The 57,127-nt window shown below is 60.9% G+C and carries 55 protein-coding genes (2 of these 55 running past the window's edge); 31 read left to right on the top strand and 24 right to left on the bottom strand.

The window, feature by feature from the left end:
• Together glmS and BMZ35_RS08545 are read left to right on the top strand one after the other, a co-directional pair.
• On the top strand, positions 1-208 hold the end of the coding sequence (glmS, locus tag BMZ35_RS08540; RefSeq protein ID WP_093092972.1) for a glutamine--fructose-6-phosphate transaminase (isomerizing). 1,616 nt of this gene lie to the left of the window's left edge; 208 of the gene's 1,824 nt are visible here — the last part of the coding sequence; the start codon falls outside the window, past its left edge; it ends in the stop codon at positions 206-208.
• Between the two features lie 17 nt (positions 209-225).
• Positions 226-903 carry a DNA alkylation repair protein gene (locus BMZ35_RS08545; protein WP_242654751.1) on the top strand — a complete coding sequence of 226 codons (678 nt, stop codon included), beginning with the start codon at positions 226-228 and terminating at the stop codon, positions 901-903.
• A gap of 7 nt (positions 904-910) precedes the next feature.
• On the opposite strand, the gene BMZ35_RS08550 is transcribed toward BMZ35_RS08545, so the two are convergent.
• Positions 911-1,348 carry a hypothetical protein gene (locus BMZ35_RS08550; protein WP_131814345.1) on the bottom strand — a complete coding sequence of 146 codons (438 nt, stop codon included), beginning with the start codon at positions 1,346-1,348 and terminating at the stop codon, positions 911-913.
• Positions 1,349-1,431: 83 nt separating this feature from the next.
• Here BMZ35_RS08550 and moaA point away from each other — a divergent pair, with 83 nt between their 5' ends.
• The 3 genes from moaA (at position 1,432) to ptsP (ending at position 6,299) form a co-directional block, all read left to right on the top strand.
• The gene (moaA, locus tag BMZ35_RS08555; protein ID WP_093092979.1) at positions 1,432-2,439 is read left to right on the top strand and encodes a GTP 3',8-cyclase MoaA; all 1,008 of its coding nucleotides are present in this window, start codon (positions 1,432-1,434) and stop codon (positions 2,437-2,439) included.
• Between the two features lie 162 nt (positions 2,440-2,601).
• Complete coding sequence (locus BMZ35_RS08560; RefSeq protein WP_093092981.1) at positions 2,602-3,840, top strand: aspartate kinase; 1,239 nt, start codon at positions 2,602-2,604, stop codon at positions 3,838-3,840.
• A 215-nt stretch (positions 3,841-4,055) separates the two neighbouring features.
• The gene (ptsP, locus tag BMZ35_RS08565) at positions 4,056-6,299 is read left to right on the top strand and encodes a phosphoenolpyruvate--protein phosphotransferase (RefSeq protein ID WP_093092983.1); all 2,244 of its coding nucleotides are present in this window, start codon (positions 4,056-4,058) and stop codon (positions 6,297-6,299) included.
• A gap of 63 nt (positions 6,300-6,362) precedes the next feature.
• On the opposite strand, the gene BMZ35_RS08570 is transcribed toward ptsP, so the two are convergent.
• Positions 6,363-7,139, bottom strand: a complete 777-nt coding sequence (locus BMZ35_RS08570; protein WP_093092985.1) for an EcsC family protein — start codon at positions 7,137-7,139, stop codon at positions 6,363-6,365.
• A gap of 31 nt (positions 7,140-7,170) precedes the next feature.
• Positions 7,171-7,674: a GNAT family N-acetyltransferase gene (locus BMZ35_RS08575; RefSeq protein ID WP_093092987.1), complete on the bottom strand. Its 504-nt coding sequence runs from the start codon at positions 7,672-7,674 to the stop codon at positions 7,171-7,173.
• 88 nt (positions 7,675-7,762) lie between these two features.
• On the opposite strand from BMZ35_RS08575, the gene BMZ35_RS08580 reads away from it, so the two are divergent.
• Together BMZ35_RS08580 and BMZ35_RS08585 are read left to right on the top strand one after the other, a co-directional pair.
• The gene (locus BMZ35_RS08580) at positions 7,763-8,368 is read left to right on the top strand and encodes a flavin reductase family protein (protein WP_093092989.1); all 606 of its coding nucleotides are present in this window, start codon (positions 7,763-7,765) and stop codon (positions 8,366-8,368) included.
• Positions 8,368-9,012, top strand: a complete 645-nt coding sequence (locus BMZ35_RS08585) for a CatB-related O-acetyltransferase (RefSeq protein ID WP_093092991.1) — start codon at positions 8,368-8,370, stop codon at positions 9,010-9,012. The genes BMZ35_RS08580 and BMZ35_RS08585 overlap by 1 nt, the downstream gene beginning before the upstream one ends.
• Positions 9,013-9,019: 7 nt before the next feature.
• On the opposite strand, the gene BMZ35_RS08590 is transcribed toward BMZ35_RS08585, so the two are convergent.
• Together BMZ35_RS08590 and BMZ35_RS08595 are read right to left on the bottom strand one after the other, a co-directional pair.
• Complete coding sequence (locus BMZ35_RS08590; RefSeq protein WP_207502936.1) at positions 9,020-9,937, bottom strand: AEC family transporter; 918 nt, start codon at positions 9,935-9,937, stop codon at positions 9,020-9,022.
• An 18-nt stretch (positions 9,938-9,955) separates the two neighbouring features.
• On the bottom strand, positions 9,956-11,590 hold the full coding sequence (locus BMZ35_RS08595; protein WP_093092993.1) for a SulP family inorganic anion transporter: 1,635 nt from the start codon (positions 11,588-11,590) through the stop codon (positions 9,956-9,958).
• A 203-nt stretch (positions 11,591-11,793) separates the two neighbouring features.
• Between BMZ35_RS08595 and BMZ35_RS08600 the strand changes: the two genes are divergently transcribed.
• From BMZ35_RS08600 to BMZ35_RS08610, 3 genes are all read left to right on the top strand, one after another.
• Positions 11,794-12,366: an invasion associated locus B family protein gene (locus tag BMZ35_RS08600; protein ID WP_093092995.1), complete on the top strand. Its 573-nt coding sequence runs from the start codon at positions 11,794-11,796 to the stop codon at positions 12,364-12,366.
• A gap of 246 nt (positions 12,367-12,612) precedes the next feature.
• Positions 12,613-13,491, top strand: coding sequence for an S-methyl-5'-thioadenosine phosphorylase (locus BMZ35_RS08605; protein WP_093092997.1), 879 nt, complete (start codon positions 12,613-12,615; stop codon positions 13,489-13,491).
• Between the two features lie 17 nt (positions 13,492-13,508).
• Entirely contained in the window at positions 13,509-14,138 is a 630-nt protein-coding gene (locus BMZ35_RS08610) for a LysE family translocator (protein ID WP_093092999.1), read from the top strand.
• On the opposite strand, the gene BMZ35_RS20885 is transcribed toward BMZ35_RS08610, so the two are convergent.
• Positions 14,135-14,308 (bottom strand): hypothetical protein, encoded by a 174-nt coding sequence (locus BMZ35_RS20885; RefSeq protein ID WP_165610032.1) that lies wholly within the window; start codon positions 14,306-14,308, stop codon positions 14,135-14,137. The genes BMZ35_RS08610 and BMZ35_RS20885 overlap by 4 nt on opposite strands.
• A 334-nt stretch (positions 14,309-14,642) precedes the next feature.
• Here BMZ35_RS20885 and BMZ35_RS08620 point away from each other — a divergent pair, with 334 nt between their 5' ends.
• Positions 14,643-15,182: an adenine phosphoribosyltransferase gene (locus tag BMZ35_RS08620; RefSeq protein WP_093093337.1), complete on the top strand. Its 540-nt coding sequence runs from the start codon at positions 14,643-14,645 to the stop codon at positions 15,180-15,182.
• 54 nt (positions 15,183-15,236) lie between these two features.
• On the opposite strand, the gene BMZ35_RS08625 is transcribed toward BMZ35_RS08620, so the two are convergent.
• The 7 genes from BMZ35_RS08625 to BMZ35_RS08655 form a co-directional block, all read right to left on the bottom strand.
• Positions 15,237-16,649, bottom strand: a complete 1,413-nt coding sequence (locus tag BMZ35_RS08625; protein WP_093093003.1) for an FAD-binding oxidoreductase — start codon at positions 16,647-16,649, stop codon at positions 15,237-15,239.
• 33 nt (positions 16,650-16,682) lie between these two features.
• Positions 16,683-17,492 (bottom strand): MBL fold metallo-hydrolase, encoded by an 810-nt coding sequence (locus tag BMZ35_RS08630; protein ID WP_093093005.1) that lies wholly within the window; start codon positions 17,490-17,492, stop codon positions 16,683-16,685.
• A 225-nt stretch (positions 17,493-17,717) separates the two neighbouring features.
• Positions 17,718-18,881 carry a M20 aminoacylase family protein gene (locus tag BMZ35_RS08635; RefSeq protein ID WP_093093007.1) on the bottom strand — a complete coding sequence of 388 codons (1,164 nt, stop codon included), beginning with the start codon at positions 18,879-18,881 and terminating at the stop codon, positions 17,718-17,720.
• A 26-nt stretch (positions 18,882-18,907) separates the two neighbouring features.
• Positions 18,908-20,080 carry a M20 aminoacylase family protein gene (locus tag BMZ35_RS08640; RefSeq protein WP_093093009.1) on the bottom strand — a complete coding sequence of 391 codons (1,173 nt, stop codon included), beginning with the start codon at positions 20,078-20,080 and terminating at the stop codon, positions 18,908-18,910.
• A gap of 30 nt (positions 20,081-20,110) precedes the next feature.
• Positions 20,111-21,457, bottom strand: coding sequence for an NAD(P)/FAD-dependent oxidoreductase (locus tag BMZ35_RS08645; protein WP_093093011.1), 1,347 nt, complete (start codon positions 21,455-21,457; stop codon positions 20,111-20,113).
• A 3-nt stretch (positions 21,458-21,460) separates the two neighbouring features.
• Entirely contained in the window at positions 21,461-22,627 is a 1,167-nt protein-coding gene (gene argE / locus BMZ35_RS08650; protein WP_093093013.1) for an acetylornithine deacetylase, read from the bottom strand.
• 95 nt (positions 22,628-22,722) lie between these two features.
• Positions 22,723-24,543, bottom strand: coding sequence for an ABC transporter ATP-binding protein (locus tag BMZ35_RS08655; protein ID WP_093093015.1), 1,821 nt, complete (start codon positions 24,541-24,543; stop codon positions 22,723-22,725).
• A gap of 301 nt (positions 24,544-24,844) precedes the next feature.
• Here BMZ35_RS08655 and BMZ35_RS08660 point away from each other — a divergent pair, with 301 nt between their 5' ends.
• The 4 genes from BMZ35_RS08660 (at position 24,845) to BMZ35_RS08675 (ending at position 29,833) form a co-directional block, all read left to right on the top strand.
• Positions 24,845-26,545: a peptide ABC transporter substrate-binding protein gene (locus BMZ35_RS08660; protein WP_093093339.1), complete on the top strand. Its 1,701-nt coding sequence runs from the start codon at positions 24,845-24,847 to the stop codon at positions 26,543-26,545.
• A gap of 111 nt (positions 26,546-26,656) precedes the next feature.
• A complete protein-coding gene (locus BMZ35_RS08665; protein ID WP_093093017.1) occupies positions 26,657-27,664 on the top strand; it encodes an ABC transporter permease in 1,008 nt (335 codons plus the stop codon).
• Positions 27,657-28,568 (top strand): ABC transporter permease, encoded by a 912-nt coding sequence (locus tag BMZ35_RS08670; RefSeq protein ID WP_093093019.1) that lies wholly within the window; start codon positions 27,657-27,659, stop codon positions 28,566-28,568. The genes BMZ35_RS08665 and BMZ35_RS08670 overlap by 8 nt, the downstream gene beginning before the upstream one ends.
• Before the next feature lie 203 nt (positions 28,569-28,771).
• Complete coding sequence (locus BMZ35_RS08675) at positions 28,772-29,833, top strand: YeeE/YedE family protein (RefSeq protein ID WP_093093021.1); 1,062 nt, start codon at positions 28,772-28,774, stop codon at positions 29,831-29,833.
• Here BMZ35_RS08675 and BMZ35_RS08680 read toward each other — a convergent pair.
• From BMZ35_RS08680 to BMZ35_RS08705, 6 genes are all read right to left on the bottom strand, one after another.
• Positions 29,769-31,049, bottom strand: a complete 1,281-nt coding sequence (locus BMZ35_RS08680; protein ID WP_093093023.1) for a DUF3422 family protein — start codon at positions 31,047-31,049, stop codon at positions 29,769-29,771. The genes BMZ35_RS08675 and BMZ35_RS08680 overlap by 65 nt on opposite strands.
• A gap of 112 nt (positions 31,050-31,161) precedes the next feature.
• Positions 31,162-31,563 carry a PaaI family thioesterase gene (locus tag BMZ35_RS08685; RefSeq protein WP_093093025.1) on the bottom strand — a complete coding sequence of 134 codons (402 nt, stop codon included), beginning with the start codon at positions 31,561-31,563 and terminating at the stop codon, positions 31,162-31,164.
• 244 nt (positions 31,564-31,807) lie between these two features.
• A complete protein-coding gene (locus BMZ35_RS08690) occupies positions 31,808-33,241 on the bottom strand; it encodes an NAD(P)(+) transhydrogenase (Re/Si-specific) subunit beta (RefSeq protein WP_093093027.1) in 1,434 nt (477 codons plus the stop codon).
• 13 nt (positions 33,242-33,254) lie between these two features.
• Positions 33,255-34,826, bottom strand: a complete 1,572-nt coding sequence (locus BMZ35_RS08695; protein WP_093093029.1) for a Re/Si-specific NAD(P)(+) transhydrogenase subunit alpha — start codon at positions 34,824-34,826, stop codon at positions 33,255-33,257.
• A 133-nt stretch (positions 34,827-34,959) separates the two neighbouring features.
• Positions 34,960-35,412, bottom strand: coding sequence for a methyltransferase family protein (locus tag BMZ35_RS08700; RefSeq protein WP_093093031.1), 453 nt, complete (start codon positions 35,410-35,412; stop codon positions 34,960-34,962).
• Between the two features lie 178 nt (positions 35,413-35,590).
• Entirely contained in the window at positions 35,591-36,550 is a 960-nt protein-coding gene (locus BMZ35_RS08705) for an MBL fold metallo-hydrolase (protein ID WP_093093033.1), read from the bottom strand.
• Between the two features lie 151 nt (positions 36,551-36,701).
• On the opposite strand from BMZ35_RS08705, the gene BMZ35_RS08710 reads away from it, so the two are divergent.
• Entirely contained in the window at positions 36,702-37,460 is a 759-nt protein-coding gene (locus BMZ35_RS08710) for an SDR family NAD(P)-dependent oxidoreductase (RefSeq protein WP_093093035.1), read from the top strand.
• 453 nt (positions 37,461-37,913) lie between these two features.
• Complete coding sequence (locus tag BMZ35_RS08715; RefSeq protein WP_110680246.1) at positions 37,914-40,211, top strand: Hint domain-containing protein; 2,298 nt, start codon at positions 37,914-37,916, stop codon at positions 40,209-40,211.
• On the opposite strand, the gene BMZ35_RS08720 is transcribed toward BMZ35_RS08715, so the two are convergent.
• From BMZ35_RS08720 to BMZ35_RS08730, 3 genes are all read right to left on the bottom strand, one after another.
• Positions 40,198-40,977, bottom strand: coding sequence for a gamma-glutamyl-gamma-aminobutyrate hydrolase family protein (locus tag BMZ35_RS08720; RefSeq protein ID WP_093093039.1), 780 nt, complete (start codon positions 40,975-40,977; stop codon positions 40,198-40,200). The genes BMZ35_RS08715 and BMZ35_RS08720 overlap by 14 nt on opposite strands.
• Before the next feature lie 69 nt (positions 40,978-41,046).
• Positions 41,047-41,472 carry a GlcG/HbpS family heme-binding protein gene (locus tag BMZ35_RS08725; RefSeq protein ID WP_093093041.1) on the bottom strand — a complete coding sequence of 142 codons (426 nt, stop codon included), beginning with the start codon at positions 41,470-41,472 and terminating at the stop codon, positions 41,047-41,049.
• 71 nt (positions 41,473-41,543) lie between these two features.
• On the bottom strand, positions 41,544-43,682 hold the full coding sequence (locus BMZ35_RS08730; protein ID WP_093093043.1) for a malate synthase G: 2,139 nt from the start codon (positions 43,680-43,682) through the stop codon (positions 41,544-41,546).
• 218 nt (positions 43,683-43,900) lie between these two features.
• On the opposite strand from BMZ35_RS08730, the gene pepN reads away from it, so the two are divergent.
• The 8 genes from pepN to BMZ35_RS08770 all read left to right on the top strand — a co-directional run bounded on the left by pepN (position 43,901) and on the right by BMZ35_RS08770 (position 52,397).
• A complete protein-coding gene (pepN, locus tag BMZ35_RS08735) occupies positions 43,901-46,486 on the top strand; it encodes an aminopeptidase N (RefSeq protein ID WP_093093045.1) in 2,586 nt (861 codons plus the stop codon).
• Between the two features lie 2 nt (positions 46,487-46,488).
• Entirely contained in the window at positions 46,489-47,229 is a 741-nt protein-coding gene (locus BMZ35_RS08740; RefSeq protein ID WP_093093047.1) for an SDR family oxidoreductase, read from the top strand.
• Entirely contained in the window at positions 47,229-47,657 is a 429-nt protein-coding gene (locus BMZ35_RS08745) for a hypothetical protein (RefSeq protein ID WP_093093049.1), read from the top strand. Before BMZ35_RS08740 ends, BMZ35_RS08745 begins: the two co-directional genes overlap by 1 nt.
• A 109-nt stretch (positions 47,658-47,766) precedes the next feature.
• The gene (locus tag BMZ35_RS08750) at positions 47,767-49,071 is read left to right on the top strand and encodes a hypothetical protein (protein WP_093093051.1); all 1,305 of its coding nucleotides are present in this window, start codon (positions 47,767-47,769) and stop codon (positions 49,069-49,071) included.
• 74 nt (positions 49,072-49,145) lie between these two features.
• Positions 49,146-50,657 (top strand): Asp-tRNA(Asn)/Glu-tRNA(Gln) amidotransferase subunit GatB, encoded by a 1,512-nt coding sequence (gatB, locus tag BMZ35_RS08755; RefSeq protein ID WP_093093053.1) that lies wholly within the window; start codon positions 49,146-49,148, stop codon positions 50,655-50,657.
• A gap of 81 nt (positions 50,658-50,738) precedes the next feature.
• A complete protein-coding gene (locus BMZ35_RS08760) occupies positions 50,739-51,215 on the top strand; it encodes a thioesterase family protein (protein ID WP_093093055.1) in 477 nt (158 codons plus the stop codon).
• Between the two features lie 57 nt (positions 51,216-51,272).
• Complete coding sequence (locus BMZ35_RS08765) at positions 51,273-51,878, top strand: class I SAM-dependent methyltransferase (protein WP_093093057.1); 606 nt, start codon at positions 51,273-51,275, stop codon at positions 51,876-51,878.
• 21 nt (positions 51,879-51,899) lie between these two features.
• Positions 51,900-52,397: a DUF4177 domain-containing protein gene (locus BMZ35_RS08770; RefSeq protein WP_093093059.1), complete on the top strand. Its 498-nt coding sequence runs from the start codon at positions 51,900-51,902 to the stop codon at positions 52,395-52,397.
• Between the two features lie 2 nt (positions 52,398-52,399).
• On the opposite strand, the gene BMZ35_RS08775 is transcribed toward BMZ35_RS08770, so the two are convergent.
• Positions 52,400-52,657 (bottom strand): BolA family protein, encoded by a 258-nt coding sequence (locus BMZ35_RS08775; protein WP_093093061.1) that lies wholly within the window; start codon positions 52,655-52,657, stop codon positions 52,400-52,402.
• Positions 52,658-52,732: 75 nt separating this feature from the next.
• Here BMZ35_RS08775 and BMZ35_RS08780 point away from each other — a divergent pair, with 75 nt between their 5' ends.
• The 3 genes from BMZ35_RS08780 to BMZ35_RS08790 all read left to right on the top strand — a co-directional run bounded on the left by BMZ35_RS08780 (position 52,733) and on the right by BMZ35_RS08790 (position 54,539).
• On the top strand, positions 52,733-53,356 hold the full coding sequence (locus BMZ35_RS08780) for a J domain-containing protein (protein ID WP_093093064.1): 624 nt from the start codon (positions 52,733-52,735) through the stop codon (positions 53,354-53,356).
• 247 nt (positions 53,357-53,603) lie between these two features.
• On the top strand, positions 53,604-53,813 hold the full coding sequence (locus BMZ35_RS08785; protein WP_093093066.1) for a hypothetical protein: 210 nt from the start codon (positions 53,604-53,606) through the stop codon (positions 53,811-53,813).
• Positions 53,814-53,828: 15 nt separating this feature from the next.
• Complete coding sequence (locus BMZ35_RS08790; RefSeq protein WP_093093068.1) at positions 53,829-54,539, top strand: response regulator transcription factor; 711 nt, start codon at positions 53,829-53,831, stop codon at positions 54,537-54,539.
• Between the two features lie 34 nt (positions 54,540-54,573).
• On the opposite strand, the gene msrB is transcribed toward BMZ35_RS08790, so the two are convergent.
• On the bottom strand, positions 54,574-55,032 hold the full coding sequence (gene msrB / locus BMZ35_RS08795) for a peptide-methionine (R)-S-oxide reductase MsrB (protein WP_093093341.1): 459 nt from the start codon (positions 55,030-55,032) through the stop codon (positions 54,574-54,576).
• Positions 55,033-55,241: 209 nt separating this feature from the next.
• On the opposite strand from msrB, the gene cobS reads away from it, so the two are divergent.
• From cobS to cobT, 3 genes are all read left to right on the top strand, one after another.
• On the top strand, positions 55,242-56,216 hold the full coding sequence (gene cobS / locus BMZ35_RS08800) for a cobaltochelatase subunit CobS (RefSeq protein ID WP_093093070.1): 975 nt from the start codon (positions 55,242-55,244) through the stop codon (positions 56,214-56,216).
• Positions 56,217-56,370: 154 nt separating this feature from the next.
• The gene (locus BMZ35_RS08805; RefSeq protein WP_093093072.1) at positions 56,371-56,772 is read left to right on the top strand and encodes a hypothetical protein; all 402 of its coding nucleotides are present in this window, start codon (positions 56,371-56,373) and stop codon (positions 56,770-56,772) included.
• Positions 56,773-56,845: 73 nt separating this feature from the next.
• Positions 56,846-57,127, top strand: partial view of a cobaltochelatase subunit CobT gene (gene cobT / locus BMZ35_RS08810; RefSeq protein ID WP_093093074.1) — the start only. The gene runs 1,593 nt beyond the window's last position; 282 of the gene's 1,875 nt are visible here — the first part of the coding sequence; the start codon lies at positions 56,846-56,848; the stop codon falls past the right edge of the window.

Here is a 57,127-nt window from a genome sequence, read left to right on the forward strand (position 1 = left end):
AAAGGTGCTGCTGATCACGGATTCCGACGGCGCTTCCGAGGGTGGAGAAGGCACTTGGGATATCGTCAGGCTTCCCGCCGTGCACCCCGTCCTGTCCCCGATCCTTTACGCGATCCCGGCACAGCTTCTGGCCTATCACACCGCCGTGGCCAAGGGCACCGACGTCGACCAGCCACGCAACCTCGCCAAATCCGTGACCGTCGAATAATGGCCCCTGCTGCCCCAGTGAACGTCTCGGAGGCCTTGGCTCAACTGCGCGCCCATGTCGAGCCGGGGCGCGCCGAGCAGATGGCGGCCTATCACAAACAGACCCGTCCCGTAATCGGCGTTCCCAACACAGCCACCAACGATCTGACCAAGCACTGGCGGCAGGTTCTGAGCGTCCCGGACCGCGTCGCGCTGGCCGATGCGCTCTGGCGGACGGACATTTTCGAAGCCCGCATCGCCGCCGCCAAGCTGCTGACACAGGCACGCCTGCGCCCCGATGATGCGGCCTGGGCGCTGATTCAAAGCTGGGTGGCCGATTTTGACAGCTGGGCCATTGCCGATCACGCCTGCATGGCCGGTCAGAAACGCCTGACCGCGGACCCTGCGCGTATCGACGCGGTCGAGACCTGGACGCAAAGCCCCCACATGTGGACCCGCCGCGCCGCGCTGGTGATCACCCTGCCCTGGACCAAGCAGAATTTCCCGAAACCCCGGGAACTTGAGGTTCGCGACCGCGTTCTGGGCTGGGCTGCGGGTTATGTCGATGACCCGGAATGGTTCATTCAGAAGGCCGTCGCCTGGTGGCTGCGCGACCTGTCCAAACATGATCCCGACCGCACCCGCGCCTTTCTGGAAAAGCACGGCGACAGGATGAAGCCCTTCGCACGCAAGGAAGCCGCAAAACACCTTCCCTGACAACCATTTAGTCGGCCGAGACCTGTACCTCGGTCAACTCGGTCAACGGCATGCCCAACGCCTGCATCGCCTGAAGCGAGATCCGGCTTCCCGCGCCGCTTTCCCCTTCGATCGGGATCAGCGAGACCGCCACGCTCTTGCCGCTCCAGCTGACCTTGCCGGGCCGCGTCCGGGCCACTAGCGGCGTCTTGAGCCACATGCCCGCCTCGGTCGCTGTCCCCAGCGACACAATGGTTACACCAAGCGGGCCGGACCGTGCCTCGGGGCGATCCTCGACCACCACCTCCCCCAGATTGTCCGGACGCGGCACGGGACGCACTGTACCATCAGGCAGGGACGCACTTTCGGGGCGGGCCGTTTCTTTGGGTTGCAACAGATCAAGATTGACCCTGTCGCACCCGACCAGGCCCCCAGCCATCAGAACTACCAGAACTGCTCGTTTCATGGCGCGATATTGCACCTGATTGTGACCATCTACAACCTTTGCCCCACTTGCCCCGCAACGTAATCGCCACTACCACTATCGGCATGACTGCACCACTGATCGACCCATTCCAGCGCGCCGTGAACTACCTGCGGGTCTCCGTGACCGACCGCTGCGATTTCCGCTGTGTCTATTGCATGGCGGAAAACATGACCTTTCTGCCCAAGAAAGAGCTTCTGACGCTCGAAGAGCTCGACCGCATGTGTTCGACCTTCATCCGCCTGGGCGTCGAGAAACTGCGCATCACAGGGGGCGAACCGCTCGTCCGGCGTGATATCATGACCTTCTTCCGCGCCATGAAGCGCCATCTGGACAGCGGGGACTTGCGCGAACTTACCCTGACCACCAACGGCTCCCAGCTCGAACGCTTCGCGGGCGAGCTTTATGACTGTGGCGTGCGCCGCGTGAATATTTCGCTCGACACGATCGACGAGGCCAAGTTTGCCGAGATCACCCGCTGGGGCCGCCTGCCCCAGGTCATGCGCGGCATCGACGCCGCTCAAGAGGCGGGCCTGCGCATCAAGATCAACGCCGTTGCCCTCAAGGGCTTCAACGAAGACGAATTGTTCACGCTGGCCGAATGGTGTCATGACCGCGACATGGACATAACCTGGATCGAGGTCATGCCAATGGGCGACCTCGGAAACGAAGACCGGCTCGATCAATACTGGCCGCTCAGCGACCTGCGCAATCAGCTGGCCACCCGCTACACGCTCACCGATCTGGCCGAGCGAACCGGCGGCCCGGCGCGCTACGTGCGGCTCGAAGAGACGGGTCAGAAAATCGGCTTCATCACGCCCTTGACCCATAATTTCTGCGAAAGCTGCAACCGCGTGCGCCTGACCTGCACCGGGCAGCTCTTCATGTGCCTTGGTCAGGAAGACATGGCCGACCTGCGCGCGCCCCTGCGCGACAGCAGCGAAGGCGAAGGCAAGCTCGAAGAGGCGATCCGCGCCGCCATCCGTCTCAAGCCCAAGGGCCACGACTTTGACTATTCGCGCCAGAAAGTCGACGGCCAGATGTCCCGCCACATGAGCCACACGGGCGGCTAAACCGTCTCCCCATCTTCCTTTTGCCAGAAATATCCTGGGGGAGTCACAGCTTGGCTGTGACGGGGGCGACGCCCCCCCACCCCCCCTGCGACACCCGACCCCGCTTGCACCGACGCGCCATCCCGCGTAAACCCCGCTCAACCAAAGCCCAAGGAAACGAGAATGCCCGTTCTTGTGATGAAATTCGGCGGCACCTCGGTCGCCAACCTCGACCGCATCCGCCGCGCCGCCAAACGTATCGGCGTCGAAGTCGCCAAAGGCTATGACGTGATCGTCATCGTCTCGGCCATGTCCGGCCAGACCAACAAGCTGGTCGGTTATGTCGAAGAAACCTCGCCCCTGTTTGATGCGCGCGAATATGACGCCGTGGTCTCCTCGGGCGAAAACGTGACCGCCGGCCTGATGGCGCTGACCTTGCAGGAAATGGATATCCCGGCGCGCAGCTGGCAGGGTTGGCAGGTGCCGCTCCTGACCACCTCGGCCCATTCCCAGGCCCGGATCGAGGAAATCCCGACCGACAATATCAACGCCAAGTTCGGCGAAGGCATGCGTGTCGCCGTGGTTGCCGGGTTCCAGGGCATCAGCCCCGAAGGCCGCATCACCACGCTGGGCCGGGGCGGCTCGGACACCACCGCCGTCGCCTTTGCCGCCGCTTTCGATGCGGAACGCTGCGACATCTACACCGACGTGGACGGGGTCTACACCACCGATCCGCGTATCTGCAGCAAGGCCCGCAAACTCGACCGGATCGCGTTCGAGGAAATGCTGGAACTGGCCTCGCTGGGGGCCAAGGTGCTGCAAACCCGCTCGGTCGAACTGGCCATGCGTTACAAGGTCAAACTGCGGGTGCTGAGCTCGTTTGAAGAACAATCCGACGAGGCCGGAACCCTGGTCTGCGATGAGGAGGAAATCATGGAAAGCAATGTTGTTTCTGGCGTCGCCTATAGCCGCGACGAAGCCAAGATGACCCTTCTGTCGGTCGCCGACCGTCCGGGCATCGCCTCGATCATCTTCGGATGTCTCTCCGATGCGGGCGTGAACGTGGACATGATCGTTCAGAACATTTCCGAGGAAGGGCGCACCGACATGACTTTCTCGCTGCCCACCGATCAGGTGAAGCGCGCCGAGAAAGCCCTTGCCGAACTCAAGGCCTCGGGCGGCCTGAACTTCTCCGACCTCATCACGGACATGGATGTCGCCAAGATTTCTGTCGTCGGCATCGGGATGCGCTCGCAATCTGGGGTTGCAGCCAAGATGTTCAAGGTCCTCTCTGACGAGGGCATCAACATCAAGGTCATCACCACGTCGGAAATCAAGATTTCCGTCCTGATCGACCGCAAGTATCTCGAACTGGCGGTACAGGCGCTGCACGACGCCTTTGATCTCGACAAGGCGGCCTGATCACGCCCGATCCCAGCATCTGCAAGGACTGGCCCTGCCCCCGTCCCGGTCAAACTCCGGGACGGCTTTATTTCTGTCGTCCTGCAAGGGGGCGGATGCTTTATTGGGCATTCCTCTGCCACACGCCCCCCTTCGGGACAAAAACGCGTTTCGCTTCGCCGCCGCATGTGATCTATTCAGGGTGAAATGCAACCAGACGGGGAACCGAACCGCGCATGTCTGAAAGAACCGAATCCGAAAGCCGCAAGCTGCTGGGCCGGTTGCGCGATGCATTGGCCGAAGACACGGCCGGTCAGGAACGCCTGGACCGCATCACCCACCTGATTGCCTCATCGATGGGCACCGAGGTGTGCTCGATCTACCTGTTTCGTGACGATGAAACGCTTGAACTCTGCGCCACCGAAGGTCTGAACCCGGAATCGGTGCACCAGACCCGCCTGCGCGTGGGTGAAGGCCTCGTGGGCCGCGTCGCTCGCAGTTCGCGCGTGATCAACTCCGACAATGCCCCCTCCGAAAAGGGGTTCCGCTACATGCCGGAAACCGGAGAAGAGATCTATTCCAGCTTCTGCGGCGTGCCGATTCAGCGGCTGGGTGACAATCTCGGCGTGCTCGTGGTCCAGTCCAAGGACGCGCGCACCTATTCCGCGGACGAGGTCTATGCGCTGGAAGTGGTGGCCATGGTGCTGGCCGAAATGACCGAGCTGGGCGCCTTTGTCGGCGAAGGCGCGGCCATGACCGCCCGCCATCAGCAGCCTGTCGCCTTCAAAGGCTCCGGTGCCCAGGAAGGGGCCGCCGAGGGCCATGTCTGGCTGCACGAACCGCGCGTGGTTGTCACCAACCCCGTTGCAGACGATCCCGAAACCGAACTGGCCCGCCTCAGCGAAGCGGTCGAAACCCTGCGGGTCGGCGTCGACAAGATGCTGGCCACTGCCGCGCGTGGCGACAAGGAACAGCTCGACGTACTCGAAGCCTACCGGATGTTTGCCAACTCCAAGGGCTGGATGAAGCGCATGGAAAGCGACATCGCGCGCGGTCTCTCTGCCGAAGCCGCCGTCGAGAAAGAACAATCCGCCGCCCGGACCCGCATGGAACAGGTGACGGATGCCTATCTGCGCGAACGTCTGCACGATCTGGACGACCTCTCGAACCGCCTGTTGCGCATCCTGACCGGACAGGGCACCGAAACCGGCGCCGACCTGCCTGCCGACCCGATCCTCGTGGCGCGCAATATCGGCCCCGGTGAATTGCTCGAATATGGCCGCAATCTCAGGGGCATCGTGCTCGAAGAAGGCTCCGTGGGCAGCCACGCTGCGATTGTCGCCCGTGCGCTGGCCATCCCGCTGGTGATTCACGCCGACCGCATCACCACAGAGGCGCTCAATGGCGATCATATCATGCTCGACGGGGACCAGGGCGTTGTACATCTGCGCCCGGACGACACGGTCGTCGCCGCTTTCCGTGACAAGATCGCGATGGCCGCCGAGGCCCAGCAACGCTACGCCTCGATCCGCGACAAGCCCGCCACCACGCTCGATGGTACGACCATTTCATTGCACATGAACGCCGGCCTCATGGCCGACCTTCCCTCGCTGGAAAACTCGGGCGCCGAAGGGGTCGGCCTGTTCCGCACAGAGCTTCAGTTTCTCGTGCGCAACCAAATGCCCAAGCGGACCGAACTGGCACAGCTCTACAGCCACGTCATGGATGCAGCCAAGGGCATGCGGGTCGTGTTCCGCACGCTCGACATCGGGTCGGACAAGGTCCTGCCCTACATGACACCGCAGGACGAACCCAACCCGGCATTGGGCTGGCGCGCGGTGCGCGTGGCGCTGGACAAACCCGGCGTGATGCGCATGCAGCTACAGGCGCTCCTGCGTGCCGCCAACGGACGCCCGCTCACCGTCATGTTCCCCTTCGTGGCGCAATATGACGAATACACCGCCGCCCGCGCCGAAATGGACAAGGCGCTTGAGCGCGAACACATCCTCGGCCACCCCCTGCCCGAGAACCTTGAAGTGGGCGCGATGCTGGAAACCCCCTCTCTGGCCTTCGCCCCGCAAAAGTTCTTTGAAGAGGTGGATTTCCTGTCGATTGGCGGCAATGACCTCAAACAGTTCTTCTTTGCCGCCGACCGGGAAAACGAACGGGTGCGACGTCGCTATGACACGCTCAACGTCAGCTTCCTGACTTTCCTCGAAGGCATCGTGAACCGCTGTGTCACCACGAAGACTCCGCTCAGTTTCTGCGGCGAGGATGCCGGCCGTCCGATCGAAGCACTCTGCCTTGCGGCGATGGGGTTGCGGTCGCTGTCGATGCGCCCGGCCTCGATCGGCCCGGTCAAGAGCCTGTTGCGGCGCACCAATCTGGGCGAAGTGCGCGAAGTGATCGTGCAGGCGCGCGAACGCGGGGATCAGACGGTGCGCCCGGCATTGATGGAGTACCTGCGCAACACCGGCTAAGGGGGCGCTGCCCCCGCCGCCGCAAGCGGCGACTCCCCCGGGGTATTTCCGGAAAAAGAAAGATCAGGCCGCGCGCGGCGGGCCCATCTGCGCCAGCATTTTTTCGACCAGCCGGTCATGGTCGATGTCAGCGTCAATCGCCAGGCGGCGCAGGCCAAAATGCACATGCGCGATTTCCTGGTAGTAGCTGGTATAGGCATAATTCGTGGCCGCCCCAGCCACGGCGCCAAGCACCGGTACCGCCTGCGCGGCAAGCTTTTGGCCCAGCACGACTGCAAGACGCGGCGCAACCCGCGCAATCAGCGCCTGCATGGCGCCTCCGGTGAGCGCCAGACGCGTGCTGACAAAAGCAAGGTCCGCGCCATCATCACGCGCCAGCGGCCCGGCGGCTGAAAACACGCGGATGCAATCGAACTGCACGTTTTCCGCTTCGGGATCAAAGCCTTGTCGACGTGCCTCATCCTGAATGGCGCGCAACAGCACGGTCGTCGTGACCGGCAATTCCGCCAATGCCCCCGGCAATCCACCCGCGCCCCCTGCCGCGCCCAGCGCGGTGGCCACAGCCGTGTTCAACCATGTCTTTTGTTCGCCCACCACTCGGCGCGAGCCCTGCGCCGCGCGCATCGCCTGCGAAAGCGCCAGCTCTGTGGCACCATCCAGCCGGTCGCGCACCTGTCTGGGCAGGCGATCCAACAACCCTTCGGCCTGTCCGCCCAAGAGGTTGAGAAGCTCGATCCCCAGCCCCCCCGCATTGCGGTAGCGTTTCGCAAGCCGTGCGATTTCTGCCTCGGGGTCGATCACGGCGATCTGTCGGATGTCCAGCGGGTCACTCTCGGTCATGTGTCAAAGATCAGCTTTGACACGCGCGAAATCAAGGGGACGGCGCTGCATCGGCAAAGCTTTGCACGGTGCCTGAGATCCCGTCCCACGCCCCCGGCACCAACTCGCGGCCCAGAACACGGTCCGGGTTCGTAGGCGGCGGCATGATCACATCCGCAAGTTTTTCAAAGCCGAACCGTTTGTAATAGGGCGCATCGCCCACCAGCATCACCCGTTCCCAGCCCTGACCGCTGCCCTTGGCAAGGCTCTCTTCGATCAGCAAACCGCCCAGACCTTCGCCCTGGTGGGTCGGGTGCACCGCCACTGGCCCCAGAAGCAGCGCCTCTGACGCCCCGATCCGCACTGGCCAATAACGGATCGCCCCGGCCAGGATATTCTGGGCATCCCGCGCCACCAGCGACATTCCCGCCACCCGCGCCACGCCATCGCGCAGCCGGTAAGAACTCAGCGCCTCGCGCCCCGGCGCAAAGCACAGGTCATAGAGGGCTTCGACCTCCCACCAGTCTTCTTCGGTTTCCTGTGCAAGTGTGAACACCCGCTTCGCGCCTCGTTTGGTCTTTTTGATGTGGAATCGGCCCTAGCATGGCGTTAACCCTTGGGCAAACCCAAAGGAAGCGCGATCCATGTTCTATCAGCCCAAAGACGGCCACGGCCTGCCCCACAACCCGTTCAATGCCCTGATCACCCCGCGCCCCATCGCGTGGGTCTCGACTCGGGATGCGGACGGGCGGCGCAACCTCGCCCCCTATTCCTTCTTCAACGGCACCGCTTATGTACCGCCACAGGTCATGTTCGCCTCGACCGGGACCAAGCCGGATCAGGCCGAGGGCAAGGATTCGCTCTCAAACATCCGCGCCACCGGCGTGTTCTGCATCAACGTCGTCGAAGAGGCGATGCGTGACGCCATGAACGTGTCGACCACCACGTTCGACAAGGACGTGGACGAGTTCGACCGGGCCGGGCTTGAGGCGGCGCAATGCGAAACAATCGACTGTCCCCGCCTTCTTGGCGCGCCCGCCTCGCTGGAATGCCGCATGACCCAGATCGTGCCGCTTTTGGGCGAAAACAACTTCATGGTCATGGGTGAGGTTGTCGGCATTCACCTGCGCGACAATTGCATCGTGGACGGCATCTTCGACGTGACCACCTTCCGCCCGCTGGCGCGGCTGGGTTATCGCGACTACTCTGTCGTGGACAACACTTTCACACTGGCAAGACCGGACGATTGATGCCCCTGCCCGACCCGGATCAGCCCTACCCCATCCATCTCCCCGATGGCAGCCCGCATCGCGGCACGGTGATGCTGCGGGCGGTGACCGACCATCCCTGTCTTTCGGTCGGGGCCTATACCTATGCCTCGGATTTCGACCCGCCCGGGGACTGGGCCGCGCGGCTGGCACCCTATCTCTTTCCGTTCTCGCAGGAACGGCTGATCATCGGCAAATTCTGTCAGATCGCGCACGGCGTGCGCTTTCTGACCGCCTCGGCCAACCACGCGACCGACGGACTAAGCTGTTATCCCTTTCCCATCTTTGACGGAACCGCCCGTGAAGGCTATCAGCCGGATCAGCGCGATACACTTGTGGGCCATGACGTGTGGTTCGGCAATGGGGCCACCATCCTGCCCGGCGCCCATATCGGCCATGGCGCGATCATCGGCGCGGGCGCCGTGGTGCGCGGCATCGTGCCGGATTACGCGATTGTCACGGGCAACCCCGGCACCGTGGCGCGCTATCGTTTTGCCCCGGACGTGATCGAGCGCCTTCTTGAGTTGGCGTGGTGGGATTGGCCGCTGGCGGGCATCGAAGCAGCGATCCCGGCCATCATGGCCGGGGATGTTGATGCGCTGGAAGTGCTTGCGCCCACGACTTGAAGCCGGGCTAGCCCCCAAACACCGCCACGGCCACCGCAATCCACACCGGCAGAGAAGCCGCCGCCAAAAGCGTCGTCTGCGCCACCAACGTCGCTGACAACACCCGATCCGCCCCGAAACCGGCGGCCAGCACATGCGCGCCCGAGGCCGTCGGCAACGCCGCCCAGATCACCACCACAATGGAAATGGTACCGGGCAATCCAAGGCCCAAAGCCACGGCCACCGCCACCATCGGCATCACGATCAGCTTCGTTGCGCAAATGATCCCGCTGAACCGGTCCAGCCGCGCCAGCGCCCCCCAGTTCATCGTCGCCCCCACCGAGATCAGTGCAATCGGGATTGCAGCCTCGGCCAGCATTGTCAGCGGCGCCAGAACCGGTGCCGGGATCTTCCACCCCGACAGCCCCACGGCCACGCCACTCAAAGACGCCAGCAAAAACGGGTTGAGCGCCACCTTGCGCACCGTGCCCCACACCCCAAGGCTGCCTCCGCGCGACAGGGCCGAGACCGCGAAGACATTCGCCATCGGCACAGCCATCCCGATGCACACCGCCATCAATGCCGGGTCCGCCGCATCGGTAACGCCCACGGCGATAAAGGCCAGCGCCGAATTGAACCGCCACGCGGTCTGCCATGACCCGGCAAAATCAAGGAAACGTTCCGGCCCAAACCGCCGCGCCTGCCACGCCACGATCAGCGCGACGCCCATCAATCCCCAGACCACCGGCGCAATCGTGACAATCGCGCCGGGGCGGATTTCCCGCGTCGACGCGGCCACGAACAACAGCGCCGGGAACAGGATTTCAAAGTTGAGCTTGTCCAGCCCCTGCCACGCATTGACCGACAGGCGATCCCGGATCAGCCCGCCCAACCCCACCAGAAGGAAGGACGGCATCAGCCCGATCAGGATCGCCAGAAATGCCATGTCAAAGGTCCGAAGCTATCAGTGCCCGCCCAAAATACCGGTGCGCACCGAATAGTCGACAGCCACCTCGTATTCGGGGTCATCATCACTGTCGATCATCAAGTGTCCGGCCCGGCTCAGCAACTGGTGACAGTCGCGGCTCAGATGGCGCAGCGCCACCGCCTTGCCCGCCGCCTCATACTTGGCCGCAACCGCCTCGATCGCCTGCAAGGCCGACTGGTCCACAACCCGGCTGCGCTGGAAATCGATGATCACGTGGTCGGGATCATGCGCTACGTCAAACAGTTCGACAAACCCGTCTGACGAGCCAAAGAACAGCGGCCCTTCGATCTCATAGACCTTGGCCCCCGGATCGCTTGCGCTCTCGCGGGTGATGGCGTGAATGCGGCGCGCGTTCTGCCAGCTATAGGCCAGCGCCGACACGATCACACCGACCACAACAGCAACGGCAAGGTCTTCCATCACTGTCACCACCGTCACCAGAACGATCACGAAGGCATCCATCAAGGGCACCTTGCGCATGATCTTGAAAGAGTTCCACGCAAATGTGCCGATCACCACCATGAACATCACACCGACCAGCGCGGCCAGCGGGATCTGCTCGATGAGCGGGCTTGCCGCCACGATGAACAACAACAGGAACAGCGCCGCCGCGATCCCGGCAATCCGCGTACGCCCGCCGGATTTCACGTTGATCATCGACTGACCGATCATTGCACAACCGCCCATACCGCCAAAGAAACCAGTGGTCACATTTGCCACCCCTTGCGCGATACATTCTTGCGAGGCACCGCCGCGTTTATTGGTCATTTCCCCCACAAGGTTCAGCGTCAGCAGGCTCTCGATCAACCCAATCGCTGCCAGAATGACCGCATAAGGCAGGATGATATAGAAGGTCTCAAGATTGAGTGGCACCGCCGGAATATGGAACTGCGGCAGCCCCCCTTCGATCGACGCCATATCGCCCACACGCGGCACATCCAGCCCAAAGGCAATCACCACAAAAGCCGTGATCGCAATCCCCGCCAGCGGCGCCGGGATCACCTTGGTCACTTTCGGCAGCCCCCAGACGATCAGCATCGTCAGGCCCACCAGCGCCAGCATCGTATAAAGCTGCATCCCCGAGAGCCATTCGCCCCCAGACATGCCATGCCCGTCACTCACCATGGAGCCCGGCACTTTGAACTGGCTCATCTGAGCCAGGAAAATCACGATCGCCAGCCCGTTCACAAAGCCCAGCATCACCGGATGCGGCACCAGCCGGATGAACTTGCCCCAATGCATCGCCCCGGCGATGACCTGCAAAATGCCCATCAGAACCACGGTCGCAAAAAGGTATTCGACCCCGTGCTCGGCCACCAGCGCGACCATCACCACGGCCAACGCCCCGGTCGCCCCCGAAATCATGCCGGGTCGCCCGCCGATCACCGCCGTGATCAGACCCACAAGGAAGGCCGCATAAAGCCCCACCAGCGGGTGCACCCCGGCGACAAAGGCAAAAGCCACCGCTTCCGGCACCAGCGCCAGCGCCACGGTCAGCCCCGAAAGCACCTCGGTGCGGATCCGACCAATGGTGAACCCCTCGTCCTGCATGATCGAAAGGTTGGGGGGAGAAATGTTTTTGGCCAGCATGGCCAGAGCCGCGCGTCGCATAGGCATCCTGTCTGATTGGGAGTGTTCGCTTGCGCCCGTCCCTAACGGGTCTGCTGCAGTTCCACAATAGTAGTGGCACGACTTGAACGCGCCGATGCGCCAAATCCACAGCATTTGCTCACGAAACCGTCGACGAATGTGACTGGACCCGCCTGTGCCTGCCTTGCAAGCTGGCCAGAGGCTCCCAAGCAAAGGCCCCTCTCATGCGCTGGCTTCTGTCCTTCCTGCTAATTCCGTTTCTGCTTGCGACATCCCCGCTCGCAGCGCAGGATCAACAGGGAAATGACACGCCCGGCGACTGGATCGTGACCCACTTTTCCACGTTCGGTCTCTGGAGCAGCATTTGCGACGAGCGGATCGAAGACGGCACCCTGAACCAGCGCTGCTACATCCGCTGGGTGGACGTGTTTTCTCCTCGCCCCCACTTTGCCGCCCAGTTCCTGTTCATCACACCCGAAACCGACGGGCCAAGCGTGGCGTTTGGTATTGAACCGGGCACCTTCTTTGCCCCCGACGGATTCCGCATCACCAACACGCCGGATGACGTCCTCTGGTCCACCACGCGCGGTGGCTGTCTGACCGGGCTAAGCTGCGTCTTTTCCGGCCCGGAGGCCGAACCGCTCCTTTCTGCCATGCAAATGGGCACGGCCTTCCGCTTTACCTTCACCGACCGGCACGGCAGGGCGCAGGATCTGACATGGCCGCTCATCGGATTTGATGCCGCGTTTTCCGACTTCGAAACCCAGTCTCGCAGCCGAAACTTGCCATCGCGTTAACGCGCGGCTTGGAAATCGCGGTTATTCGAGAACTTCACACGGACCACCGACGCGATACCGACACGATACCGACGTGAAACCGAACGCCGTTTTCTTATGAAAAACAGGAGTTTCGCGCCCATTTCTCCGACAACGCACCGCCCAACCGCACCCCGCTTTCATCTTTCCTTCACCCCTGCCAAGCTGGTTGCATTTCCCCCGCCACCGGCTCAACAATGCGCTGACCAAAAAAGAGAAGGCACCCCAATGAGTGACACCATGATTGCCGTGATCGGCGGTTCGGGCATTTACGAGATCGACGGGCTGGAAAATGCCGCGTGGCAAAGCGTCGAAACCCCTTGGGGGGCGCCCTCTGACCAGATCCTGACCGGCACGCTGGGTGGCGTCAAAATGGCCTTCCTGCCCCGCCACGGGCGCGGCCATGTGCACACACCGACCTCGGTGCCCTACCGCGCCAATATCGACGCACTGAAACGCCTTGGCGTGACCGACGTGATCTCGGTTTCCGCGGTCGGGTCGTTCCGCGAAGAAATGGCGCCCGGAGATTTTGTCGTTGTAGATCAGTTTATTGACCGCACCTTTGCCCGCGAGAAATCCTTCTTCGGCCCCGGCCTCGTCGCCCATGTCAGCGTCGCCCACCCGACCTGCCCGCGCCTGTCCGAGGCGTGTTTCACCGCCGCCACTAACGCCGGGATCACCGTGCACAAGGGTGGCACCTACCTTGCCATGGAAGGTCCGCAATTCTCGACGCTGGCTGAATCCAAAATGTACCGTGAACATTGGGGCGCGGACGTGATCGGCATGACCAACATGCCCGAGGCCAAACTCGCCCGCGAAGCCGAGCTCTGCTATGCCTCGGTGGCCATGGTCACGGATTACGACAGCTGGCATCCCGATCACGGCGAAGTGGACGTGGCCGAGATCATCGCCACCCTGACCGGCAACGCCCAGAAGGGCCGCGATCTCGTTGCACGCCTGCCTGCCTTGCTTGGCGCCTCGCGCGCGCCCTGCCCGCATGGCTGCGACCGCGCGCTGGAATTCGCCATCCTGACCGCCCCCGACGCACGCGACCCGGCCATGATCGCCAAGCTTGATGCCGTTGCGGGACGCGTTCTAACCCCCTAACCGAAAAGCTTTTTCCCATGTCCTTTGATCTCTGGCTCACCTTTGTCGCCGCCTCAACCGCGCTTCTTCTGATCCCCGGCCCCACCATTCTTCTGGTCCTGTCCTACGCGCTCAGCCAGGGGCGACAGGTGGCCGTGGCCACAGCCGCCGGGGTCGCGCTTGGCGACTTTGTCGCCATGACAACCTCCCTGTTGGGTCTGGGCGCGCTCGTGCTGGCATCGGCCACGGCGTTTACGGTTTTGAAATGGGTTGGTGCTATCTATCTCGTCTGGCTCGGGTTCAAGATGTTGAAAAGCGCGCGCCATGCGGAACTGGGCGATCTGATGTCGTCACGCGCCCTGCCCGCGCGCGGCGTCTTTACCCATGCCGCCGCCGTCACCGCGCTCAATCCCAAGAGCATCGGGTTCTTCATCGCCTTCGTGCCGCAGTTTCTTGACCCGACCCGCGCCCTGTTGCCGCAATTCGCCATCCTGATTGCCACCTTCGTAACCCTCGCCGCGCTCAACGCACTGGCCTACGCGCTCTTGGCCGACCGCCTGCGCGCCCGCATCGAGCGCCCCGCGGTGATCCGCTGGCTGACCCGCGCCGGGGGCATCACATTGGTCGGAATGGGCATTCTGACGGCAACACTGAGGCGCGCGGCCTAATCGCTCTGATGTTCCTTCATGAAGCGCCGGATGAACCCCCGGATTTCCCGGGCCGCGCTCGTGTCCAGATCCTTGCAGAGTTCGACAAAGTCATCGCGCTCCTGCTTATCCAGTCGCAAAACCAATTGGCTGTCCTTTCTGGACTTCCCTTTTCCGTCTTTCTTTCCCACTCGCGCCCCATGCCCCCGGGCACCCGACAAGGGCGCCTTGACGTTTTATTAATGCAACGTATATACATTACCTATACAACAGCTACACAAACATATCCGAGGCAGTTCGGGAAAGGAATGGCAAAATGAACCTGATCGCGGCAAAAACAATCCTCGTGAATGACCGGATGGACTGGCACAAACCCCATTGCAGCTGGTTCGGGCAGCGCATGTATCGGTCGCTGCGCCGTCGCTGGGACTGACCGCCCAAAATGCGACCACCCGCCCCTTGAATTGCGCCGCCGCATCAGCCAAACCATGGCCCGATGCCACAACCGCGCAAAAGGGGGCTATGATGGCCAAGAAAACCGAGGTCAAAGACTATATCCGCACCATCGTGGACTTCCCGCATGAAGGGATTCTGTTTCGCGACGTGACCACGCTTTTTGCGGATCCACGCGGTTTTCGCATGGCCATCGACCAGATGCTGCACCCCTATGCCGGCCAGCGGATCGACAAGGTGATCGGGCTCGAGGCGCGCGGTTTCATCCTTGGCGGCGCCATCGCCCACCAGCTCAGCGTCGGCTTTGTCCCCGTGCGCAAAAAGGGCAAGCTGCCCGGCACCACGATCTCCGAAGAATACAAGCTCGAATATGGCGAAGCGATCATGGAAATCCATGACGACGCCATTCAGCCCGGCGAAAAGATCCTTCTGGTCGATGACCTGCTGGCCACAGGCGGAACGGCCGAGGCCGGGATCAAGCTGGTCGAACGTCTGGGCGGAGAGATCATCGGCTGCGTCTTCATCGTTGACCTGCCTGAACTGGGCGGGCGAAAACGGCTCGAGGACATGGGCATGGATGTCACCGTCTTGTGTGAGTTCGAAGGTCTCTGAGGGGCGTAGCCCGTCGCAGCGAGACCGCTAATCCATTGGGATACCCCGGAAAGATCAACCCGGCGCCAGCACCGCGCCGGGGTTCATGATGCCCTGCGGGTCCAACGCCTGTTTGATCGCGCGCATCGCCTTCAGCTTCGCCGGATCACCATACCGCTCCAGGTCTTCCACCTTGAGCCGCCCCACACCATGTTCCGCACTGAACGACCCGCCCAAAGCCATGACGAGATCATGCACCCGGCGTGACACGTCATGGCGCAGGTCATCGTATTCCGAACGATCATGCCCGTCTTGGGGAAAAACGTTGAAATGCAGATTGCCATCGCCCAGATGGCCAAAACAGTTCACCCGAAATGGCCCCAGCGCCCGCACAGCCCCGGTCGCCTCTTCGATGAACCCCGCAAGCGCGCCCAGCGGCAGGGAAATGTCGTGGCTGGCCACGGACCCAACGATCTTGTTCGCTTCCGGGATCGCTTCGCGCAAACGCCAGAACGCCGCGCGTTGCTGATCGCTCTGGGCAATGACGCCATCGCTGACCAATCCCGCCTCCAAGCCCGCAGCGAAAACCGTTTCCAGCGCATTGTCGGCCCCGCGTGACAGGCCAAGTTCCACAAGTACCATCCATTCGGGGGCCGGGGAAATCGGCTGACGCGTATCGGGCAGGTGTTCCGCAACAAACTCCAGCCCCTGCCGGTGGATCAGCTCAAAGGCCGAGACCCCTTCTCCGGCCTCGGCCCGCGCCAGCGCCAGCAACTCGAGCGCTGCTGATGGATCCCTGACCACCATCAGCGCCGTCCCCACCGAGGCCGGGCGCGCAAAAAGCTTGAGCGCCGCCGCCGTGATCACCCCAAGTGTCCCTTCGGCGCCAATCAAAAGGTTGCGCAGATCATAACCGGTGTTGTCCTTGCGCAGCCGCGTCAGCCCGTTCCAGATCTCGCCATTGGGCAGCACCGCTTCCAGCCCAAGGCACAGGTCACGCGCATTGCCATAGCGCAGCACGTTCACGCCGCCGGCATTGGTCGACAAGTTGCCCCCGATCCGCGCCGACCCTTCCGAGCCAAGCGACAATGGGAAAAGCCGGTCTTCTGCTTCCGCCGCGCTCTGGAGATCGGCGAGGATCACACCCGCCTCCGCGACGATCACATTCTCCAGCGGATGGACCGCGCGCACCCGGTTCATCCGCTCCAGCGACAGCACAAGTGGCCGCGCCGTGCCGGGCATCACCTGCCCGCCGACAAGCCCCGTGCCGCCCCCATAAGGCACAACCCCAACCCGCGCGCGCCCGCAGGCCCGCAGGATCGTGGCCACCTCTTCGACTGTTCTGGGCAGGGCCAACACCCCGCCATCCCCGCGAAACCGCCCGCGCGGCTCTTCAAGGAAACGCGCCTCGACCGGGCGCAGGGTCTGTGGCGGCAACTCGGCGGCAAGCACCGTGACAAAAGCATCTGAAACAGGATCAAGCGTCATGCCCCAAGGTCTAAGCGGCCTTGCGCCGCCCGTCTAGGGCTCGCGCAAATAGCGCGGTTGCAGCACCAGTATCGTCGGACGCCGCGGCAAGGACCGCAGACTCAGCTCGACGCTGTTGTCGCCCCGGTTGACCACCTCATACGCATCCGACATCCCCGCCAGAAAACCGGAAAGCGTATAATCTCCGAACCAATGCATCGGGATCACCACCTGCGCCTTCAGGCGCCGCAGAACCCGCATCATGGATGGCACATCCAGCGTCATGCCCCCATCCACCGCCGCCATCACCACGTCCATACGACCGAGCGCAGCATATTGCGCGGCATTGGGCTCGTGATGCAGATGCCCCAGATGTCCGATACACAGCCCCGCCACCTCGAACACGAAAATCGAATTGCCGTTTTCCTCGATCCCACCAAAGGCGCGGATGTCGGTCGACACATTGCGCACCAGCATCGACCCGAGGTCGAGGTAATGCGTGATCCCCTCACCGAAATCCCCCCAACCCTGAAGAACATGCGGAATTGCCGGATCAGGGTAAGGCGTCCAATGGGTGTCATGGGCATGGTTCATCGTCACCACGTCGGGCGTGAAATCCACGTTGCCGATGAAGCCGGTGAAATCCGTCACTGCCGACACGCCCTCGTGGCTCTGGATCAGAAAGGACGCATGCGCGATATAGCTGATCCGCACCGAATGCTCTTCCAAAGGCGCACGAAAGGACGCCTTTTGCACGTAGTCAAACCCGCCACGTTCCGCCAGAGCGATACAATGACTGGGCCGTCGCGCCTCGGCCTGCGCACTGCCCGCGATCAACAAACCTGCCAAAACCCAACGCCACATCGCCGCCTCCCCGTTTGCACATGCACGGAGAGGCTACACGAATTTGCGCGTTTCGCGGGTCACGAAAATATCAGCCCCACTCCGTACCCACTCTTTCATTTTCCAGAAATACCCTGGGGGGTGAGCGCCGTCTTGGGAACGGTCCAGTGGACCGTTTCAGGCGTGAACGGGCGGAGCCCAGGCCAAAAGGGACGACGGGGGCAACGCCCCCGCCTCCCTCAAATCTCAGGCCGCCGGCATCCGCTTTTCCACGATCTCCGCCCACCAGCTGCATCCGGCCGGAATCGCCTCGTCGTTGAAGTTGTATTCCGGGTGATGCACCATCGCCGTGTCCCCGTTGCCCACCAGGATATAGGCGCCGGGACGTTCCTCCAGCATGAAGGCGAAATCCTCGCCCCCCATGACCAGCGGCGCGTCATCACATTGCCCGCTGATCGACTTGGCGACCTCGGCGGCGAATTCGGTCTGTTCTTCGCTGTTCACCATCACCGGATAGCCGCGGTGATACTTGATATCCGCAGTTCCGCCGAAGGTCGCGCCAATCCCGGTGCAGATTTCCTTGATCCGCTTTTCCGCAAGATCGCGCATGGTATTGGACATGGTTCGGACCGTGCCCTTCAGATGCACGGTCTGGGGGATCACGTTGAACGCCTTAGACGAGGTTTCAAACGACGTGACCGAGACCACGATCTGATCCACAGGGTCCGCGTTGCGGCTGGTGATCGTCTGAAGCGCCAGCACCGCCTGCGCCGCCATCACCGTTGTATCCACGGTCTCATGCGGTTTCGCGGCATGGCCACCCTTGCCTTCGAACACGATATCGAACTGGTCCGTGGCGGCAAAAAACGCGCCCGGGCGAATGGCAAAGGATCCGGTCGGTTTGCCCGGCCAGTTGTGCATGCCATAGACTTCCTGGATGCCCCAGCGCTCCATCATGCCGTCATCGCACATTTCCTTGCCGCCGCCGCCGCCTTCTTCGGCGGGCTGAAAGATCACCACCACGGTGCCGTCGAAATTGCGCGTCTCCGACAGGTACTTGGCCGCCCCCAAAAGCATCGCCGTATGTCCGTCATGGCCGCAGGCATGCATCGCGCCGTCGGTCTTCGAGGCATAACCCAGCCCGGTTGCCTCGTGGATCGGCAGCGCATCCATGTCGGCCCGCAGGCCAATTACCTTGCCCGACCCGGTCGCCTTGCCCTTGATCACACCGACCACGCCAGTGCGGCCAATCCCGGTCACGACCTCGTCACACCCAAACGCCTCAAGCTTTTCGGCCACGATGGCACTGGTGCGATGGGTTTCAAACAGGATCTCGGGATGTTCATGGAAATCCCGGCGCCATTCGGTGATCTCGGCCTGCAACTCGGCAAATCTGTTCTTTACGGGCATCTTGTCTCGCTCCTTGTTGGTTTTGTTCAGCCCAGCGCCATGCGGCGCTCGACCAGTTCCGCGAACCAGCTACACCCAACCGGAATCGCGTCATCGTCAAATTGATACTCTGGATGGTGGCACATCATCGTGTCGCCATTCCCGAGAAAGATATAGGCTCCCGGACGCTCTTCAAGCATGAACGAGAAATCCTCGGCGGGCATGATCGGGTCGACATCGTCGATCACGTTGCTCTCACCGACCACCGCCCGCGCTGCCTCTACGGCAAAGCCGGTTTCCACCTCGTGATTGACCGTCGGCGGATAGCCATCCTCCCAGGTCATCTCAACGGTTGCTCCAAACGCTGCCGCTGTTCCCTCGGCCACCTCGCGGATACGCTGTTTCGCCAATGCCCGGTTTTCCGCATCCAACGTGCGCACCGTACCCTTCATCCGCACCGTATGGGCAATCACGTTCGATGCGACACTGTCGGTCTCGAACGTGCCCACCGTCACCACGACCCGGTGGATCGGGTTGACAGTGCGCGCGACAATGGATTGCAAAGACACGACAATCTGCGCCGCCACCAGCGTTGTATCCACGGCCTCATGCGGGGCTGCTGCATGGCCGCCCTTCCCTGTGACCGTGATCTCAAACTCATCCGCAGACGCCAGCAATGCACCGGGACGAATGGCAAACTGTCCAACCGGCAGGCCCGGCGAATTGTGCAGACCATAGACTTCCTGAATGCCCCATCGGTCCATCAACCCATCGTCGCACATCGCCTTGCCTCCGGCGCCGCCCTCTTCGGCCGGCTGGAAGATCAGCACAGCGGTGCCGTCAAAGTTCCGGGTCTCCGCAAGGTACTTGGCCGCCCCCAAAAGGATCGCAGTGTGCCCGTCATGACCACAGGCATGCATCTTGCCATCCACCTTTGACGCATAGTCCAGCCCTGTCGCCTCATGGATCGGCAAGGCATCCATATCCGCGCGCAGCCCGATCACGCGCCCCTTGGTGTCCTGCCGTCCCTTGATCACAGCCACGACCCCGATCTGGCCGATCCCCGGCGTGATCTCGTCCACACCGATCTCCCTGAGACGCGCTTCGACAAACGCGGCCGTCTCGGGCAGGTCATACATCAGCTCCGGGGTTTCATGCAGGTGCCTGCGCCACCCGGTGACTTCCTCGTGCATTTCTGCAAAACTATTCTTCGTCGGCATGTCTCTCCCCTTTGCTTTTCGCAAATCCCATCATAAATCCGGGCCCAATTCCAAACGTGACCCGTCACTGAACCGCGACAGGCGGAAACGGTTGAGATCATGCCCCACATCGCCCCCGCTCACCATATCCGCCATCACCCGGCCAAAGCCCGGCCCAATCCCGAACCCGTGCCCACACATGCCGGTACAGATGCTCAGCCCTTCCACGGGCGCGCGGTCCACCACCGGCACGATGTCAGGCATGGAATCGATCATCCCCGCCCAGCTCGCGGCGAGCTTCACCTCGCCCAGCGCGGGCAGAAGCGCCTGCAATGCGGCGCGCATCTCTTCGATCTTGGCCGTGTTCGGCATGGGATCAAGAATGCGCATCCGCTCAAACGGAGTTTCTTCTGAACCGCCCCAACGCCTTTTTGTCGCCCAACCGTCGGGATAGCCCTCGTCGGGCGCGGCCAGCTTGTAAGTACGGGCAAACGGCGCCCGACGCAGTTGCGGGATATAGCTGCGCACGTGCCGGAATGCGTCCTGACCAAGGAAGAACTCATGGAACCCCGACGCCGCGATCGTGTACCCGCCGTCCTGACGCCGCCGGAACGCAAGGTGTGCGCCCACCGCGCCGCCGTCATGCACATCCGGCAAGGGTACGGTTGCCGCGACGCTGGCCCGCACCGACAATTGCGGCATGGAAATGCCTTCGTTCTTCAGGAACAGCGCCGACCATGCGCCCCCCGCCACGATCACCTCGGGCGCGCGGATCAATCCCTGTTCCGTGACCACGCCGCTGACCCGACCGCCCACGCGCTCCAGAACCCGCGCCGCACAGTTTTCCACGATCACGGCGCCGTGCCGCACCGCTGCCCGTGCCAGCGCGGGCACCGCCACCCACGGCTCGGCCTTCATGTCGGACGGCGTGTGCAACGCCGCCGGATAGCTTTCTGTCATACCGGGGATCAGCGCATCCAGTTCTCGCGAAGACAGCAGCTTGCTGTCCACCCCCATCGGCACGGCTTCCTCAAGCCACTCCTCATACCGCGCGGTCTCGGCCTCGCCGCTGGAAAAATAGGTCAGCCCGCAGGTCCTGAGGCCGATATCCTCGTCCAGATCGGCCTCGATCTCTTTCCAAAGCCGGTTGGCCTCGATCATGATCGGCAACTCGGCCAGATCCCGTCCCTGTTGGCGAATCCAGCCCCAGTTGCGCGCCGATTGCTCGCCCGCGATGCGCCCCTTTTCAAGTAAGACGGGGCGCAGCCCCTTCCTGGCGAGGAAATAGGCGGCACTCACCCCAATGACACCACCGCCAATGATCACCACGTCCGCTTCCGCCGGAATCGGCCCCCGGTGCGCGACAGGGCTGTTCAGAGAAATCGGGAACCCACCCATGCCTCAGCCTTTCAGCATATCCAGCAATTTCCGCATGAACCCCTGCCCGGCTTCAAACTGGGCCACGCTCAGGAATTCGTCCGGCTGATGCGCCTGCGCGATGTCACCGGGACCACAGATCACCGCCGAATAGCCCGCGTTCTGGAAATGCCCTGCCTCCGTGCCATAGCTCACCACGCGCGGCGCATTATCTCCGGTCAGGCGGCGCACGATCGCCTCGGCCTCACCCGCGTCTTCCGGCACCAGACCCGGCACCCCGAAATACTCGGTCATCTCGATGTATGCGCTTGGCGCCACGGCCTGCATCTCGGCCTCGATCTCAGCCGCCTTTGCCCGCGCCCGCGCCTTCCAGTCTTCCGAGGATTCCCCCGGCACAAAGCGGAAATCCAATCCGAACCGACAATCCAGCGCCGTGATGTTATGTGCCGTGCCGCCCATGATCGTGCCCACATGCACCGTGGTCCAGGGCGGTTCGAACACCGCATCCACAGGTCCGGGCACCTTGGCCCGGTTTTCTACGTTCATCGCATTGGCCCACTCGATCAGCTTGGCCCCGTACATGATCGCATTGACCCCGGTATGCATGATCGAGCTGTGCACCTCAAAGCCACGCACATGCACGTGAAACCCCGTACCGCCCTTGTGCCCTGTGACCGCGCCCATCATCGACGGCTCACCCACGATCACCGCGCTCCCCTTGGGCAGCACCTTGCCCATACTCTCGATCAAAGGCGGCGCGCCTGTACAGCCGATTTCCTCGTCATAACTCAGCGCCAACTGCAACGGCCGGCTGACACCCGCGTAATGCGCCTCGACCATCGCCCAGATGGCCAGCGCATCGAACCCCTTCATGTCGCAAGTGCCCCGGCCAAACAGTTTGCCGTCTTTTTCAACCACCTCGAACGGGTCCGTGCTCCAGGGTTGCCCTTCGACCGGCACCACATCGGTATGCCCCGACAGCACGACCGCCCCCTCCACAACCGGTCCCACATGGGCAAACACCGCCGCCTTGTCGGGAGCCGTTTCATGCGGGTGACGATGCGTGGCAATGCCGTGACTGCCCAGATAATCTTCGACCCAGTCGATCAACGGCAGATTGGTATCCTTGGATACCGTAGGGAACGCCACCAGCGTCTCCAGAATCGCACGGGGGGACAGGCGCTCTGTCATCACAGGCCTTCTTTCTTCGATCATGTGAACTCAGCCCGGTCACAGTGCCGGGAATTACTTAACGGTGCAAGCACCCCATTCGGGGTGCGTGCATCTCAGTAGCCGCTGTCCGTGATCAGAACCCTGTGGCCCGGTGCGACCTCTTTATAGATCGAAGGCTCCGGCTCATATCCCACCGGATGAATGGGCGACGGGATCGGCTTGAAATTAAGGTCTTTTTCCGATTTTCGCTGGTTCGGATCGGCAATCGGAACCGCCTTCATCAGCGCCTGCGTATAGGGGTGCTGCGGGTTTTCAAACACCGCCCGGCGCGGACCGATCTCGACGATCCGCCCAAGGTACATCACACCAACATCATGGCTCACCCGCTCCACCACGGCCATGTCGTGACTGATGAACAGGTAAGAGATTTCAAGCTCGGCCTGCAACTCCATCATCAGGTTCAGAACCTGCGCCTGAACCGATACGTCCAGCGCCGACACCGCCTCGTCCGCAACGATCAGCTTGGGGTTCAACGCAAGAGCGCGGGCAATCGCGATCCGCTGACGCTGCCCGCCTGAAAGTTCATGCGGATAGCGGTTCATGAAACTGCGCGGCAGCTCCACCCGGTCAAACAACATCGCCACGCGATCCATCATCGCGGACCCTTTATGGGTGCCGTAATTGCGCATCGGCTCGGCCACTTGATCCGACAGCTTCATCTGCGGATTGAGCGAGGCAAAGGGGTCCTGGAAAATCATCTGCATGTCCTGACGGACCTTGTGCAGTTCGCGGGAATTGAGCGCAATGACATCCTTGTCATCGAACTGCACATGTCCCGATTCCGGCTCGACAAGCCGCAGGATCGACCGCCCCGCCGTCGACTTGCCGCATCCAGACTCTCCCACCAGAGACAGCGTGCGCCCCTTGTTCACGGTGAAAGAAACATCCTCGACCGCGTGCACCTTGGCCACCGTGCGACGCAGCAGCCCGCCCTGCACCGGGAAGCGCGTCACAAGGTTCTTCACCTCGAGAATCGGCTCATCGGTGCCGGGAATCGGATCTGTCGAATGGGTCGTATCGCCAAAAAGCTTCATCGGGCGCGGCAGGTCGGTTCCCGACATGTCGCCCAGCTTGGGCACAGCCGCCAAAAGCGCCTTGGTGTAATCATGGGTCGGGTTTTCGAAAATCTCCTGAACCGTGCCCTCTTCGACCTTGTTGCCCCGGAACATGACCACCACGCGGTCCGCCATCTGCGCCACCACCGCCATGTCATGGGTGATGAACATCACCGCCGTACCGGTTTCCCGCTTCAGGCGGTCCATCAGGGCAAGAATTTCGGCCTGAATGGTCACGTCCAGCGCCGTGGTGGGTTCATCCGCGATCAACAGACGCGGTTCACAGGCCATCGCCATGGCGATCACCACCCGCTGACGCATCCCGCCCGACAATTCATGCGGATACTGGTGCAGACGCCGTTCGGGCTCGGGAATGCGGACCTGACGCAGCAACTCCAGCGCGCGCGCCTCGGCATCCGCCTTGGACATTTTCTTGTGCAGCCGCAGCCCTTCGGTCAGCTGGCGACCCACCGTAAACACGGGGTTGAGCGCGGTCATCGGCTCCTGAAAGATCATTCCGATCTCGTTTCCGCGAATCGTGCGCATCAGATCCTGGTCGGTTTTGGCGAGGTCCGCCGCGCCCGCGTCGCGCCGGTTAAACACCAGCCGCCCCCCTGCGATTTCACCGCCGCCGAACTCGACAAGACGCATCAACGAGAGGCTTGAAACCGATTTGCCCGATCCGGATTCACCAACAATACAGACGGTTTCGCCCGGAAACACCTTGAACGAAACATCCTCGACGCCGACGACCGGCCCGTCCTTGGTCTGGAATTCGACCCTCAGGTTCTCGATCGAGGCAATGGCATTGTCCAGCATTACGATTTCGCTCCCCGCGTATGTTTTTCTGGTATCCCCAAATCCCGACGCTACAGACAGCTCCGCCGGAAAGTCAAACCCGTGCTTCCGATTTGATCAGATCGCGCCACGTCACCCCAAAAGGAACGCTTGCAATTTCCGGATGACTGGTCTGTGATGTCACGCAGTCGAGAGGGGAAACGGCGACAAGCTGCCAGAACGCAGGCACAGACCGGCGGGTCTTCTCTTTATGACAATCAAAAACCGGGTGCAGCCAATGTGCCCGACCAAGCACAGAAATGTGCCCAACAAGGAGTGTATGATGAAAGCAAAGACACTTATGCTCGGCGCTGCAGCCGCATTTGTGATGGCCCCGGCGGCCATGGCAGAGCGCGGCTCGGACGGCCACGTAAATATCATTTACTGGCAAGCGCCGTCGATCCTGAACCCGTTCCTGTCGAGCGGCACCAAGGATATCGAATCCGCCTCGCTGGTGATCGAACCGCTCGGTCGCTATGACCCCAACGGCAACCTCGTGCCCTACCTGGCCCAGGAAATTCCGACCGTCGCCAATGGCGGCGTGTCCGAGGATCTCAAGTCGATCACTTGGAAGCTAAAAGAGGGCCTGCTCTGGTCCGACGGCACCGCAGTGACCTCGGCTGACGTGAAATTCACCGCCGAATACTGCATGCACCCCGAAGGCGGCTGTGCGCAGCTGGCCAAGTTCGACGGCGTCGACAATGTCGAAATCATCGACGACCTGACCGTCAAGGTGAACTTCACCGAACCCAAGCCGAACCCCTATGGCCCCTTCATGGGTGGCCAGTCGCCAATTCTCCAGATGGCTCAGTTCAAGGACTGCATGGGCGCCAAGGCACCCGAGTGTACCGAAGCCAATTTTGGTCCCATCGGCACCGGGCCGTTTGTCGTGGACGAGTTCAAGACCAACGACGTGATCTCGCTGTCGGCCAACCCGAACTACCGTGACCCGGCAAAACCGGCCTTTGCCACCGTGACCTTCAAAGGCGGCGGCGATGCAACCGCAGCCGGTCGTGCGGTTCTGGAAACCGGCGAATTCGACTATGCGTGGAACCTCCAGCTGGCCCCCGATGTTCTTGCCAAGATGGCAGAAGGCGGCAAAGGCAAGCCGATCGCAGCCTTCGGGTCGCTGGTCGAGCGTCTGGAAATGAACATGACGGACCCGTCGCCGGATCTCGATGCGGACACCCGCTCGACCCGCAAGGCACCGCACCCGTTCCTGTCGGACATCAACGTGCGCAAGGCCCTGTCCATGGCGATCGATCGCAACCTGCTGGTGGAAATCGGCTACGGTCAGGCCGGTCGGCCGACCTGTAACCTGGTTCCCGGCCCGGCGGTTTACGCCTCTGACAACACCGACTGTCTGACCCAGGACATCGCCGGTGCCAACGCGCTTCTGGACGAAGCCGGCTGGGTCAAGGGTGCCGATGGTGTCCGCGCCAAGGATGGCGTGCGCCTGTCGATCCTCTACCAGACCTCGACCAACGCCGTGCGTCAGGACTTCCAGGCCCTGATCAAGCAGTGGTGGAGCGAGATCGGTGTTGAAACCGAACTGCGCAACCTGAACGCCTCGGTGTTCTTCGGTGGCGATCCCGGTTCGCCCGACACCTTCCAGAAGTTCTATGCCGACGTGGAAATGTATGCCAACAACTTCGATGGCACCGATCCGCAGGCCTACCTGTCGATGTACCGTTGCGGCAACGAGCCTCAGCCGTCGAACCAGTGGAACGGCGAAAACATCAACCGGTTCTGTGACCCCGAGTACGACAAGCTGATTGACGAACTGGGCCGCACCTCGGATCTTGAAAAGCGCTATGCGCTGGCCAAGAAGATGAACGAGATGCTGACCAAGGAAAGCTACGTGGTTGTGCCACTGGTCGACCGTGGCCGCGTCTCGGCGCATTCCAACAGCCTGGGCGGTGTTGTTCTCAACACCTGGGACTCCGAACTGTGGAACGCTGCCGACTGGCATCGCGTGAAATAAATCAACACGGGGCGGGCGTCATGCCCGCCCCATTTCTATCCGGTGCCCGGCAGGCAGGTCGCTGTCCGGCATGAAAATCAACAATAAGACTGACGCATAAAGGCGCCGCACATGCTGACCTTCACCATCCGCCGTCTGATCCTTGCGATCCCGACGCTTTTATTCATCAGCCTCGTCATCTTCCTCTTGCTCGAGCTTGCTCCGGGTGACCCGATGGCACAGGTCCCGCTCACCGTGCCCCCCGAGGTCAAGGAAAAGATGCGCCTCGCCCTTGGTTTGGGCGAACCCGGCTATATCCGCTTCTGGAAATGGCTGGTTCAGTTCTTCTGGATCGAACCCCAGGTTCTTATCGACCACTATTTCGGAACCACCTTCTCCGAGGGCAAACTCCGGGTCATCAGCTGGCAGCACCGCGCGCCCGTCATGGACGTGGTGGTTCAGCGCCTGCCCCAGACGCTCTGGGTTGTCGGCATGTCCTATGTCGTCGGCGTTCTGATCGCCCTGCCCATCGGCATCTACTCGGCCTATCGCCAGTATTCGATGTTCGATCAGGCCGGGACATTCATCACCATGATCGGCTATTCGATCCCGCCCTTCTTCACCGGGCCGCTGGTGATCGTGATCTTCTCGGTGCAACTGGGCTGGTTCCCCTTCATCTATGACACCACCCATGTGGTCAACGACTGGGACAGCTTCATCTACCAGCTTCGCCAGATGATCATGCCGGTGATGGTGCTTGCCCTGCAGACCACCGCCCAGATCAGCCGCTACATGCGCGCCTCGATGCTGGACAACCTGAACCAGGATTACGTCCGCACCGCCCGTGCAAAGGGCCTGTCGGAACGAGTCGTGGTGCTGGTACACGTGCTCAGGAATTCGATGATCCCGGTTGTCACCGTGATCGCGCTTGGCCTTCCGGCTATCTTCGGCGGCGCCATCATCACCGAACAGGTGTTTTCCGTGAACGGCATCGGCGCCCAGCTGATCGGCGCCATCCAGGCCAACGACCTGCCTACGGTACAGACCCTGACCTTCATGTTTGCCTTCCTCATCGTCTTCTTCAACCTGATTGCAGACGTGCTTTATGGCATTCTTGACCCGAGGATCCGCTATGACTGACATGAGCAACATGGAACCGACCAAGCCGGAACGCAGCCAATGGGTCGACGTCTGGGACCAGTTCAAGCATCACAAGGGCGCGCTTCTAGGCGGGATCATCTTTATCGTGATCGTCGTCGGCGTCTTCCTTGGCCCACTGGTCTGGCCCTATGACGCCCAGTTCATCGACATCCGCGCCCGCAACCAGGGCCCAAGCTGGGCGCATCCCTTTGGCACCGACCAGCTGGGCCGCGACACGCTCGCCCGGATGATGGCCGGGGGCCAAACCTCGATCGCCGTCGGCCTCACCGCCATGCTGCTGGCCCTCGGACTGGGCAGCCTTGTGGGGATCACTGCCGGGTTCTTCAAACGGCTCGACGGGCCGCTGATGCGCATCACGGACCTGTTCCTTGCCCTGCCGATCCTGCCGCTGCTGCTGGTGATGATGCTGCTCTTCCGCGAACCGCTCTCGGGCGCCGTTGGCCCGGAACGCGGCATCTTCATCCTGATCGTGGTCGCCATTGGTGTGACAAGCTGGATGCCCACCGCACGGATCGTGCGCGGCGATGTGCTGGCCCTCAAGGAGCGCGAGTTCATCCTCGCCGCCCGCTCCATCGGCACCTCCAACACCAACATGATCAAGCGCCACATCCTGCCCAACGTGCTCTCGCCGATCATGGTGTCGGCCACGCTTGGCATTGCAAACGCGATCATCACGGAATCGGCGCTGTCCTTCCTTGGCCTCGGCTTCCCGCCGGACTTCCCCACATGGGGGCGCCTGCTGAACGACGCGACACAATACCTGCAGGACTACCCTGAGCGGGTGTTCTGGCCCGGTCTGGCGATTTCGCTGACCGTGCTCAGCGTGAACTACCTTGGCGACGGCCTGCGCGACGCGCTCGACCCGCGCATCCGGGGACGCTGAATAAGGACAAACCCACATCAAATCGTGAAAAGGCCGGATCAAACGATCCGGCCTTTTTCATATACGTGAATTTTTTCCCGCCCGCAGCAGGGCAGCGGAACATTATTCTACCTCCGACATCATATTCACATGATCACATGCTTGAAACCGTGCATTTTTCCCGCCAATTGGGAAAAAATTCTCATACGCGCGGAGAGTTTCTCATGTTCGAGTCCCTTGGTTTCGAAAACTGGACCGCCCCACAGGTGGTTGTTCTTTTTGCCCTCGCTCTTGGCATCGCATTTGGCGCTTTTGCCGAACGCTCGGCCTTCTGCTTTCGCCGCGCGCTTGTGGGCGAAGACCGCCGCGCCGCGCTTGGCGTCTGGCTGACCGCACTGGCCATCGCTCTTCTGGGCACCCAAGCCGCTGTCGCGCTTGACTGGATCACCTTCGCCGATCACCGCCTCATGAACAGCGATCTGCCAATACTCGCCATCCTCGTCGGCGGCCTGCTCTTTGGCATCGGCATGGTGCTGGCCCGTGGCTGTGCCTCGCGCCTCACCGTGCTGTCGGGCACCGGCAACCTGCGCGCGCTTCTGGTGATGCTGGTCTTTGCCCTCACCGCCCATGCCACGCTCAAGGGCGTACTGGCCCCGCTGCGCACCTCACTTGGCGCGTTTACCCTTCCCCTTGAAAACACCGCCCTGCCCGGCAACGCCCTGCTCTGGACCGCGCTCATCGCCGTCGCTGCCCTGACCTTCGCCCTGCGCAGCGGCAATGGCCGGAAACCCCTTGCCCTCGCCGCGCTGATTGGCGCGCTGGTCCCACTGGGCTGGGTCGGTACCGGCCTCGTGCTCTATGACGATTTCGACCCCATCGCGATGGAGAGCCTCTCCTTCACCGCCCCCGCCGCCGACACGTTGTTCTTTACCATTGCCTCCACGGCGATCTCCGCCAGCTTCGGCACCGGCCTGATCGGCGGTGTTCTCCTCGGCAGCTTCGCCGCCGCGCTCCTCTTTGGCAGCTTCAAATGGCAAAGCTTCGACAGCCCCGCCCAGACCGGCCGCTACCTGCTTGGCGGTGCGCTCATGGGTCTCGGTGGCGTGCTTGCAGGCGGGTGCACCGTCGGCGCCGGCCTCTCAGGCCTGCCCACGCTTTCTATCGCCGCCCTGCTCGCCGTGCTGGCCATGGCAACAGGCGCACTGGCCACCCACCGCCTGCTCAATGCACGTGCGACCGTATCCGGCGCACCATCAGCCACACCGCAAACACAACCGGCAGAGTGACCCCGGCGGTCAGCAATCCCTTGCTGATCCCAAGCATCCCGGCCAGCGGATACAGCAGGTATGCCGCCAACGACACCGCGTAGTAGCTGATTGCCACCACCGACAGGCCCTCGACGGTTTCCTGCAGGCGCAACTGCAGATCCGCGCGCCGGTCCATGCTTTCCAGCAAAGCCTGGTTCTGGGCCGAACGGGCCACGTCCACCTTGGTGCGCAGCAACTCGCCCGCCCGCATCGCCCGCTCCGCCAGGGCCTCAAGCCGCCCCTTGGTCGAGGCCACCGTGCGCATCGCCGGATCATAGCGACGCATCATGAACTCGCCAAAGGTCTGCCGCCCCTCGAACCGCACTTCGCGCAACACCTCGATCCGCTGGTTCACGATCGCCTCGTAGGCCTCTGTCGCCCCAAAGCGGAACGCATTCTTGGCCAACATGTTCTCTGCCTCTGCCGAGGTCTGCAGCAATTCGTCCAGCACCTCTTCGGCGGGGGTATCCCCCCCGGCGATCTCCGACATCATCCGGCTCAGCCGGCCCTCGATCTCGGCTATCTGCCCGCCCATCTGGCGCACCCGCTCATAGCCGAGCATCGACATCGCCTTGTAGGTCTCGATTTCGCACAATCGCTGCACAACCCGCCCGACCCGGCGCGCGCCCGTGCCCGGAGACACCAGGGCGGCCATACGCATATGCCCCGCCGGATTGATGCGGAAATCGGTTGCCACCACCACATCACCATCCAGCACTTCCGAGACAGCAAGACTCTCGGGCACGAACCACGACTTCAGGCTCTCCCGCAGAACCTCCGGCTCCGGGCGCTTCTCCACCCGGATCAACGCCGAGGTAATCCGTCCCCCCGGCGCCCGCGCCAGCCAATCCTCGGGAAACACTTCAAACTCGGCCGGATCAAACGGCCGCACCGACAGGCCGTTCGTGAACACCGTGTAGGTGACAAACTCGGCGTGCTGCTCCCACTTGAGATAATGCCGCCCGATCTCCCCGGAATAATGCGTGGCGCCGGGGCGCGGATGCGCCGCGCCATGCCGGTCCAGCAGTTCCAGCAAATGCGCAAGATCCCCGGAGCGATCCCGCGACACGGCATTCTCCACCGCCTTGATCGCCAGGAACACGGCCGTTGAAGGCACTTCCAGCGACGGGAACGGGCGCGCGTGCAGCTCATTGGCCAGCTGATAGCGCAAAGGATGATCTTCAATCGGGGGCATCGCGGGTCTCCAAAACTGCCCGCACCATAGACATTTCGCCCGACAAGTAAAGAAATCTTTTATTTCAAAGGGTTACAGGAATACCATTGCATACCAAGCCAGTGCAACCCCTTCATTCAACGGCCAAAATCGTCCCCTGCGCCGCCGCACACAGCTTTTCGCCCTCTTCCGTCACGGCATAGACATCGCAGCGGCACACCGCCTGCCGCTTGCCATGGGACAGCACTTCGGCCCGCGCCACCAACGCCTCCCCCATCGCCGGGCGCACGTAGTTCACCTTGATTTCCTGCGTCAGCACATTGCCCAGAACCGATCCCCCGGCATAGGTCATGGCATTGTCCGCAAGATAGGCCAGCACACCACCATGCGCGAACCCGTGCTGCTGTTTCAGGGTGTCCGCCAACGCCACGCGCAACTCCGCCCGCCCCGGCTCAAACGCGATCAACTCCGCCCCCAACAACTGGCTGAACGGCTGCGATTTCAGGATCTCGCGCCCAAACTCCAGAATATCCATACCCGTCCTCCCTGTTTCGCTGAACACAAACCATCACCCGCGCGCGCCCCTGTCAAAACCGACGTCGCGGCAGCCACATCGCCCCACCTGCAACCGGCCCTCCTTCTTCCTTTTGCCAGAAATATCCTGGGGGAGTCGCAGCATTGCTGCGGCGGGGGCAACGCCCCCACACCACGCAGCAAACAAGAAAGGCGCCCCAAAAAATCGGAGCGCCTTCCCAAAGTCTTGCTCTATGCCTCAGCGATCAGTCGATCATCGTCAGCAGCTTGTCGAGGCTGGCCTTCGCGTCACCATAGAACATGCGCGTGTTCTCCTTGAAGAACAGCGGGTTCTCGATACCCGAATAGCCGGTGCCCTGACCACGCTTGGACACGAAGACCTGCTTCGATTTCCAGCATTCCAGAACCGGCATCCCGGCGATCGGGCTGTTGGGGTCTTCCTGCGCGGCGGGGTTCACGATGTCGTTCGACCCGATCACGATGGAAACGTCGGTTTCCGGGAAGTCCTCGTTGATCTCGTCCATTTCCAGAACGATGTCATACGGCACCTTGGCTTCGGCCAGAAGCACGTTCATGTGCCCCGGCAGACGACCCGCAACCGGGTGGATTGCGAAACGCACGGTCTTGCCCTTGGCGCGCAGGCGACGGGTCAGTTCCGCGACGTTCTGCTGTGCCTGTGCCACGGCCATGCCATAGCCCGGAATGATGATGACGCTGTCGGCTTCTTCCAGCGCGGCGGCCACACCGTCGGCCTCGATGGCGATCTGTTCACCCTCGACTTCCATCTGCGGCCCGGCTGCACCGCCGAAACCACCCAGGATCACCGATACGAAGGACCGGTTCATCGCCTTACACATGATGTAGGACAGGATCGCACCCGACGAACCCACCAGCGCACCAACCACAATCAGGAGGTCGTTGCCCAAGCTAAAGCCGATCGCGGCCGCGGCCCAACCCGAATACGAGTTCAGCATCGACACAACCACCGGCATGTCAGCCCCACCGATGCCCATGATCAGGTGGTACCCGATGAACAGCGCAGCAATGGTCAGGATCAAGAGCGGGAAGAAGCCGCCCGAGTTCAGGTACCAGATCAGGCAGACCAGCGAGATCAGCGCGGCACCCGCGTTCAGAGCATGCCCACCGGGCAGCTTGACCGCGTTCGAGGTGACCTTGCCCGAAAGCTTGCCATAGGCAATCACCGACCCGGTAAAGGTCACGGCACCGATCCAGATCCCAAGGCTGGCTTCAACACGCAGGATGTTGATTTCCACGCCATCCTTCTTGGCCAGCAACGCAGCAAAGCCCTCAAGGGTTTTCTTGGCCGCGTCGTCCATGGCCATGACATTGCCCAGTTCGAAATGGGCGATATAGCCCACGAACACGGCGGCCAGACCCACGAGGGCGTGCATCCCTGCCACCAGTTCCGGCATCTGGGTCATCTCGACCTTGCTGGCCAGCATGTAGCCGATGACACCGCCACAGGCGATCAGGATGATCGACAGCCACCACAGGCCCGCACCGGGGCCGATGAGCGTGGCAAACACCGCCAGCGCCATGCCGACAATACCGTACCACACGGCGCGTTTCGCGCTTTCCTGCCCCGAAAGACCGCCCAGCGAGAGGATGAAAAGAACAGCTGCTACAACGTAGGCTGCGGTCGTAAATCCGAATTCCATGATCCCGACCTCCTTAAGATTTCTGGAACATGGCGAGCATGCGCCGTGTCACGAGGAAGCCGCCGAAGATGTTGATCCCGGCCATGAAGACCGAAAGCGCGGCGAGCAGGATCACCAGGAAAGACCCGGACCCGATCTGCATGAGGGCGCCCAGGATGATGATCGACGAAATGGCGTTGGTCACGGCCATCAGCGGTGTGTGCAGGCTGTGCGACACGTTCCAGATCACCTGGAAGCCGACGAAGACGGCGAGCACGAACACGATGAAGTGCTGCATGAAGCTTGCCGGGGCCACGAGGCCCACACCCAGCAGAAGCGCGCCGCCCACGGCCAGCAGGGTCACCTGCTGCTTGGTCTGCGCCTTGAACGCGGCCACTTCGGCGGCCCGTTTCTCTTCCGGGGTCAGTTCCTTGACCTCGGGCTTCTTCTGCGCCGCGATTGCCTGCACTTTCGGCGGCGGCGGCGGGAAGGTGATGTCACCTTCGAAGGTCACGGTCGCGCCACGGATCACGTCGTCTTCCATGTCATGGTTGATCTGACCGTCCTTCTCGGGGGTCAGGTCGGCCATCATGTGACGGATGTTGGTGGCATAAAGGCTCGACGACTGCGCCGCCATCCGGCTCGGGAAGTCGGTGTACCCGATGATGGTCACGCCATTCTCGGTCACGATCTTCTCGTCGGCCACGGTCAGCTTGCAGTTGCCGCCCTTTTCGGCGGCAAGGTCAACGATCACCGAACCCGGCTTCATCGCGTCGACCATGTCCTTGGTCCACAGCTCCGGCGCTTCGCGGTTCGGGATCAACGCGGTGGTGATCACGATGTCTACTTCCGGCGCCAGTTCACGGAACTTGGCCAGCTGCGCGTTGCGGAACTCTTCGGACTGCACCGAGGCATAGCCGCCGGTGGCCGCGCCATCCTGCTGCTCTTCCTCGAAGTCGAGATAGACGAATTCGGCGCCCATCGATTCGACCTGTTCCGCCACTTCGGGGCGCACGTCGAACGCATAAGTGATCGCACCAAGCGAGGTCGACGTCCCGATCGCGGCCAGACCGGCCACACCGGCACCGACAACCAGCACCTTGGCCGGGGGAACCTTGCCCGCAGCCGTGATCTGCCCGGTGAAGAACCGGCCAAAGTTGTTGCCTGCCTCGATCACGGCGCGATAGCCCGCGATATTGGCCATCGACGACAGCGCGTCCATCTTCTGCGCACGGGAAATACGCGGCACCATTTCCATGGCGATCACGTTCGCGCCCTTGGCCTTGGCCGCTTCCATTCCCTCTTCATTGCCCGCAGGATTGAAGAATGAAATCAGCGTCTTGCCCTTGGTCAGACGCTTGAGCTCCGTTTCATTGGGCTGGCGCACCTTGGCAACGATGTCGCTCGCCTTCCAGAGCGCGGCAGCAGTCTTGATAATCTCGACGCCCGCTTCTTCATATGCCGCGTCGGAAAAACCCGCATTGGCCCCCGCGCCGCTTTCGATGGCGCATTCATATCCCAGTTTCTGGAGCTGAATTGCAGAGTCGGGCGTCATCGCCACCCGGTTTTCGCCTGCAAACACCTCCTTTGGTGTTCCGATCTTCACGTTTCAATTCCCCCTTCGGTGAAAGAGCAAGATTGTTGCGCGCAGCGAATGCTGCACTTGCATAATGTTTTAACGTGCCCATTTTTGCTGCACAAGCAAAGTGGACCATACCCCGTATTCTTACGCCGTAACGTCATACCCACCGCCGCACTTTCTGGCAGTAGCGTGCAAAGTCCGCACGGAATTTGCGCCGCAGTCGGTTTTCTTCGGGAATGATGAACCGCCGTTCGATCACCCAGACAAAGACCGGCACCAGAACCAGTGACAGAACCGCATCCCAGTACAGGATCAGCCCCATCAGGATCAGCGCATCCCCCACATAGATCGGATTGCGCGTCCGCGAGAAAATCCCGCTTTGCACCAACCGGTCTGCGTCCCTGTGTGGAATGATGGTGGTTTTCTGCCGCCGCATCTCGCTGGCCGCCAGCGCGATCAGGATCACACCGCCGCCCACCAGGATACCACCGACAAATTCTGCCCAGCGTCCTCCTAGGCTCAGCCCAAGCGAAAGTGCTTTGGCCTGCCACCAGGCCAGGGTCAGGAACAAGGCAAGCCAGACCGGCGGAATGTCCAACCAGCGCTTCATGTCATGCTCCACCCTGTATGCAGATGTATTCCATTTTGTCCGTGCCAATGGTGCGGTTCACAGGAACCGCCCATATTTTCGACACTTCGACAATCAAGAACATGCGACCGCTATGACGACCAATTGCCGCAATGGCAAGCTGTCATCACGCCGCACAACAAAAATCGTCAGGAATGTGCTATTCCCACTCCATTTCCTCGAACACGCGTCCCGCGTTCTTGGTGGCAAGCTCCTCGAACGTATCGAGATTGCGCCAGCGCTCCTGATCCACGTAATAGGCTCCGGCCAGGTCGCCCCCTTCTTCGATATGCGCGCCGATCGTTTCGCGCAGATCGACAAGATAGTCGCGCGTATAGCGGCGCACTTGGGCAAGGTTGGTCGGATGGCCATGGCCCGGGATCACGTAGGTCGGGGCCAATGGCTCCATCTTCTCGTCCCATGTCTCGATCCAGCAGCTTGTGCAGATGCCTTCAAAAATCGGCAACATCCGCTCGTGAAAGGCGATGTCCCCGGCGATCAGCATGCCCCATTGCGGCAGCCAGACCTGCGTATCACCCGGATCATGCGCCGGGCCCATATGCATCACCTCGATCTCCACCCCGCCAAGGCTCAGCTTGTATTCATCCTCGAACGACAGGTTCGGCGTCACGATGCGGGTGCCTTCGGCCTTGTCGCGGTTGTACCGCTGCATCCCCTGATAGATGAAATCCGCGTCTTCGCCGAAGGCCTCGATCGCATCCACATGAGCAAGGATATCCACTCCCTGATCCACCCAATAGCTGTTGCCCAGCATGGCATGCCCCTGCCCGTTCTCGTTGATCACCAGAACCACGGGCTGATCGGTCACGGTCTTGATCTCTTCATGCAGCGCTGCAGCAAGCCGCGCCGATGCGCCGCCATTGATCACAACGACCCCCTCATCGGTCACGATAAAGGACAGGTTGTTGTTGTGGCCGGAGTTTTCATAAGTCGGCGGGGCTGTGGCCCCGATCGCCGAGAACACGTGCGGAATCACTTCCACGGGTTTCGAATACAGCTCGGACTGTGGATACTGGTCGGCAATGTCTTCGCTCGCTGCGGCAGCACTGGCCAAAGTGCCCAACGCGGCGACGGCGCAAAAGCTGGTGAAACGGGTCATGAAATCTCCTCCGGCAATGACTTGCCATGGGTTGTAAGCAACAAATTCGCATTTGTGAATACTATTTACGACGCTACGGCGTTTTCCACTTCGCGCCTTGTCTACCTCCGCACGGGGCCTAATCTTGACCGCAACAGACAGGGAGAGAGACATGCATCTGAAAGGCAAACACGCGCTTGTCACCGGGGGTGGCACCGGCATCGGCCTCGCCATTGCGCGGTCGCTGGTCGAGGACGGCGCAGAAGTGACCATCACCGGACGCCGGGCCGAGGTCCTTGAGAAAGTCGCTGCCGAAACCCCCGGCCTGCATCCGCTGGTCATGGATGTGCGCGATGAAGACTCCATCGTTCAGGGTGTGGCGGATGCCGTGGCCGCCCGCGGGCCGATCCAGATCTGTATTGCGAATGCGGGCGTCGCCGAAGGCCGGGCGCTGCATAACACCGACATGGATTTCTGGAACAACATGATCGCCACCAACCTGACCGGGGCGTTCCTGACCATCCGGGAATCCTTCAACTCTATGTTCCAGACCGACTGGGGCCGCGTGATCATCATTTCATCCATCGCAGGCGTCCGAGGCCTCAAGGGCGGCATGGCCTATTCCGCGACCAAGCATGGCGTGATCGGCATGATGCGCGCCCTGTCCGAAGATTACCTTGGCACTCCCTTCACCTTCAACGCGATCTGCCCCGGATATGTCGAAACCGACATCATCACCCGCAACGTGGAGTCCATCAAGGATCGGGCCGGGGTGTCCGAAGAACAGGCGCTCAAGATCATGGTATCCGCAAACCGCCACAAGCGCCTGATTGCCCCGGAAGAGATCTCCAAGGCCGCCCGTTGGCTCTGCGGTCCCGGCTCGGGAAGTGTGAACGGACAGACCATCAAAATCGCTGGCGGCGACATCTGAAAATTTCCGCCCTTTTTTCACGAGCATTCCCTGCGCAGACAGTCTGCGCAGGGGAAAAGCGCGTTCAAACCCGGTTTCTGCGCTGCAGTACCGACGCAATACCGACGTAATACCGACGTGAAACCGACCCCGGTTTCCGCCCCGCACAAGGCGGTAGCGACGCGCACTGCATACCCGCTCCAATCCGCGTGATCGCCGCGCAAAACGGACAAGTCCTCGGGACGGCGCATTGTGGCAAAACCGGGGCGCCCCCCGGCACTACGCGCCTCCGCCCACAGTTTATCCAAACCAATTCAGCAACTTAAAAGGAATTCCGACACTTCCTTTTGTTTCCGCTCACGGATCAATTGCTTCAAAAACAACTCATTTCGCTCAAATTACAGCCCCAACCACCTGCGATTGTTTCCACGTGCAGCCCCCGGGCGAAGAATCCGGGCCGAGCAGGAGCAGAAAATGCCGTTAGGCTACTTGGTGCAATTGGGCGATTACTCCCTGGATATCAGCGATTCCATCGTTGATCCCAGGGTTAGATTCGACACGGATTCCTATTTGGGATCAGGCACTTGGGAGTGGTCTGGCAGTTGGGGAAACTCAACCTATATCAACGAGGTTGAACCGGGGGACTACTATCTCGCCACGGACGGAAACGTCTATTTTGTCCCGTCATACGGTCCCGTGGCACACCTCGACGCCGCGACAGTCAACAGCGCCCCAAGCTATGCAACATATGACGGCCTTGTCGAAGGCACCGGTGGCGACGACGTAATCGACGTCAGCTTCACCGACGCCAACGGCGACTCTGTTGATGGCGGTACCGGCACGGGCCCCTCCGGCTTGAACGACTCCGTTCAGGCCGGAACCGGAAACGACTCGATACAGTCCGGCCTTGGCGACGACACCATCGACGCAGGCGCGGACAATGACACCGTCGAAGCCGGTGCCGGAAACGACGTGATATATGGCGACGGGCTGGGTTCAGAAACCCTCGACTGGTCCGCGCAAGGCGCTGATGGAACTGATGTTTTTTCCGGGTTCACCCAAAACACCGGCGACATCGACGTCACCCTCTCCTTCTCGGATGACGGCAACAACGCGGCCACGGCCAACCTTGAAACCACGGACACGATCTATCGCGGCGCGGATGAGGATTTCGACCCGAATTCCTCGCTTCTGCTGTTTGGCAATGGCGACGGGAGCACCTCCACAACCACCTTCGACTTCGCCGCGGCGGCCGGAGCGACCGTCGAGGACGAAGTCCTCAACGTTGCCTTCCGCATCTCGGATATCGACTGGGGTTCCGGCAACCACCAGGACATGGTCACGATCAATGCCTACGACGCTGATGGCAACGCGGTCGAGGTCGTCATCACACCCGGCGCCAACGACACTGTCTCGGGCAACACCATTACCGCAGGAACCGCAGGAGAATCCGCCTCCGACGCCAGCGGCTCGGCCCTGATCGAAATCGCGGGCCCGGTCTCGCAGGTAGAAATCATCTATGCCAACGGGCTCGGTGGGACCCAGGGGATCTGGGTGTCCAACCTCGAGTTTCAGACCATGTCCACCACCGGTGGCAACGACAGCCTCGACGGTGGCGAGGGCGACGATGTGATCGTTGCCGGTGGTGGCGATGATACGATCATCGGTGGCGAAGGCGACGACCGGCTCATCGGCGGAACGGGCAACGACCTGATCTATGGAAACGGTGGGAATGACACGCTCGTGGGCGCCGCTGGGAACGACACGCTGGACGGCGGCGCTGACAACGACCTGCTGCGCGGTGGATCGGGAGAAGATATCCTCTTCGGAGGAACGGGTGCCGATACGTTGCTGGGCGGCAATGACAACGACACCCTTTACGTAGGCCAGGGTGATCAGGCAGACGGTGGTCAAGGCGACGATACTTTCATCATCACCGATACCGGGGACACCGGCGAAATCGTTATCGTTGGTGGCGAAGGCGGCGAGATCAACGGTGACACGCTCAACCTCAACGGCTTGGCGGATCGCTCGACGCTTGTGATCACCAATCCCGACGACAGCGCTGGCGGGCTGAGCGGCACGGTCGAATTGCTGGACGGCACGCTCGTTCGCTTTTTCGAAATTGAAAACATCATCTGCTTTACTCCGGGCACGCGCATTCTCACAGAACACGGCGAACGCAATGTCGAGACTCTGCGCGCGGGCGATCTAGTGATGACCAAGGATGAAGGGTTGCAACCCATTCGCTGGATCGGAAACCGGACCGTGCCTGCGGACGGAAAATTCGCCCCCGTCGCAGTCACGTCGGCCATGCTTCCCGATGCAAAGCGCACCCTGCTGGTCTCGCCTCAACACCGGTTCCTGATTAGCGGATGGCGGGCCGAGATGTTGTTCGGAGAAGCTGAGGTTCTGGTGTCAGCCACGCATATGGACGACGGGGAACGCGCCTTCCGCCTGCCGCGCAGCCATGTCACTTATGTTCACGTGATGCTGGATCGCCACCAGATCATCTATGCCGAAGGGGTCGAAACCGAAAGCTTCCACGCCGCGGACACCGGTGTCGCGGGGCTTGGCGAAGACGAGCGGGAAAGCATGTTCGAGACCTTCCCGCATCTGCGCCAAAACCTCGATGCCTACGGCCCAACTGTACGCCGTTGCCTCAAAAAACACGAAGCAGATGCCCTGTTGGCCTCAAACGGCGGCGTGGCGCCGCGTTTGCCTCGCCGCCGGGCCACGCCCCGGCGCGCGCCTGAACTTACGCTGATCTGAGAACGGGAACGGCCCGCCGTCCGTCGGCCCATGCCCGCACAGCCTCCCCAAACGCTTCGAACAGGGGACGCGAAACCGGATCGTTGGCCGCATCCCATTCGGGATGCCATTGCACGGACAGCGTGAAACCCGGCGCGCCATCAATGTAGGTCGCCTCTGGCGTTCCGTCCGGCGCGTGACCATCGACGACCACCCGCGCGCCCGCACGCTTGATCCCCTGCCCATGCAACGTATTGGTCATCACCGTACGCGCGCCCATCAGCCGGTGAAAAACCCCATTTTCACTGAATTCGACACGGTGGCGGAGCGCGAACTTTTCTTCGAGCGTCCCATCAGGCGGCATGCGGTGGTTATCCCGTCCCGGCAGGTCGCGGATCTCCGGATAAAGCGATCCGCCCATTGCCACGTTGACCTCCTGGAACCCTCGACAGATACCGAGAAACGGCTGACCGCTTTCGACGCAGGCACGCACCAACGGCAGCGTGATCGCATCGCGCGCCCGGTCAAAAGCGCCATGCGCTTCGGTGGCAGCTTCGCCATATTCCTCGGGGTGTACGTTGGGACGCCCGCCGGTCAGAAGAAATCCGTCACACCTTTCGATGAGTTCCGCCACCGAGACAAACCGAGGGTCCGCCGGGATCAGCAACGGCATACACCCGCTCACTCCCGAGACGGCCTCGGAGTTCATCGTGCCTCCGGCATGTGCCGGGTATTGGTCATTGATCAGGTACTGGTTTCCGATGATACCGACGACGGGGCGCGTCATTCAAAGTCTCTCGCTGGGTTTCCTTCCATCCCAGCATAGGCCCGCCCTACGCCAAGCTAAAGCCCAATTTCAGACAACCCCAACCAACCCGGCCGCTTCGATCCCGGCAAGCGCCGCCGCAGCGTCGTTTTCTGACGTATCGCCTGTTACGCCCACAGCCCCTATGATGGCACCCTTTTTGTCCTTGATCAGCACACCACCCGGGACCGGAACGATCTGACCGCCATAGACGCCGCTCAGGGCCGCGCCAAAATGAGGACGCTCTTTTGCGATCTCGCCGATCACCGAACTTGGCGCCCCGAACATGACGGCGCCATGGGCTTTGCCGTGGGCAATCTGAAAGCGGCCTGGCGAAGCCCCGTCTTCACGCTCAAACGCTTGAACGTGTCCACCAGCGTCGAGAACCACAACGGAGAGCGGCTTCAAATCCAGCTCCCGCCCTTTTTCGAGTGCCTTGCGAATGATCGTGCGCGCTTTTCTCAAGGAAATCGCCATCCGTTACCTCTTTCTTTTTCAAAAATACCCACGGGGGAGCGCGAGGGGGCCGTCTGCCCCCTCGCTTTCCCTTATCCGTGCAAAGACGCCTTCAATTCAAGACGCCGTGCATGCAAGACTGGTTCGGTATAGCCTGATGGCTGCATTCTTCCCTTGAATACAAGGTCACAAGCGGCCTGAAACGCCACTCCGTCAAAATCCGGGGCCATGGGGCGATAAAGCGGGTCGCCCGTGTTCTGACGATCCACCACGGCGGCCATTTTTTGCATGGCTTGCATAACCTGCGCCTCACTTACCACGCCATGATGCAGCCAGTTGGCCAGTGCTTGGCTAGAAATCCTGCACGTTGCGCGGTCTTCCATCAGTCCAACGTCATGGATATCCGGCACCTTGGAGCAACCTACACCCTGATCGATCCAGCGCACCACGTATCCCAAGATGCCCTGTGCGTTGTTCTCGATTTCCCGGGTGATCGCCTCGTCGCTCAGGTTTTCCCCAGCGAGCACAGGGATCGTGAGCAGATCGTCAAGGGTGCCGCGCGCACCGCCTGCCTTGATCTCGTTCTGGCGGGACAGAACATCGACCGAATGATAATGCGTTGCATGAAGCGTTGCGGCGGTAGGGGACGGCACCCATGCGGTGTTGGCGCCGGATTTGGGATGGCCGATCTTCTGTTCCAGCATCGCCGCCATCTTGTCCGGCATTGCCCACATGCCCTTGCCGATCTGCGCCTTGCCCTGCAGGCCGCAGGCCAGGCCGATATCCACGTTACGATCCTCGTAAGACAGTATCCACGGCGTCGTCTTCATGTCGCCCTTGCACAGGAATGGGCCAGCCTCCATTGACGTGTGGATCTCGTCGCCCGTGCGATCCAGGAAACCCGTGTTGATAAAGGCCACCCGTTCCTTTGCCGCCCGAATACACTCCTTCAGGTTGACGCTGGTGCGGCGTTCCTCATCCATGATACCCATTTTGACGGTGTTTCGCGGAAGACAGAGAATATCCTCGACACGGTCAAAGATTTCGACCGCAAAGGCCACCTCTTCCGGCCCGTGCATCTTGGGTTTCACGACATAGACCGACCCGGTAACAGAATTGCCGCCGTCGCGCTGCAGGTCATGCATCGCGATCAGCACTGTCACTAGGGCGTCCATCAACCCTTCCCCGATCTCGTTGCCATCCCTGTCAAGCACCGCCGGGTTCGTCATCAGGTGGCCGACATTGCGCACCAGCATGAGCGAGCGCCCTTTTAGCGTCGCCTCGTCACCACTCGGCAATTGATAGGACACGTCGTCGGCCAGCACCCTGTCAAAGACTTTACCGCCTTTCTCAACCTGCTCTTTCAGATCGCCCTTCATCAAACCCAGCCAGTTGGAATAGGCCAGCACCTTGTCCTCGGCGTCTACGCAAGCCACGGAATCTTCGCAGTCCATGATCGCCGTGAGTGCGCTTTCCAAAACGATGTCATTGATACCAGCGGCATCGCTGGCACCGATATTCCCTGACCCGTCGATTTCGAGAACAATGTGCAGGCCATGGTGCTTGAGCAGAATACGTGCGGGGGTTTCGGGGTTCCCCACGTATCCAGCGAAACATTCCGTCTCCTCAAGCGCGGGTGCAAGTTGGCCCCGCTCTACACTCAGAGATGTGACATCTGCCCAGGACCCTTTGGCCAGCGGAACGGCCTTGTCGAGGAAATCACGCCCCCATGCGATCACCCGCGCACCACGCGTGGGATCATACCCACCCCCAGTCGGCGCATCGCCAAGCGCGTCCGTACCGTAAAGTGCGTCATAAAGTGATCCCCATCGCGCGTTGGCCGCGTTGAGGGCAAAACGCGCATTGGTGATCGGTACCACGAGTTGCGGCCCCGGAATGGCGGCTATCTCGGGATCGACATTGGCGGTTTCAATCGCAAAGTCCCCGCCTTCAGCCACCAAATAGCCGATCTCTTCCAAATATGAGCGATACGCGGCCTCATCATGGTTCTGTCCCCTATGCGCAAGGTGCCAGGTGTCGAGCTTTTGTTGAAGCGCCTCGCGTTTTTCGAGAAGGGCGCGATTGCGCGGGCCAAGGTCATGTGCCAACGCACTCAGGCCGGACCAGAAGACTTCCGCCGCCACCCCCGTTCCCGGCAACGCTTGGTTTTCAACGAAATCCACCAGCTCGGACGCCACCTGAAGCCCATCTTTCTCGATCCGCACAGTCATCTCTCACCCTTCCTGTACACATATGTATGCGTTTCCAATTAGATCATGAGTTTCCTATAGGCAACAAAACTGGTTCGCTTTCTTGACCAAATACATCTTCTTGTTTTTCAAGAAACTGCGGATTCAGTTTCAGGATTTTCCGACTTGAGCCCGCCCCCCTTGCGGGTTGGTGGTGATGCGCTACACCTTGGGCAACAGGAAATCACAGGATACGCCCGATGCCCGACGCAAGCCCGCAGACGATCTACCTCAAGGACTACAAACCGTTTGGCTGGATCATCGACGATGTGCACCTTACCTTCCGCCTGCATCCGACAGCGACCCGCGTGATTTCGCGCATCCGCTTCCGCCCGGACCATGACGTGCATGACCGGCCCTTCTTTCTGCACGGCGAAGATCTGAAGACCATCTCGATCAGGGTCGATGGGCATGAACCCACGATCTATGAACAAAGCGGCGGGATCACCGTTGACGTGCCCGATGCACCGTTCAACTGGGAAGCGGAGGTTGAAATCAACCCGTCCGCGAATACCGCACTGGAAGGGCTCTACATGTCGAACGGCATGTATTGCACGCAATGCGAAGCCGAGGGGTTTCGCAAGATAACGTGGTATCCTGATCGCCCCGACGTGATGGCGAAATTCACCGTACGCATCGAAAGCGATGCCGAACATACGCCGGTCATGCTCTCCAACGGAAACGGGCTATATTATGAACAGGACAGCACGAAGACGCCCGCGCCGAACGTCACGATCTATCAGGATCCCTGGCCCAAGCCCGCCTACCTTTTTGCACTGGTTGCGGGTGATCTGGTCGCGCATGAGGACAGCTTCACCACCGTGTCAGGCAAGGAGGTGCATCTCGCCATATGGGTGCGCCCCGGTGACGAACACAAATGCGCCTTTGGAATGGAAGCGCTCAAGAAGTCGATGAAGTGGGACGAAGACGTTTACGGTCGTGAATACGACCTCGACGAGTTCAATATCGTCGCCGTCGATGACTTCAACATGGGCGCGATGGAAAACAAGGGATTGAACATCTTCAATTCTTCCTGCGTTCTGGCCAGCCCCGAAACCAGCACGGATGCCAATTTCGAGCGCATCGAAGCCATTATCGCACATGAGTATTTTCACAACTGGACCGGCAACCGCATCACCTGCAGGGACTGGTTTCAATTGTGCCTCAAGGAAGGGCTCACGGTTTTTCGCGATCAACAATTCACCGACGACATGCGCTCGGCCCCCGTAGCGCGTATCTCAAATGTCCTGGCGCTGCGCGCCCGCCAGTTTCCCGAGGATCAGGGGCCGCTTTCGCATCCGGTACGTCCGGAAAGCTTTCAGGAAATCAACAACTTCTACACAGCCACAGTGTACGAAAAGGGTTCCGAAGTGATCGGGATGTTGAAGACACTTGTCGGAGATGAAGCTTATGCAAAGGCGTTGAACCTCTATTTCGATCGGCATGACGGGGACGCGGCCACGATCGAAGACTGGCTCAAGGTTTTCGAGGACGCCACCGGTCGCGATCTCTCACAGTTCAAACGCTGGTACTCCCAGTCCGGCACCCCGCGTGTCACAGTGCGCGAGGAGTATGCACAAGACACGCTGACCCTGCACATCTCGCAGAGAACCGCACCCACACCGGGACAAGAGACCAAGGAACCACAGATTATCCCCATCGCGGTCGGACTGCTGAACCCGAATGGCGACGAAGTGCAGGAGACCACCGTTCTGGAACTCCGAGACTCTGAGCAGAGTTTTTCCTTCCCCGGTCACGCAAGCCGACCTGTGCCCTCCATTCTGCGCGGTTTCTCGGCGCCGGTCCTGCTGGACCAGGAGATTGACGCGGATCGGCGCGCGTTTCTTCTGGCGCATGACACCGATCCCTTCAATCGCTGGGAATCCGGTAGGATGCTGGCAAGGGAGTCGCTCTTGTCTAGCGTGAAAGAGGGCAGCGCGCCGAACGCCGCTTACCTTGACGGCCTGAAACTGGTGCTGCGCGATGACACGCTTGACCCGGCCTATCGCGCATTGATGCTGGGCCAGCCCTCGCAGTCTGAGCTTGCCGGATTGCTGCATGATGCCGGGCATGTCCCTGCCCCCGAGGCCATTCATGCAGCTTCCGAGGCCCTGCGGCAGGCCAAGGCCGATCACCTCTCAGATATCCTGCCTGGGCTCTACGCGGATCATCAGGTAGAGGAACCGTTTTCCGCAGAAGCCGGTCCGGCGGGGCAACGCGCCCTTGCCAACGCAGCTCTTGACCTCCTGACCCGTCTGGATGGCGGCGCCACGGCGGCCATGCAATACACCCGCGCGGACAACATGACCCAGCAGCTCGCCGCGTTGGGCGCGCTGCTCGATGCCGATCAAGGACAGGAGGCGCTGACCGCATTCTACGATCAATGGCGGGACGACCGTCTTGTCATCGACAAGTGGTTCAGCCTGCAAGTCTTGCATGCCAAACCCGGGGACGCCGCCGATGTTGCGCGCCGCCTGACCAACCATATGGATTTCGACTGGAAGAACCCCAACCGATTCCGCGCATTGCTGGGCGCCTTGCAGATGCACCATGCCGGTTTCCACCACGAAAGTGGCGCAGCTTATGAGCTGCTCGCAGATTGGCTGATACGGCTTGATCCGGTGAACCCGCAGACCACCGCGCGGATGAGCACGGCGTTCCAGACCTGGAAGCGGTACGATACGAAGCGTCAGGCCCTGATCGGCGCACAGCTTGACCGGATTTCAAAGCAACCGGAGCTGAGCCGAGACACTACCGAAATGATCACACGGATCAGAGGGGTGTAAGCATGCGCAAAGTCTGCCTAATTACGGGGGCCAGCGCCGGAATCGGCGCCGCCACAGCCCGTCTTGCCGCAGAGCGAGGATACGATCTGGCGCTGAACTATCGGAGCGACCGGGAAAGCGCGGAGCGGGTTGCCGCCGCTTGCCGAGAGCTTGGCGCAAGCGTAGTGCTTTGTCCGGGCGACGTGGCCAACCCCGAAGACATCGCAGCAATATACCGACAAGTCGACAAAAGCTTTGGACGGCTGGATGCGCTGGTCAACAACGCCGGAATCGTGGATCAGGCCGCGCGTGTAACGGAGATGAACCACGACCGCCTGCGCCGCATGTTCGACGTCAATGTCATCGGGGCGATCTTGGTTGCCAAGGAGGCTGTGCTTCGAATGCAGGCCCAAGGGACCGGCGGCGCCATCGTGAACCTGTCCTCGGTGGCCGCCCGATTGGGGTCGGCAAATCAATACGTCGACTATGCCGCTTCGAAGGCCGCCATCGACACCTTCACCAAGGGACTTGCCGAGGAGGTGGCCGCCGACAACATCCGCGTCACAGCCCTGCGCCCCGGACTGATCGAGACTGACATCCATGCCAAGGGCGGTCAACCGGATCGCGCCCAGCGGCTTTCCGGATCAGTTCCCATGCAACGCACCGGGTCACCCGAGGAGGTGGCCCGAGGTGTCTTGTTCTTGCTTTCAGAGGACGCCTCATACGTAACGGGAACCACGCTTGACGTGACCGGGGGGCGATAATGGCAGAGGCGCTAATCTATACCAATCACGGGCGCAACCCGCGCACATTCGGTGCGCTGGCCGTCGCGCTGTTGTTGCTGAGCGGCCTTTACGCAATTGGAACAATGACTTGGATACTTGTCCTATTGTTCATCTTTGCCGTTCCGGCCCTGTTCGACGTGTTGCTCAATCCTGTTTCCACGTTCGAGATGACCGACGACATCCTGCGTTGGAAAAGCCCCACCCAAACGGCCGAACTGGGTATCGACAAGATACTCCAGGCCCGTTTTGATACGCGGCTCGATGTTTCTGTCCGGGTCTCGCTCACTCTTGTTGACGGCAGCAAGCTGCGAATTCCTCAGGACGTCTTGCCCCCTCACAACCGTCTGGAGGCAGCATTCAAAGCGCGCGGCATCAAGGTCGAACGCCACCATTTTCGCGTGATCTGAAATTCTGCCTCATTCGAGGGCACGCTGACCGGATGATTTCAACAAGGTGCCCCTTTTTTGCCTGAAATGACCTGCACACTGATGGCAATAACAGGAGCAGATTCACGCAATGAAACTCTTTTCATCAGAAAAGGCAGGCACGACGTCCGTCGCTGCCCCGGCGCTGCAAAAGCTGACGCGGAAATTGCCTCTGCCGCGTCGCGACTCGGCCGAGGAAATGCCGCTCGACGGCAACCCGACCTATCGCGATCTGCAGGACCGGTTGCAAATACCGATCAACACGGCGACCCCCGATCAGGTCGAAAGTGACGCAGCGCGTGAACGCGGTCTTTTCCTGGCGCGTCAGGAAATGTGGGAAGAGCTTGAAGACTTGATCCGCACGCATGACCAAAACCGCGCCTGCACCACTGCCGGAACCCCATTGGCGGACCTGATGATTTTTGGTGCCCGTTCCGACGTTGTGCGCGCAGCCGAACACGCGTTGCTGCATGGACGTCCCGCCAAGGACAGTGATTTTTTCTCGGGCATCGAAGCATTGGAGTACATGCTGGAGGACTACCCCGATAGCTATGCGCTTGCGCTGATCGTGGCGCATATGCATATCGATATCGGCTGGGCCTGGCGTGGCGCCTCAGCCAAGGAAGATCTGCGCGAAATCAACCGCGAGGCATTTCAGGCGCATTTCGATCGCGCAGGCGATATTCTTGAGCGTTTCTGCCCGAAAGCGCACCATTCCCCGGCGCTATCGGCTGCGCGATGTGCGCTTCTGCCGGGCAACCCGCACCCTGCCACGCGCCTGAGCCACGAATTCGAAAACCTTATTGCGCTTGACCCGCAGAACCCTCGCCACATGCGTGCGCTTGGCAACTACCTTCTGCCGCGCTGGTACGGCGATTTCGAGCAGCTAGACCTTCAAGCTCGCCGCGTGGCAGCCCAGACTTATGACCTTTGGGGGGCAGGCGGTTACACTTGGGTCTGGTTTGATGCTCTGCTCGTGGATCCAACCGGGTTGGAGATGCTGGAAATCGAGTATTTCCTTGATGGGGTCCATGACATTCTTAGCCGGGTAAAGGAACAACACGTTGCCAACCTGATGGCGGCCCACCTTTTCCGAAGCTGGCAGACCGCGCGCCAACAATATTACGAAGACGGTTTGCGTCAGGATCTTCCCCCGGCCCTACGGCAGGGGTTCGACATGGTCGTCCGTGAACATCTTCGTGAGATTCACCCGCTGATCTGGGGACATGCCGAAATCGGATTCGAAAACACGTCGCGGATCATCTCGAAAGAGCGTCTCGCCCTCAAAGGCAAGGAAATCGCGCTCCATGCGGTTGCAATGCCTTTCCTTTCGGGCCTGCAGGCCGGGCAAACCGTCTATTTCACGCCCGAAGGCATCACCCAGATCAACCCCTGACCCGCTCCCCCCTTGCTCCTGCATCGCGGCTGGCCTAGAACGCAGGCCAGCCAGAGATTCAAGGAGCCGGAGCGATGCTCGACCTCACCTATGAGACCCCCAAGCCCAAGGTTATCGCGGGCGCCAAACATGACTGGGAACTGGTCATTGGAATGGAGGTGCACGCGCAGGTTTCCTCGAACGCCAAACTTTTCTCCGGCGCCTCGACCGCCTTCGGCGCCGAGCCGAACGCAAACGTGGCCTTCGTGGATGCGGCGATGCCGGGCATGCTGCCGGTGATCAACGAGTACTGCGTTGAACAGGCCGTGCGAACCGGGCTTGGCCTCAAGGCAGAAATTCACCTCAAATCGGCCTTTGACCGCAAGAACTACTTCTACCCTGATCTGCCGCAGGGCTACCAGATCTCGCAGCTTTATCACCCGATCGTGGGCGAAGGCGAAATCATCGTCGACATGGGGCCGGGCGTCGCGCGCAAGGTACGGATCGAGCGTATCCACCTTGAACAGGACGCGGGCAAGTCGGTGCATGACATGGACCCGAACATGTCCTTCGTCGACCTCAACCGTACCGGTGTGGCTTTGATGGAAATCGTGAGCCGGCCCGACATTCGCGGCCCCGAAGAAGCCGCTGCTTATGTCACCAAGCTGCGCCAGATTTTGCGTTACCTCGGCACCTGTGATGGCAATATGCAGAACGGCAACCTGCGCGCGGACGTGAACGTCTCGGTGTGCCGCCCCGGCGCCTATGAAAAGTATATGGAAACACAGGACTTCTCGCATCTTGGCACGCGTTGTGAAATCAAGAACATGAACTCGATGCGCTTTATTCAAGCCGCCATCGAATACGAGGCACGCCGCCAGATCGCCATTGTCGAAGCCGGTGGAAAGGTTGATCAGGAAACCCGCCTTTACGATCCGGACAAGAACGAAACCCGGTCGATGCGCTCCAAGGAAGAAGCGCATGATTATCGTTACTTCCCCTGCCCCGACCTGCTGCCTCTTGAGATAGAACAGGCTTGGGTCGACGATATTGCGGCCTCTCTTCCCGAACTTCCGGACGAGAAAAAAGCGCGCTTTGTCAATGACTTCAGCCTCAGCGAATATGATGCCAGCGTGTTGACAGCCGACGCGGAATCGGCGGCCTATTTCGAGGCAGTCGCAGAAGGCCGCGACGGCAAGCTGGCCGCGAACTGGGTGATTAACGAACTGTTCGGGCGTCTCAAGAAAGAAGACCACGATATCTCGGAAAGCCCGGTCAGCCCGGCGCAACTTGGCGGCATCATCGAACTGATTTCGGCTGAAACCATCTCCGGCAAGATCGCCAAGGACCTGTTCGAGATCGTCTATACCGAAGGCGGCGATCCCTCTGTAATCGTTGAAGAACGCGGCATGAAACAGGTCACGGACACAGGCGCCATCGAGGCCGCTCTGGACCAGATCATTGCCGACAATCCAGCCCAGGTGGAAAAGGCCAAGGTCAATCCGAAACTGGCCGGTTGGTTCGTTGGACAGGTGATGAAGGCGACCGGCAGCAAGGCCAATCCGAAGGCTGTGAACGAGCTCGTGCAACAGAAGCTCGGCGGCTGAAACCGACATCGGCAACACGTCGGTATTACGTCGGTATCGCGTCGGTAAAGGGCGCGGCATTGACCGCCACGGGAGATTGAAATGTTCGACGCCCCCTTCATGTCCGGCTTCATGGAAGTCGAGAAAGACTGGATCGATTATAACGGCCATCTCAACATGGCCTATTACAACGTCCTGTTCGACCGGGGTGTCGACCAGATCTGGGATCAGCTTGGGTTTGGCCCGGATTATCTCGAACGCACAGGGTGCACGACATTCTCGGCAGAGTTTCACATCTGCTACGTGAGGGAAGTGCATCTTGGCGACAGGCTGCGCGCCAGCTTCCAACTGCTGGACCACGACGACAAGTCCTTTCACTTCTATCAGGAACTGATCCACGAAGACGGTTGGATTTCGGCCACGGGTGAAGGGCTTGGATTGCATATCGACCAGAGTGGACCTCGGGTGGCGGCCATGCCCGAACCGATCCTGACCAACGTAAAGGCGCTTCGGGCAGCCCATGCGACCCTGCCTCGTCCGGATCGGGTTGGGCGCCAGATGGGGATTCGGCACAAATAGGCCTCCGGTTCCAGAACCCTCTGGACCGCGCGCCCCGATCCATGACAGGCTGCGCGAATGGAACCACCCAAGGCTGACATCGTCGATATTGTTCAGGAACGCAAAGACCTGCCGCATTTTCTTGAGCGCGACGGGTTGATCGGCATTGAATTGGGGGTTGCTGGCGGCTGGTACTCCAAACGCATGATGGAAACCGGGCTGTTTTCTCAGTTTTACGGCGTCGATATCTATGGCGATCGGCACGATACGGCCGAATACATCGCAGCACTCAAGAATGTCGGCATAGGCAAACCCTACTGGCTGTTGCGCATGACCTTCGACGATGCGCTGGATGCGTTTCCCAACGAGTTTTTCGATTTTGTCTATATCGACGGCTATGCCCACACCGGGGAAAACCGGGGCAAGACCATTTTCGACTGGTATTCCAAAGTCAAGGTCGGCGGCATGATCGCTGGACATGACTATGATCCGAAATGGCCTTTGGTGCAGTATTCCGTCAACACGTTTGCCCTGTTGGTCGATCAGCCCGTGATGCGGACGGCCCTGTCCAAACCTCGCGACCCACAAGACAAATTCCCCTCTTGGGCGGTGTTCAAGGAATCCGTAGCCGTACCCGACTATCCCGACAGCCTGACTCTGCTTCCCAAGAACATGCGCCGTTAACAAAACAGATTTCAGACCGACATGACCCAATTCGAATACAAAGTTGTCCCCGCCCCTGCCAAAGGCCGCAAGGCCCGTGGTGTCAAAGGCCCCGAAGGCCGGTTCGCCAACGCGCTGGAAATGCTGATGAATGAAATGGCCGCCGAAGGATGGGAATTTCAGCGGGCCGAAACCCTCCCCAGCGAGGAACGCAGCGGCCTGACGGCTAGCACGACAATCTATCGCAGTGTTCTGGTCTTTCGCCGCGGCCGCACCGACACGGTAGACGCATTCGAGCCGCGCTTGCTCGACCATCCGGCGCCTGCAGAGCTACCGCCTCCGGACACGGAAAGCGATGCGCCTGCTGGGATGGATGAGAATGAGACAACGGCGGTGGAGGAAACCGAACCGCAGCCCCTGGTTCTGAACAAGAAAGATGCAACCGGTGCAAGCGCGGTGAGCGACCCGGATGAAGCGGACAATGTCAGTGATATCTCGGTTGCACTCAAAGCGCGTGCGGAAAAGCCGCCCGAGACTTAGGCTCAGACACCGATATCCAGCGCCAGTGCGTGAATGCGTGCCACGAGGTCGGCGCCAAGCGCCTTGTGAACAGCGCGATGCCGGGCCACGCGGCTTTGCCCTTCAAAGGCCGCAGCCCGGATATATACGTTGAAATGGCTTTCTCCGCCCTCCTGGTAGCCGGCATGGCCCCGGTGGCGTTCGCTATCATCCACGACGTCGAGTTCGCGCGGTGCAAAAGCGGCGTTCAAACGGTCATGAATTTCCTGTGTCACGGACATGTTTTTTGCCTCCAGCCTCTTCAATCTTTTCCCCGTTAGGGTAAACTCCCTGCTCCGAGTCGAAAAGGTGAGTTCATGACCAAACCAGACCCCTTCGGTTTTGATATGTCCGTGAAATCGGCCAAGAAGAACAACCCTCGTGGCCGGCGTGGCATGTCCGGCGCACAGGAAACGTCAACGCGCGTGTGCGAACACGAAGGTTGCGAAGAACCCGGCAAGTATCGGGCGCCCCGCGCGCCCGACGTGCTGGACGAATATAAATGGTTCTGCAAGGACCATGTGCGCGAGTATAACCTCAAGTGGAATTTCTTTGACGGCACGACCGAGGCCGAGATCAATGCGCAGATGTCCAAGGACAAGGTCTGGGAGCGCGAAACAAGGAAGTTCACCGATCCGGAGGCACGCGCCTGGGCGCGGCTTGGCATTGAAGACCCGCATCAGGTACTGGGCGCAAATGCCACGCAGAATCCCGGAAAAGGCGGCGGCGGTTCGCGTCGTTTGCCCCCGACAGAACGGCGCGCGATCGAGATTCTTGAAGCGCAGGACCACTGGACCAAGGCCGAGGTGCGCAAGGCGTACAAGAAGTTGATCAAGGTGCTGCACCCCGACATGAATGGCGGGGACCGCAGCCAGGAAGAACAGTTGCAGGAAGTGGTCTGGGCCTGGGACCAGATCAAGGAAAGCCGGAACTTCAAGTGACCCTGTGGGCGGCCCGTGGGCCGCCCCGTTTCGTTTTGGCGCAGCTTTGGGTACGGAGATCACCCGCTGGATTTGCGCGAATTCCGCCATGTTGGCAGGTTTTCCCAATTTTCTGTCAATTTGGCCAAATCAATGCGCCCAAAACCGCCCCATATCCGGAGTGAACCGGGGCGGATGCGCAGTAACATGCCCATTTTCCCCGGCACCTGGCAGGCTTTTCTGCCGCATGATTTCGGGGGAACTACACATGTCCACATCTGTGGCTTTCACACGCAACACTGATCGCTTTCTTTTGCCCGCCATCCAGTATCTTGGCGAAGGGTTTTTCATGCGCCGTTTGTTTCGCGGCCTGATCCGGTCCGACGATCCGATCCCGAGCCGTCGCGAAGCGCGACTCGACACTTATCACACTGACCTGTCCTATCTTGTCCATGTGGGCAAGGCGCGTGATCTCTGAGAAAGGGCTGAAAACATGGCAAATCTTGTTTTGGTCGACGACGATCGCACGGTGCTGAGCGCAGTCTCGCAGCTTCTCGAAAAAGAGGGGTACAAGGTTCAGGGGTTTACCGACCCCGAGCAGGCATTGCGCACCATTGGGCGATCCAAACCCGATTTGGCTGTGGTGGATGTTCAGATGCCGAGGGTCGACGGTTTTGAAATGCTGCGGCGCATCCGGGAAAGCTCGAACCTGCCAGTAATGTTTCTGAGCGGCGAGACCTCGGATCTGGACGAAGCGATGGGGCTGCGTCTTGGCGCGGATGACTACATGCACAAGCCATTTTCGCCGCGTGTGCTGGTGGAACGGGTGCGCGCCTGTCTGCGCCGGAAACCCGAGACCGTCGCCGCGCAAATTGGCGAAGGCGCGTCCCTGACACGCGGCGCGCTGCACATGGACCGCGATTGCCACGAGGTCAGCTGGAACGGGCATCCTGTCTACCTGACCGGAACCGAGTTCAACGTGCTGTGGATCATCGCGCAGCGCCCGAACGTCGTGTTCAGCCGGGCTCGGGTGCTGGACAGCGCATATGGCGACGACATCCACGTTACCGATCGCAGCATTGACAGCCAGATCAAGCGTATCCGGATCAAGCTGCGCAAGGTCGATCCTGAATTCGATGCAATCGAAACCTTATACGGGTTAGGGTATCGGTTCGTTATGAAACCGGAAGATACGCTGCAGTAAGGCAGGATTCGGGCGGCTCGGTCCGGATCGTCCGTCAGGCCGGTTTGAACACCAGCGAGACACCGTTGAGGCAATGCCGCTTGCCCGTGGGTTTGGGACCGTCATCAAAGACGTGCCCCAGATGAGACCCGCAGCGGCGGCAATGCACTTCGGTACGCACCCTCCACAGCTTGCGATCCTCCTTGGTGCCAATGGCCCCAGGAAGGGATTTGTAGAAACTGGGCCACCCCGTGCCGCTGTCGTACTTGTGGCGTGAAGAATACAGCGGCAGGTCGCACCCACGGCAGTGGTACCGACCTTCGCCATATTGCTTGTCGAGAGGCGACGAGCCTGCGCGCTCGGTTCCTTCCTGCCGCATGACTTTGTATTGCAGGGGCGTCAGCATGGCCCGCCATTCGGCGTCCGTGCGGGTCACTTCGAACCCGCCCGCACCGGCCCATTGCGGAAAAAGCGTCACCACGGCAGAGCTGGCAAGGAAACGGCGTCGGTTCATCATGTGATCCTCCTTTACCGCAAAAGATGGGCGGAGCAGGTCGCCGGGGCAACTAAACCCTGAGCACGCCTGCGTGAGAATGATTGCAACGCCCCGTCAATTCCACTTGCCCTTGTGGTCCGGCGCAATATGGTGCACCACAGCCTCGTTAACCGGGCAATGAATTTAAAGCCTGCGAAGTGATCTCCGGCGCGAAAGGGACATAACCGATGACTGACACCAACGCGAAACCCACCGAAGATATTCTGGTCCGGGATGTGTTTGGCATCGACACCGACATGAAAGTGCGCGGGTTCGAAGAGCGCACCGACCGGGTGCCCGAGATTGATCCGACCTACAAGTTCGACCCCGATACCACGCTGGCCATCCTCGCAGGCTTTGCCCATAATCGCCGCGTGATGATCCAGGGCTATCACGGCACGGGTAAATCGACCCATATCGAACAGGTTGCCGCCCGCCTGAACTGGCCCTGTGTCCGCGTCAACCTTGACAGCCATATCAGCCGGATCGACCTGATCGGCAAGGATGCGATCAAGCTGCGCGACGGCAAGCAGGTGACTGAATTCCACGAGGGGATTCTTCCCTGGGCGCTGCGTAACCCGACCGCGATCGTGTTCGACGAATACGATGCAGGCCGCGCCGACGTGATGTTCGTGATCCAGCGCGTTCTGGAACACGACGGGAAGCTGACGCTGCTTGACCAGAACGAAGTGATCACACCGAACCCCTATTTCCGCCTGTTCGCCACGGCCAACACCGTGGGTCTGGGCGACACGACGGGCCTTTACCACGGCACGCAACAGATCAACCAAGCGCAAATGGACCGCTGGTCGCTGGTGGCGACGCTGAACTATCTCAGCCATGACGCGGAAACCGCGATCGTGTTGTCCAAGGCACCGCATTACAACACCGAGAAGGGCCGCAAGATCGTCAGCCAGATGGTGACCGTTGCGGACCTGTCGCGCACTGCCTTCATGAATGGCGATCTGTCGACCGTGATGAGCCCCCGGACCGTGATCAACTGGGCGCTCAATGCCGAGATTTTCCGCAATGTCGGCTATGCCTTCCGCCTGTCGTTCCTCAACAAATGTGACGAGTTGGAACGTCAGACCGTGGCCGAATTCTATCAGCGCTGCTTTGACGAGGAACTTCCCGAAAGCGCGGCAAGCGTCAGCCTCGGCTAACACCACAGCATGGATTTTGAGAAAGCCGGTTCTGCAAGGGGCCGGCTTTTTTCGTGCCGGGGCACTGCAGACGCCGCTTCAGACAAGGTCGAGCCGCGGGAAGTTTTTCAACTGCACGCTTGATTGGCGATAATTTTGCCCCGAAGATCACTTCATGGGCGGTTTGAAAACTCTTGCGCTTGCATTCAGCATAGCCTCGGCGGTGGTCGCGCATTCGCTTCCAACAAGCGCGAATTCCCTGTCGGGACAGTCGCCGCTGCAGTTTTTTGCCACCTGCGCGGGGCGTCTGACGGCGGAAATGGAATTTCAGTGGATGTTTGATGGCGCGGCCGCCGACGCGATCAAACTTGAACGTGCAGCTGTTCTCGACATTCTCGACGCCATGATGCCGCTGGAGCGAGGGCGTGCGGTGCTCAACTGGCGCATCGAGGCAAAAATGGCGCAGGCTGCGCTTTTGACACGGGCAACCTTTGGCAGCGACGAAAGGGAACAGCACCACGCACGCCTTCTGGCGGCACGTAATGTGGAAACCTGTCGGGCTCAGTTGCTGGGATAACGGTACCAAATCCGCGCAGCGTCACGTCGATCGTGACTTGCGCTAGGGCCAGCACCCATGATTTACAACAGGCATGAGCACCAAGTCCGACAATCCCGCTGATCCGTTCAAGAAGGCGCTGGCCGAAGCCACGAAGGTAATGGCCGACGATCCCGACCTGAGCGTTACCTATACGGTCGACCCTTCCGGGGTTTCGGGCGATGCCATGCGCCTGCCCCAGATCAGCCGCCGCATGAGCCGGGACGAGGTGCTTCTGGCGCGCGGCACCGCCGACGCGCTGGCGTTGCACCGCAAGTATCACGACGGGGCCACCCATGCCCGTTACGCGCCGCAGCAGGGCATTGCACGCGAGCTG

Origin of the sequence: Shimia aestuarii (assembly GCF_900114635.1) — a bacterium.
Taxonomy (GTDB): domain Bacteria; phylum Pseudomonadota; class Alphaproteobacteria; order Rhodobacterales; family Rhodobacteraceae; genus Shimia; species Shimia aestuarii.

Bases quoted from the DNA above. Each gene is read 5' to 3' on its own strand.
- BMZ35_RS08775 (WP_093093061.1), bottom strand. From the start codon at position 52,657: ATGTCCGTGACACAGGAAATTCATGACCGTTTGAACGCCGCTTTTGCA.
- BMZ35_RS08685 (WP_093093025.1), bottom strand. From the start codon at position 31,563: ATGGATATTCTGGAGTTTGGGCGCGAGATCCTGAAATCGCAGCCGTTC.
- BMZ35_RS08770 (WP_093093059.1), top strand. From the start codon at position 51,900: ATGACCCAATTCGAATACAAAGTTGTCCCCGCCCCTGCCAAAGGCCGC.
- msrB (WP_093093341.1), bottom strand. From the start codon at position 55,032: ATGAACCGACGCCGTTTCCTTGCCAGCTCTGCCGTGGTGACGCTTTTT.
- BMZ35_RS08600 (WP_093092995.1), top strand. From the start codon at position 11,794: ATGCGCTGGCTTCTGTCCTTCCTGCTAATTCCGTTTCTGCTTGCGACA.
- BMZ35_RS08645 (WP_093093011.1), bottom strand. From the start codon at position 21,457: ATGGGTGGGTTCCCGATTTCTCTGAACAGCCCTGTCGCGCACCGGGGG.
- argE (WP_093093013.1), bottom strand. From the start codon at position 22,627: ATGACAGAGCGCCTGTCCCCCCGTGCGATTCTGGAGACGCTGGTGGCG.
- moaA (WP_093092979.1), top strand. From the start codon at position 1,432: ATGACTGCACCACTGATCGACCCATTCCAGCGCGCCGTGAACTACCTG.
- BMZ35_RS08660 (WP_093093339.1), top strand. From the start codon at position 24,845: ATGAAAGCAAAGACACTTATGCTCGGCGCTGCAGCCGCATTTGTGATG.
- cobS (WP_093093070.1), top strand. From the start codon at position 55,242: ATGACTGACACCAACGCGAAACCCACCGAAGATATTCTGGTCCGGGAT.
- BMZ35_RS08730 (WP_093093043.1), bottom strand. From the start codon at position 43,682: ATGACTGTGCGGATCGAGAAAGATGGGCTTCAGGTGGCGTCCGAGCTG.
- BMZ35_RS08790 (WP_093093068.1), top strand. From the start codon at position 53,829: ATGGCAAATCTTGTTTTGGTCGACGACGATCGCACGGTGCTGAGCGCA.
- BMZ35_RS08635 (WP_093093007.1), bottom strand. From the start codon at position 18,881: ATGCCCGTAAAGAACAGATTTGCCGAGTTGCAGGCCGAGATCACCGAA.
- BMZ35_RS08655 (WP_093093015.1), bottom strand. From the start codon at position 24,543: ATGCTGGACAATGCCATTGCCTCGATCGAGAACCTGAGGGTCGAATTC.
- BMZ35_RS08760 (WP_093093055.1), top strand. From the start codon at position 50,739: ATGTTCGACGCCCCCTTCATGTCCGGCTTCATGGAAGTCGAGAAAGAC.
- BMZ35_RS08785 (WP_093093066.1), top strand. From the start codon at position 53,604: ATGTCCACATCTGTGGCTTTCACACGCAACACTGATCGCTTTCTTTTG.
- BMZ35_RS08700 (WP_093093031.1), bottom strand. From the start codon at position 35,412: ATGAAGCGCTGGTTGGACATTCCGCCGGTCTGGCTTGCCTTGTTCCTG.
- BMZ35_RS08680 (WP_093093023.1), bottom strand. From the start codon at position 31,049: ATGCCCCCGATTGAAGATCATCCTTTGCGCTATCAGCTGGCCAATGAG.
- BMZ35_RS08805 (WP_093093072.1), top strand. From the start codon at position 56,371: ATGGGCGGTTTGAAAACTCTTGCGCTTGCATTCAGCATAGCCTCGGCG.
- BMZ35_RS08780 (WP_093093064.1), top strand. From the start codon at position 52,733: ATGACCAAACCAGACCCCTTCGGTTTTGATATGTCCGTGAAATCGGCC.
- BMZ35_RS08720 (WP_093093039.1), bottom strand. From the start codon at position 40,977: ATGACGCGCCCCGTCGTCGGTATCATCGGAAACCAGTACCTGATCAAT.
- BMZ35_RS08765 (WP_093093057.1), top strand. From the start codon at position 51,273: ATGGAACCACCCAAGGCTGACATCGTCGATATTGTTCAGGAACGCAAA.
- BMZ35_RS08590 (WP_207502936.1), bottom strand. From the start codon at position 9,937: ATGGCATTTCTGGCGATCCTGATCGGGCTGATGCCGTCCTTCCTTCTG.
- BMZ35_RS08605 (WP_093092997.1), top strand. From the start codon at position 12,613: ATGAGTGACACCATGATTGCCGTGATCGGCGGTTCGGGCATTTACGAG.
- BMZ35_RS08670 (WP_093093019.1), top strand. From the start codon at position 27,657: ATGACTGACATGAGCAACATGGAACCGACCAAGCCGGAACGCAGCCAA.
- gatB (WP_093093053.1), top strand. From the start codon at position 49,146: ATGCTCGACCTCACCTATGAGACCCCCAAGCCCAAGGTTATCGCGGGC.
- BMZ35_RS08625 (WP_093093003.1), bottom strand. From the start codon at position 16,649: ATGACGCTTGATCCTGTTTCAGATGCTTTTGTCACGGTGCTTGCCGCC.
- BMZ35_RS08560 (WP_093092981.1), top strand. From the start codon at position 2,602: ATGCCCGTTCTTGTGATGAAATTCGGCGGCACCTCGGTCGCCAACCTC.
- BMZ35_RS08580 (WP_093092989.1), top strand. From the start codon at position 7,763: ATGTTCTATCAGCCCAAAGACGGCCACGGCCTGCCCCACAACCCGTTC.
- BMZ35_RS08570 (WP_093092985.1), bottom strand. From the start codon at position 7,139: ATGACCGAGAGTGACCCGCTGGACATCCGACAGATCGCCGTGATCGAC.
- BMZ35_RS08640 (WP_093093009.1), bottom strand. From the start codon at position 20,080: ATGCCGACGAAGAATAGTTTTGCAGAAATGCACGAGGAAGTCACCGGG.
- BMZ35_RS08550 (WP_131814345.1), bottom strand. From the start codon at position 1,348: ATGAAACGAGCAGTTCTGGTAGTTCTGATGGCTGGGGGCCTGGTCGGG.
- ptsP (WP_093092983.1), top strand. From the start codon at position 4,056: ATGTCTGAAAGAACCGAATCCGAAAGCCGCAAGCTGCTGGGCCGGTTG.
- BMZ35_RS08725 (WP_093093041.1), bottom strand. From the start codon at position 41,472: ATGGCGATTTCCTTGAGAAAAGCGCGCACGATCATTCGCAAGGCACTC.
- BMZ35_RS08715 (WP_110680246.1), top strand. From the start codon at position 37,914: ATGCCGTTAGGCTACTTGGTGCAATTGGGCGATTACTCCCTGGATATC.
- BMZ35_RS08745 (WP_093093049.1), top strand. From the start codon at position 47,229: ATGGCAGAGGCGCTAATCTATACCAATCACGGGCGCAACCCGCGCACA.
- BMZ35_RS08750 (WP_093093051.1), top strand. From the start codon at position 47,767: ATGAAACTCTTTTCATCAGAAAAGGCAGGCACGACGTCCGTCGCTGCC.
- BMZ35_RS08675 (WP_093093021.1), top strand. From the start codon at position 28,772: ATGTTCGAGTCCCTTGGTTTCGAAAACTGGACCGCCCCACAGGTGGTT.
- BMZ35_RS08710 (WP_093093035.1), top strand. From the start codon at position 36,702: ATGCATCTGAAAGGCAAACACGCGCTTGTCACCGGGGGTGGCACCGGC.
- BMZ35_RS08620 (WP_093093337.1), top strand. From the start codon at position 14,643: ATGGCCAAGAAAACCGAGGTCAAAGACTATATCCGCACCATCGTGGAC.
- BMZ35_RS08690 (WP_093093027.1), bottom strand. From the start codon at position 33,241: ATGGAATTCGGATTTACGACCGCAGCCTACGTTGTAGCAGCTGTTCTT.
- BMZ35_RS08665 (WP_093093017.1), top strand. From the start codon at position 26,657: ATGCTGACCTTCACCATCCGCCGTCTGATCCTTGCGATCCCGACGCTT.
- BMZ35_RS08705 (WP_093093033.1), bottom strand. From the start codon at position 36,550: ATGACCCGTTTCACCAGCTTTTGCGCCGTCGCCGCGTTGGGCACTTTG.
- pepN (WP_093093045.1), top strand. From the start codon at position 43,901: ATGCCCGACGCAAGCCCGCAGACGATCTACCTCAAGGACTACAAACCG.
- BMZ35_RS08585 (WP_093092991.1), top strand. From the start codon at position 8,368: ATGCCCCTGCCCGACCCGGATCAGCCCTACCCCATCCATCTCCCCGAT.
- BMZ35_RS08610 (WP_093092999.1), top strand. From the start codon at position 13,509: ATGTCCTTTGATCTCTGGCTCACCTTTGTCGCCGCCTCAACCGCGCTT.
- BMZ35_RS08630 (WP_093093005.1), bottom strand. From the start codon at position 17,492: ATGTGGCGTTGGGTTTTGGCAGGTTTGTTGATCGCGGGCAGTGCGCAG.
- BMZ35_RS08740 (WP_093093047.1), top strand. From the start codon at position 46,489: ATGCGCAAAGTCTGCCTAATTACGGGGGCCAGCGCCGGAATCGGCGCC.
- BMZ35_RS08595 (WP_093092993.1), bottom strand. From the start codon at position 11,590: ATGCGACGCGCGGCTCTGGCCATGCTGGCCAAAAACATTTCTCCCCCC.